The sequence below is a fragment of the Salinibacterium sp. UTAS2018 genome (assembly GCF_004118935.1).
Lineage (GTDB): Bacteria > Actinomycetota > Actinomycetes > Actinomycetales > Microbacteriaceae > Rhodoglobus.
On record NZ_CP035375.1, the window covers coordinates 346029 to 400362 of the forward strand.

63 protein-coding genes and 1 pseudogene (2 of these 64 only partly in view) are annotated in these 54334 nt (G+C 61.2%); 30 read left to right on the forward strand and 34 right to left on the reverse strand.

What is annotated here, in order from left to right; genetic code table 11:
* The 8 genes and pseudogenes from ESZ53_RS01605 to ESZ53_RS01635 all read right to left on the reverse strand — a co-directional run.
* On the reverse strand, positions 1–77 hold the 5' end (the start) of the coding sequence (locus ESZ53_RS01605; RefSeq protein WP_129071237.1) for a 3-oxoacyl-ACP synthase III. It extends 946 nt beyond the left edge of the window; only the first 77 of its 1023 coding nucleotides appear in the window; its start codon is at positions 75–77; the stop codon falls past the left edge of the window.
* Positions 78–850: 773 nt separating this feature from the next.
* On the reverse strand, positions 851–1390 hold the full coding sequence (locus ESZ53_RS01610) for a hypothetical protein (protein ID WP_129071238.1): 540 nt from the start codon (positions 1388–1390) through the stop codon (positions 851–853).
* On the reverse strand, positions 1387–2634 hold the full coding sequence (locus ESZ53_RS01615) for a DNA sulfur modification protein DndB (protein ID WP_129071239.1): 1248 nt from the start codon (positions 2632–2634) through the stop codon (positions 1387–1389). Before ESZ53_RS01615 ends, ESZ53_RS01610 begins: the two co-directional genes overlap by 4 nt.
* Positions 2635–2993: 359 nt before the next feature.
* Positions 2994–3608, reverse strand: a complete 615-nt coding sequence (locus ESZ53_RS01620) for a DUF368 domain-containing protein (RefSeq protein WP_371683554.1) — start codon at positions 3606–3608, stop codon at positions 2994–2996.
* A 318-nt stretch (positions 3609–3926) separates the two neighbouring features.
* Complete coding sequence (locus ESZ53_RS01625) at positions 3927–5051, reverse strand: EcsC family protein (RefSeq protein WP_129071240.1); 1125 nt, start codon at positions 5049–5051, stop codon at positions 3927–3929.
* Positions 5052–5281: 230 nt separating this feature from the next.
* The gene (locus ESZ53_RS14425; RefSeq protein ID WP_246837444.1) at positions 5282–5434 is read right to left on the reverse strand and encodes a hypothetical protein; all 153 of its coding nucleotides are present in this window, start codon (positions 5432–5434) and stop codon (positions 5282–5284) included.
* A gap of 74 nt (positions 5435–5508) precedes the next feature.
* Positions 5509–5655: pseudogene (locus ESZ53_RS14430) on the reverse strand (undecaprenyl phosphate translocase family protein); the annotation flags it as partial.
* A 553-nt stretch (positions 5656–6208) separates the two neighbouring features.
* Positions 6209–7159, reverse strand: a complete 951-nt coding sequence (locus ESZ53_RS01635) for a DUF368 domain-containing protein (protein WP_129071241.1) — start codon at positions 7157–7159, stop codon at positions 6209–6211.
* A 124-nt stretch (positions 7160–7283) separates the two neighbouring features.
* Between ESZ53_RS01635 and ESZ53_RS01640 the strand changes: the two genes are divergently transcribed.
* From ESZ53_RS01640 to ESZ53_RS01675, 8 genes are all read left to right on the forward strand, one after another.
* Positions 7284–8732 (forward strand): threonine/serine exporter ThrE family protein, encoded by a 1449-nt coding sequence (locus tag ESZ53_RS01640; RefSeq protein ID WP_246837349.1) that lies wholly within the window; start codon positions 7284–7286, stop codon positions 8730–8732.
* 82 nt (positions 8733–8814) lie between these two features.
* On the forward strand, positions 8815–9183 hold the full coding sequence (locus ESZ53_RS01645) for a hypothetical protein (protein WP_129071242.1): 369 nt from the start codon (positions 8815–8817) through the stop codon (positions 9181–9183).
* 173 nt (positions 9184–9356) lie between these two features.
* Entirely contained in the window at positions 9357–10157 is an 801-nt protein-coding gene (locus ESZ53_RS01650; RefSeq protein WP_168187169.1) for an SDR family oxidoreductase, read from the forward strand.
* A gap of 174 nt (positions 10158–10331) precedes the next feature.
* Positions 10332–10820, forward strand: coding sequence for a thioredoxin family protein (locus ESZ53_RS01655; RefSeq protein ID WP_246837350.1), 489 nt, complete (start codon positions 10332–10334; stop codon positions 10818–10820).
* 67 nt (positions 10821–10887) lie between these two features.
* Positions 10888–11460: a DUF4395 domain-containing protein gene (locus ESZ53_RS01660; RefSeq protein ID WP_129071245.1), complete on the forward strand. Its 573-nt coding sequence runs from the start codon at positions 10888–10890 to the stop codon at positions 11458–11460.
* Between the two features lie 67 nt (positions 11461–11527).
* Positions 11528–11989, forward strand: a complete 462-nt coding sequence (locus tag ESZ53_RS01665) for a hypothetical protein (protein WP_129071246.1) — start codon at positions 11528–11530, stop codon at positions 11987–11989.
* 225 nt (positions 11990–12214) lie between these two features.
* Positions 12215–12478, forward strand: coding sequence for a hypothetical protein (locus ESZ53_RS01670; RefSeq protein ID WP_129071247.1), 264 nt, complete (start codon positions 12215–12217; stop codon positions 12476–12478).
* Positions 12479–12495: 17 nt separating this feature from the next.
* Positions 12496–13467 carry an FHA domain-containing protein gene (locus ESZ53_RS01675; RefSeq protein ID WP_210403825.1) on the forward strand — a complete coding sequence of 324 codons (972 nt, stop codon included), beginning with the start codon at positions 12496–12498 and terminating at the stop codon, positions 13465–13467.
* A 27-nt stretch (positions 13468–13494) separates the two neighbouring features.
* Here ESZ53_RS01675 and ESZ53_RS01680 read toward each other — a convergent pair whose 3' ends face one another.
* The gene (locus ESZ53_RS01680) at positions 13495–14220 is read right to left on the reverse strand and encodes a tyrosine-protein phosphatase (protein WP_129071248.1); all 726 of its coding nucleotides are present in this window, start codon (positions 14218–14220) and stop codon (positions 13495–13497) included.
* A 45-nt stretch (positions 14221–14265) separates the two neighbouring features.
* Between ESZ53_RS01680 and ESZ53_RS01685 the strand changes: the two genes are divergently transcribed.
* The gene (locus ESZ53_RS01685) at positions 14266–14967 is read left to right on the forward strand and encodes a spermidine synthase (RefSeq protein ID WP_129071249.1); all 702 of its coding nucleotides are present in this window, start codon (positions 14266–14268) and stop codon (positions 14965–14967) included.
* Here ESZ53_RS01685 and ESZ53_RS01690 read toward each other — a convergent pair whose 3' ends face one another.
* The 3 genes from ESZ53_RS01690 to ESZ53_RS01695 all read right to left on the reverse strand — a co-directional run bounded on the left by ESZ53_RS01690 (position 14968) and on the right by ESZ53_RS01695 (position 15692).
* Entirely contained in the window at positions 14968–15168 is a 201-nt protein-coding gene (locus ESZ53_RS01690) for a hypothetical protein (RefSeq protein WP_129071250.1), read from the reverse strand.
* Positions 15169–15303: 135 nt separating this feature from the next.
* On the reverse strand, positions 15304–15465 hold the full coding sequence (locus tag ESZ53_RS14245; protein WP_145963168.1) for a DUF2207 domain-containing protein: 162 nt from the start codon (positions 15463–15465) through the stop codon (positions 15304–15306).
* Between the two features lie 53 nt (positions 15466–15518).
* Positions 15519–15692 carry a CsbD family protein gene (locus tag ESZ53_RS01695; protein ID WP_129071251.1) on the reverse strand — a complete coding sequence of 58 codons (174 nt, stop codon included), beginning with the start codon at positions 15690–15692 and terminating at the stop codon, positions 15519–15521.
* A gap of 172 nt (positions 15693–15864) precedes the next feature.
* Between ESZ53_RS01695 and ESZ53_RS01700 the strand changes: the two genes are divergently transcribed.
* Together ESZ53_RS01700 and ESZ53_RS01705 are read left to right on the forward strand one after the other, a co-directional pair.
* Positions 15865–16545 carry a response regulator transcription factor gene (locus ESZ53_RS01700; protein WP_129071252.1) on the forward strand — a complete coding sequence of 227 codons (681 nt, stop codon included), beginning with the start codon at positions 15865–15867 and terminating at the stop codon, positions 16543–16545.
* The gene (locus ESZ53_RS01705; RefSeq protein ID WP_246837351.1) at positions 16542–17783 is read left to right on the forward strand and encodes an aromatic acid exporter family protein; all 1242 of its coding nucleotides are present in this window, start codon (positions 16542–16544) and stop codon (positions 17781–17783) included. Before ESZ53_RS01700 ends, ESZ53_RS01705 begins: the two co-directional genes overlap by 4 nt.
* Here ESZ53_RS01705 and ESZ53_RS01710 read toward each other — a convergent pair.
* Both ESZ53_RS01710 and ESZ53_RS01715 read right to left on the reverse strand, forming a co-directional pair.
* Positions 17780–18787, reverse strand: a complete 1008-nt coding sequence (locus tag ESZ53_RS01710) for a diacylglycerol kinase family protein (protein WP_129071253.1) — start codon at positions 18785–18787, stop codon at positions 17780–17782. The genes ESZ53_RS01705 and ESZ53_RS01710 overlap by 4 nt on opposite strands.
* An 81-nt stretch (positions 18788–18868) precedes the next feature.
* Entirely contained in the window at positions 18869–19678 is an 810-nt protein-coding gene (locus ESZ53_RS01715; RefSeq protein ID WP_129071254.1) for a DUF1206 domain-containing protein, read from the reverse strand.
* A gap of 90 nt (positions 19679–19768) precedes the next feature.
* Here ESZ53_RS01715 and ESZ53_RS01720 point away from each other — a divergent pair, with 90 nt between their 5' ends.
* On the forward strand, positions 19769–20293 hold the full coding sequence (locus ESZ53_RS01720) for a DUF427 domain-containing protein (RefSeq protein ID WP_129071255.1): 525 nt from the start codon (positions 19769–19771) through the stop codon (positions 20291–20293).
* Here the strand turns inward: ESZ53_RS01720 and ESZ53_RS01725 are convergent.
* On the reverse strand, positions 20280–20921 hold the full coding sequence (locus ESZ53_RS01725; RefSeq protein WP_129071256.1) for a TetR family transcriptional regulator: 642 nt from the start codon (positions 20919–20921) through the stop codon (positions 20280–20282). The genes ESZ53_RS01720 and ESZ53_RS01725 overlap by 14 nt on opposite strands.
* 111 nt (positions 20922–21032) lie before the next feature.
* Between ESZ53_RS01725 and ESZ53_RS01730 the strand changes: the two genes are divergently transcribed.
* The gene (locus tag ESZ53_RS01730; RefSeq protein WP_129071257.1) at positions 21033–21818 is read left to right on the forward strand and encodes an SDR family NAD(P)-dependent oxidoreductase; all 786 of its coding nucleotides are present in this window, start codon (positions 21033–21035) and stop codon (positions 21816–21818) included.
* A 62-nt stretch (positions 21819–21880) separates the two neighbouring features.
* Here ESZ53_RS01730 and ESZ53_RS01735 read toward each other — a convergent pair whose 3' ends face one another.
* Positions 21881–23146: a cellulase family glycosylhydrolase gene (locus tag ESZ53_RS01735; RefSeq protein WP_168187170.1), complete on the reverse strand. Its 1266-nt coding sequence runs from the start codon at positions 23144–23146 to the stop codon at positions 21881–21883.
* A 235-nt stretch (positions 23147–23381) separates the two neighbouring features.
* On the opposite strand from ESZ53_RS01735, the gene ESZ53_RS01740 reads away from it, so the two are divergent.
* From ESZ53_RS01740 to ESZ53_RS01750, 3 genes are read left to right on the forward strand one after another with little or no spacing between them, the layout of a single operon-like run.
* Positions 23382–24581: an SHOCT domain-containing protein gene (locus tag ESZ53_RS01740; protein WP_129071259.1), complete on the forward strand. Its 1200-nt coding sequence runs from the start codon at positions 23382–23384 to the stop codon at positions 24579–24581.
* Between the two features lie 6 nt (positions 24582–24587).
* Positions 24588–25811 (forward strand): TFIIB-type zinc ribbon-containing protein, encoded by a 1224-nt coding sequence (locus ESZ53_RS01745; protein WP_246837352.1) that lies wholly within the window; start codon positions 24588–24590, stop codon positions 25809–25811.
* On the forward strand, positions 25811–26140 hold the full coding sequence (locus ESZ53_RS01750; RefSeq protein ID WP_129071260.1) for a growth/differentiation factor: 330 nt from the start codon (positions 25811–25813) through the stop codon (positions 26138–26140). The genes ESZ53_RS01745 and ESZ53_RS01750 overlap by 1 nt, the downstream gene beginning before the upstream one ends.
* 54 nt (positions 26141–26194) lie before the next feature.
* Here ESZ53_RS01750 and ESZ53_RS01755 read toward each other — a convergent pair whose 3' ends face one another.
* On the reverse strand, positions 26195–26683 hold the full coding sequence (locus tag ESZ53_RS01755) for a RimK/LysX family protein (RefSeq protein ID WP_129071261.1): 489 nt from the start codon (positions 26681–26683) through the stop codon (positions 26195–26197).
* A gap of 18 nt (positions 26684–26701) precedes the next feature.
* On the opposite strand from ESZ53_RS01755, the gene ESZ53_RS01760 reads away from it, so the two are divergent.
* Entirely contained in the window at positions 26702–27892 is a 1191-nt protein-coding gene (locus ESZ53_RS01760; protein WP_129071262.1) for a RimK family alpha-L-glutamate ligase, read from the forward strand.
* A 112-nt stretch (positions 27893–28004) separates the two neighbouring features.
* Positions 28005–28856 carry a M23 family metallopeptidase gene (locus tag ESZ53_RS01765; RefSeq protein WP_129071263.1) on the forward strand — a complete coding sequence of 284 codons (852 nt, stop codon included), beginning with the start codon at positions 28005–28007 and terminating at the stop codon, positions 28854–28856.
* A 47-nt stretch (positions 28857–28903) separates the two neighbouring features.
* Here ESZ53_RS01765 and ESZ53_RS01770 read toward each other — a convergent pair whose 3' ends face one another.
* The 8 genes from ESZ53_RS01770 to ESZ53_RS14435 all read right to left on the reverse strand — a co-directional run bounded on the left by ESZ53_RS01770 (position 28904) and on the right by ESZ53_RS14435 (position 35667).
* Positions 28904–30010, reverse strand: coding sequence for an ABC transporter permease (locus ESZ53_RS01770; protein WP_129071264.1), 1107 nt, complete (start codon positions 30008–30010; stop codon positions 28904–28906).
* Positions 30010–30891 (reverse strand): ABC transporter ATP-binding protein, encoded by an 882-nt coding sequence (locus ESZ53_RS01775; RefSeq protein WP_129071265.1) that lies wholly within the window; start codon positions 30889–30891, stop codon positions 30010–30012. The genes ESZ53_RS01770 and ESZ53_RS01775 overlap by 1 nt, the downstream gene beginning before the upstream one ends.
* A gap of 170 nt (positions 30892–31061) precedes the next feature.
* Positions 31062–32006, reverse strand: coding sequence for an alpha/beta fold hydrolase (locus ESZ53_RS01780; protein ID WP_129071266.1), 945 nt, complete (start codon positions 32004–32006; stop codon positions 31062–31064).
* An 80-nt stretch (positions 32007–32086) separates the two neighbouring features.
* Positions 32087–32449 (reverse strand): rhodanese-like domain-containing protein, encoded by a 363-nt coding sequence (locus ESZ53_RS01785; RefSeq protein ID WP_129071267.1) that lies wholly within the window; start codon positions 32447–32449, stop codon positions 32087–32089.
* A 43-nt stretch (positions 32450–32492) separates the two neighbouring features.
* The gene (locus ESZ53_RS01790) at positions 32493–33053 is read right to left on the reverse strand and encodes a DUF4395 domain-containing protein (RefSeq protein ID WP_168187171.1); all 561 of its coding nucleotides are present in this window, start codon (positions 33051–33053) and stop codon (positions 32493–32495) included.
* A 3-nt stretch (positions 33054–33056) separates the two neighbouring features.
* On the reverse strand, positions 33057–33845 hold the full coding sequence (locus tag ESZ53_RS01795; RefSeq protein ID WP_129071268.1) for a sulfite exporter TauE/SafE family protein: 789 nt from the start codon (positions 33843–33845) through the stop codon (positions 33057–33059).
* A 9-nt stretch (positions 33846–33854) separates the two neighbouring features.
* Positions 33855–35264: a rhodanese-like domain-containing protein gene (locus tag ESZ53_RS01800; RefSeq protein WP_129071269.1), complete on the reverse strand. Its 1410-nt coding sequence runs from the start codon at positions 35262–35264 to the stop codon at positions 33855–33857.
* Positions 35265–35481: 217 nt separating this feature from the next.
* Positions 35482–35667, reverse strand: coding sequence for a hypothetical protein (locus ESZ53_RS14435; protein ID WP_129071270.1), 186 nt, complete (start codon positions 35665–35667; stop codon positions 35482–35484).
* 108 nt (positions 35668–35775) lie between these two features.
* On the opposite strand from ESZ53_RS14435, the gene ESZ53_RS01810 reads away from it, so the two are divergent.
* Entirely contained in the window at positions 35776–36066 is a 291-nt protein-coding gene (locus ESZ53_RS01810; RefSeq protein WP_129071271.1) for a metal-sensitive transcriptional regulator, read from the forward strand.
* Between the two features lie 10 nt (positions 36067–36076).
* Here the strand turns inward: ESZ53_RS01810 and ESZ53_RS01815 are convergent, their stop codons facing one another.
* Positions 36077–36751, reverse strand: coding sequence for a DUF1294 domain-containing protein (locus ESZ53_RS01815; protein ID WP_129071272.1), 675 nt, complete (start codon positions 36749–36751; stop codon positions 36077–36079).
* Between the two features lie 242 nt (positions 36752–36993).
* On the opposite strand from ESZ53_RS01815, the gene ESZ53_RS01820 reads away from it, so the two are divergent.
* On the forward strand, positions 36994–39360 hold the full coding sequence (locus ESZ53_RS01820) for a phosphoketolase (protein WP_246837416.1): 2367 nt from the start codon (positions 36994–36996) through the stop codon (positions 39358–39360).
* Positions 39361–39428: 68 nt separating this feature from the next.
* Here the strand turns inward: ESZ53_RS01820 and ESZ53_RS01825 are convergent, their stop codons facing one another.
* Positions 39429–40481 carry an NAD(P)-dependent alcohol dehydrogenase gene (locus ESZ53_RS01825; protein WP_129071273.1) on the reverse strand — a complete coding sequence of 351 codons (1053 nt, stop codon included), beginning with the start codon at positions 40479–40481 and terminating at the stop codon, positions 39429–39431.
* Positions 40482–40733: 252 nt separating this feature from the next.
* On the opposite strand from ESZ53_RS01825, the gene ESZ53_RS01830 reads away from it, so the two are divergent.
* Entirely contained in the window at positions 40734–41246 is a 513-nt protein-coding gene (locus ESZ53_RS01830; protein WP_129071274.1) for a hypothetical protein, read from the forward strand.
* Positions 41247–41372: 126 nt separating this feature from the next.
* Here the strand turns inward: ESZ53_RS01830 and ESZ53_RS01835 are convergent, their stop codons facing one another.
* Positions 41373–42209 carry an alpha/beta hydrolase gene (locus ESZ53_RS01835; protein ID WP_129071275.1) on the reverse strand — a complete coding sequence of 279 codons (837 nt, stop codon included), beginning with the start codon at positions 42207–42209 and terminating at the stop codon, positions 41373–41375.
* Between the two features lie 111 nt (positions 42210–42320).
* Here ESZ53_RS01835 and ESZ53_RS01840 point away from each other — a divergent pair, with 111 nt between their 5' ends.
* Entirely contained in the window at positions 42321–43370 is a 1050-nt protein-coding gene (locus tag ESZ53_RS01840; RefSeq protein WP_129071276.1) for an MsnO8 family LLM class oxidoreductase, read from the forward strand.
* Positions 43371–43385: 15 nt separating this feature from the next.
* Here ESZ53_RS01840 and ESZ53_RS01845 read toward each other — a convergent pair whose 3' ends face one another.
* Positions 43386–44462, reverse strand: a complete 1077-nt coding sequence (locus tag ESZ53_RS01845) for an NYN domain-containing protein (RefSeq protein WP_129071277.1) — start codon at positions 44460–44462, stop codon at positions 43386–43388.
* A gap of 188 nt (positions 44463–44650) precedes the next feature.
* Between ESZ53_RS01845 and ESZ53_RS01850 the strand changes: the two genes are divergently transcribed.
* Positions 44651–45223: a hypothetical protein gene (locus tag ESZ53_RS01850; protein WP_197132492.1), complete on the forward strand. Its 573-nt coding sequence runs from the start codon at positions 44651–44653 to the stop codon at positions 45221–45223.
* On the opposite strand, the gene ESZ53_RS01855 is transcribed toward ESZ53_RS01850, so the two are convergent.
* Entirely contained in the window at positions 45224–45808 is a 585-nt protein-coding gene (locus tag ESZ53_RS01855; RefSeq protein WP_129071278.1) for a flavin reductase family protein, read from the reverse strand.
* Between the two features lie 144 nt (positions 45809–45952).
* Between ESZ53_RS01855 and ESZ53_RS01860 the strand changes: the two genes are divergently transcribed.
* Positions 45953–47335 (forward strand): LLM class flavin-dependent oxidoreductase, encoded by a 1383-nt coding sequence (locus tag ESZ53_RS01860; RefSeq protein WP_129071279.1) that lies wholly within the window; start codon positions 45953–45955, stop codon positions 47333–47335.
* A 24-nt stretch (positions 47336–47359) separates the two neighbouring features.
* Here ESZ53_RS01860 and ESZ53_RS01865 read toward each other — a convergent pair whose 3' ends face one another.
* Both ESZ53_RS01865 and ESZ53_RS01870 read right to left on the reverse strand, forming a co-directional pair.
* Entirely contained in the window at positions 47360–47824 is a 465-nt protein-coding gene (locus tag ESZ53_RS01865) for a GNAT family N-acetyltransferase (protein ID WP_210403853.1), read from the reverse strand.
* A gap of 174 nt (positions 47825–47998) precedes the next feature.
* The gene (locus ESZ53_RS01870) at positions 47999–48355 is read right to left on the reverse strand and encodes a DsrE family protein (RefSeq protein ID WP_129071281.1); all 357 of its coding nucleotides are present in this window, start codon (positions 48353–48355) and stop codon (positions 47999–48001) included.
* Between the two features lie 82 nt (positions 48356–48437).
* Here ESZ53_RS01870 and ESZ53_RS01875 point away from each other — a divergent pair, with 82 nt between their 5' ends.
* The 6 genes from ESZ53_RS01875 to ESZ53_RS01900 all read left to right on the forward strand — a co-directional run bounded on the left by ESZ53_RS01875 (position 48438) and on the right by ESZ53_RS01900 (position 53497).
* The gene (locus ESZ53_RS01875) at positions 48438–48998 is read left to right on the forward strand and encodes a TetR/AcrR family transcriptional regulator (protein WP_129071282.1); all 561 of its coding nucleotides are present in this window, start codon (positions 48438–48440) and stop codon (positions 48996–48998) included.
* A 53-nt stretch (positions 48999–49051) separates the two neighbouring features.
* The gene (locus ESZ53_RS01880; protein ID WP_129071283.1) at positions 49052–50161 is read left to right on the forward strand and encodes an Rv2578c family radical SAM protein; all 1110 of its coding nucleotides are present in this window, start codon (positions 49052–49054) and stop codon (positions 50159–50161) included.
* A 69-nt stretch (positions 50162–50230) separates the two neighbouring features.
* Positions 50231–51016: a thioesterase family protein gene (locus tag ESZ53_RS01885; protein ID WP_129071284.1), complete on the forward strand. Its 786-nt coding sequence runs from the start codon at positions 50231–50233 to the stop codon at positions 51014–51016.
* Positions 51017–51186: 170 nt separating this feature from the next.
* Positions 51187–51693, forward strand: coding sequence for an SRPBCC domain-containing protein (locus ESZ53_RS01890; protein WP_129071285.1), 507 nt, complete (start codon positions 51187–51189; stop codon positions 51691–51693).
* A 158-nt stretch (positions 51694–51851) separates the two neighbouring features.
* Complete coding sequence (locus ESZ53_RS01895) at positions 51852–52613, forward strand: thioredoxin domain-containing protein (protein WP_129071286.1); 762 nt, start codon at positions 51852–51854, stop codon at positions 52611–52613.
* A gap of 2 nt (positions 52614–52615) precedes the next feature.
* Positions 52616–53497 carry a cytochrome c biogenesis CcdA family protein gene (locus tag ESZ53_RS01900; protein ID WP_129071287.1) on the forward strand — a complete coding sequence of 294 codons (882 nt, stop codon included), beginning with the start codon at positions 52616–52618 and terminating at the stop codon, positions 53495–53497.
* 17 nt (positions 53498–53514) lie between these two features.
* On the opposite strand, the gene ESZ53_RS01905 is transcribed toward ESZ53_RS01900, so the two are convergent.
* Together ESZ53_RS01905 and ESZ53_RS01910 are read right to left on the reverse strand one after the other, a co-directional pair.
* On the reverse strand, positions 53515–53913 hold the full coding sequence (locus tag ESZ53_RS01905; protein ID WP_129071288.1) for an RNA-binding S4 domain-containing protein: 399 nt from the start codon (positions 53911–53913) through the stop codon (positions 53515–53517).
* Positions 53913–54334 carry the 3' portion of a HEAT repeat domain-containing protein gene (locus tag ESZ53_RS01910; RefSeq protein WP_129073455.1) on the reverse strand. 22 nt of this gene lie beyond the right edge of the window, so the window shows 422 of its 444 coding nt (coding positions 23–444); the start codon falls outside the window, past its right edge — the gene reads right to left on this strand; the stop codon is at positions 53913–53915. Before ESZ53_RS01910 ends, ESZ53_RS01905 begins: the two co-directional genes overlap by 1 nt.

The window sequence follows — 54334 nt, forward strand, 5'->3', positions numbered from 1 at the left end:
GTTACACGGCTAGGTAAGGTACTCGCAACCGACAGCAGTGACACGTTGGCAAAGCGAGTATTGGCATTTCCGGCCACGGAACCTCCGTCGAGAGAGCCACGCGGGCTCAGTAAGCAAGAGACCCAGTTTACGGCAGTTAGCCGAGAGCTAGGTTGACGTGGTGCGATGGCCGCTGGGCTCTGGGATATATCCGGTCTCAGCGACGAAGACTCTCTGAGGAGAGTATGTCTTAAGTTGAGAACCAGACGATGCCCCAAAGTAAAAGAGTTTGCAACCGCAACCCGGATCAGGCTGCAGTACGAAGGGTGGTTTCATGCAAATCCACTGATCACGACGGCGCGCTCTACGCGCGGCCTTGGTGACATTCGCTTCCGTGATGTTGAGGGTGGTGCGGGCTTTACCGCTACCTATTTGTACCGCCATTTTTCTTCGCCTATTGGCGTGCGCCGGTAGTACTGGATCGTGCGCCGTGGGCGGCCGAGGCTCACGGTGTTGCACTTTCGTTGACGGCAGGCTGTCGTAGCGGAAACGGATGTGCTGCTGTCAGCGAGTCTGACTAGCCGGCACGCCGTACTGCTGACCAGTCTCGCGCGTCCGGGCGCATACAGCATCTAGCTCGGCAATGAATTCGGCATGCCGATGTCGAGAACGATGCGATCGAGTTCGTAATAGGGACTTTGAATGACGCGAACTGTTGATAGGCAAAGCCAGGAGAAACGTCTACTTTTTACGACGCTGGTTGATCATTGGTTTTCGCCGCTCGCTATTCGATTACTATTCGTAGAATTTATGCTTGGGCACCCGAATGACACGCACGTTCTTCATAAAACTCCGCCGAGCCCCTCAGTATCTAGGTCGACGGATTGCCCGCCGCGCTTCCGTGGATGTGGGACCTATATATCTGGATGCGCTGGATGGCATCCAAAACCAGCTGTTTAAGCTCATGCGGGCTAAGTGCCGGAAATCTCAGCGAAGCGTCCAAGCTTGTTAGCGCCTCGTCGAGATATTCGTACTCTAATTCCGGAAACTCGGTCTGATCTTTCCAGCGATAATAATGACTAATCTCATGAGCGACCGCGGCTTTCATGGATAGGGCACTATTGGGGTCGATGATGCTGGCGCCGGGAAAAACATCTCGGCCGACGACTACAATTCCTTCTTCGTTTCCGAACTCGTTTACCTCTACACGAAACGATGTTCTAGCCGTGTCTTCGTATCTGAACGGCACTTGGTAGTCGAAGCCAGAGAAAGTCTCCGCGACAATTCTAATCTGTCGGTCATCGAGGGGTAGGTTGGAGCGTCCTGCTATGAGAGAAGGTCGACCGCGTGCGGAGGTTTCGTCCCTCGACGGCGCGGTAGTGATTTCGGCACCGGATGCTGAATCAGTCATTTTTCAAGCACTCCCGTGTTCACGAAGTCTCTCAAAGTCTGGCCCGCTCGAGCTCTCGTCCCTCCATTATTGGCCACAGTCAACGCTCCAGTTTTGGGGCGAATCTGGACTACCCCGATGTCTTGCCAGAGCGGATTCTCCTGATCGAAAAAGTCGCCGGTCCATGAATCAATAGAGTATGAATTGGACGGTGCCAGTTGCGAAAGCAGCTTCTCCCAGTGGCGTCGAGCGGGCGCTGGACCAAGCTTGGCTCTGTCCAGGCTGTAATCTTGCATGAGTGCGCCATAGGCGTGCATCATCACTGCAGCCGATGCTAGGGATGAGCTGCGATCAGCTTGAGCTGTCTGGACCTTCAACTCGGGTCTCACTTCGGCCAGCATCTCGAAGAACTCCGCCGCTATCGCAGCCAAACCATCAAATTGCGCATCCTCAACTTCGCTGCCGCCGGCGAACGTGCGCATTACCTCGCGAAGAGTTGACAAGGTTATGAAATACGGGGCCTTCTTGCTCAACCGGTCAGTGACGCGATTTGTTGCTTGGCTCAAGTTGGCATTCAACTCGAGAACTCGCTTCGCTAAGGTCGAAAGATCGTCCTCAGTCGTCAAATCATACGCTTTCGAGAGGGCGGTTGGCTTGGGTCGCTGGTTCTTGTCGTAGAAGTAGTTGCCCTCATCTTCCCGGTCGAGGAAGTAGAGCTCAATTTTGAATTGCCTTGTGATATCAAACTTTGGATACCCGCTTGGGTGATCTCGGTAGCTCCGAACCGCTTTCAAGATCGCCTGATGGCGGTGGTGAGAATCGGGAAGATAGATTTTACCGCTATACAACAGCGTTTCTGAATTATCCTCAAATCGGTACGCTTCGAACGCCCCCGGGCGAAGATTCCAGACGAGTGGATTAAGGAAAAGACGTTCACCCCGAAGTATTTTTTCTGCCATATCGTCAGCGTTCTCTCCATCGAATATGTAGAGATTCTCATCCGGATAGCCTTCGGATAGAGCCAGTTCTGTGGGCGTGCTCGAGGGGGCTGTCGGTACAATACCGCGCTGCACGGATTGATCAGTCCAAAGAATTCGACTCTCTGCGGCGTCAGCGATTTGTTCCAGAGTTATCGTGAAAGTCGCGACAACGTCGGTGCCGGCTCCCGTCCACTGCGCATTCGGAAGGGAAAGCCGGCCGCGGTAAAGTTTGCCATCGGCGCCTTCTTTGGGTAAGGCGAGGAACCCGTCAATCTCAGGTTTCATGATTTTTCCTTGTCTCTGATGCTTTAGCGTAGATCGTATCTGATTGATTTGGTGCGCGTGCTCTCTTTATTTTTTGAGCGAGTAAGCCAGCCAACTCGGCCCGATCGACGTGGAGTGGGGTTGTCTGAGACGCTTCCGGGACGAGAGGGCGTGAGCAACAAGCACCGGCTGCGGGTCCGAGCGTTTTCGTACATTGTCTGAGACAGCGCCGCCAGATATGACTTTTGGGTGTCGCTCCCAATTCTTGCTGCGAGTGATGCTGGCTCGCGCCCCCAAAAGGGTCAACTTCGAGTATCTGCGGTGGTCGTGCCGCAGCGTGTCCGCCAGTTTGGAGAGTCGATCTTAGTTGTCAGTCGAGGCTAGGAATCGTGCGGCTCAGGATCAGCCACAACCTCCGGCGACAGCATCCGCCGCTTCACAAGCGCAGCTTCTGCCGCCAAAATGCCCAGCACGACCACGGCTCCGAGGGCAACGAGCAGCAGCACTGTTCCGAAGTCTGCGTCGGGCGCCAAGACTGCGCCTTCCTCGGTTTGCCAGGGCCAGAGGGCGCGCAGCGAGCCGAGCATGAGGCCCGTCATGATGACGAGGGTGACGCGGCGGCGATTTTTGAGCAGCCATTGCAGGGCGGAGACGAAGAGGCCGAGGCCAATGATGGCGCCGATGGCGAAGGCTCCGAGGTAGCCGAGGTTGCGGTCGTTGACGGCGGCGAGGGTCGGGGCGTACATGCCGAGGATCAGCAGCAGGTAGGAGCCGGAGACTCCGGGCAGCACGAGGGCGCAGACCGCCAGCGCGGCTGCGAGAGTGACGATGATCAGCGCGGGGTCGGCATCCGCCGCTTTCGGCAAGCTAGTGAGGGCGACGGCAGCGCTGGCGGCGAGGAGGCCGATGAGGATTTCGCGGAATGTCCAGCGCCCTCCGACCATGCGCGCCGGAACGATGAGCGACGCCGCGATGAGGCCGGCGGACGGGCTAATGACCTAAGCCACCAGCACTTAGAGTCTGGGGTGATGGGAAGCTAGCTGCGCGACGCTTCCTGCTCCGGGCTCGCTAAGAGCCAACCACTCCAGTGAGGGGCGATCAGACACGTTTCACGGGTGCTTCGAGAACGCGGAAATCGCAACGATCTCTGGTGCCCACATTTTTCCCGGGTAGCGGTGAGATAGGCGCACCGAAGATACACAGTCCAAATCTTCTCTCGTCAGGTGCGTCTCTCTTGGTGATCGCAAAGCGACGATGATGAGTTTCAGATTGAGGCTTTCGGAAGGTTGCTCTGCTGCCTCCACAGAAGCTAACTAGCGCAGATCAGGTCCTCCTGCATCGGCGAGGTCATCCAGCACGCTAATCGAGTGATCGTCGACATCCTCTGATTCCTCATTCTCGTGAACGACAAAGTCTGAATTTTCATCATGAGCAAGATGTGGATATTTTTCGAGTAAAAAACGCCGACGGTAAGCTACATCGGCCGCATCCACGATACCTTCAAGCGTCGACCAATTAAGAGTGCCGCCAATCAATATCCCGGCTGCTGGAACAACTTTTCCCAGTCCTTGTTTCGTTAGTCGGAAACCGAATTGTTTAGCAAATGCGGCTGAGACTCTTGAGACGATCGACGCATTAAGTACTTCCCAGGATTTCCCCCGCACGAGCGCCTGAGTCAGACGCGAAATGTCGGCCATTGCCGCGGTTTTAGTGGTTGCGGATAACGCTGATCCGGCATTCACGACAGACATAATGAATAGTTTTTCGGCGGGCTCCTCGGGGTCGTAGCCGTAGAACATTGAGACGTGTCCTACGGACCGCGACGCGAGACCCAGAACGATAGCTGCATCGCCAGCGAAAGCGCCGACGACTGCCGCTCCTGAAGGGGCAGCTGCTGCGCCAGCCGAAGCCACTGTGACCATCTCACCCCCGGATATTACGAGTCCAGCTCCCATGCCCGAAAGAGCCGCGGTCGCCGGGTAGTACCAGGAAGCGCCACGACCGCGCACGATATCAATCTGCTCCAAATCGAGACGGCGCAGGTCTGCAAATGCACTCACGTCATGTCCGCGCTTGCGGTGGCGTGCCATTACCCTTTTGGGAGACAATCCTGCTCGCGAGACGCGGGCAGTGGTGTTGCGAATTGAGTCGAAGGCGGAACCGCTCCAATCAGTGACGCCCTCAGGTATCGCGTCGGCCACGGTTCGGAACCCGCTTCCGGCTGCTGAGATGCCCGCGCCGACGATGTTTTGTCCGCGTGCAACAGCTGATTGTGTCTTCGGGTGGCTCTCAAGGTAGCTGGAAGCATTTTTTCCGAAAGCGTTGACTCCCTCTACAACTTTCTCGCCGGCTTTTCTGGCCGTGCGCGAAATGGCGCGCCCCTTAAAATCTTGAACGTGTCGCCACGCGATCAATTCGTATTCCGAAGGTGATGTCATATCGACATTGTGCCGTATCGCAGTCTTGAAGCGGGTTCGACGCACTTGACATAGCTGATTGCTCGTTGACAGGACGATCGGAGCTTGCCCTGAAAGCTCGCGGGACAGCTGGTGTCGCGAGCGACCATCATTGAAAAGCTATGAGCGTCGTGTCTTACGAGCACTCTGCTTCAGACTAACCAGCCTGTGGCGAATCGCTCGCCGCGATATTGCATTGGGTTTCGATCCCGCTAATCGCCGTCGGGCTCGGGGTCGGCCGCGATATCGGGCGACAGCATCCGCCGCTTCACGAGCGCAGCTTCTGCCGCCAGAATACCCAGCACAACCACAGCACCAATCGCGAAAAGCAGCAGCACGATTCCGAAGTCGGCCTCGGGAGCCAAGAGACCTCGCCTTCCTCGGTTTGCCAGGGCCAGAGGGCGCGCAGCGAGCCGAGCATGAGGCCGGTCATGATGACGAGGGTGACGCGGCGGCGGTTTTTGAGTAGCCATTGCAGGGCGAAGGCTCCGAGGTAGCCGAGGTTGCGGTCGTTGTCCGCGGCGAGGGTCGGGGTGTACATGCCGAGGATCAGCAGCAGGTAGGAGCCGGAGACTCCGGGCAGCACGAGGGCGCAGACTGCCAACGCGAGTTCCGGTGGGGTAGGCCTCGAATAGGGGAGTGAGAAGCGCAGCGCCGATAACGGTGTCGTCGACAATGTGGGTCCGCGCAGGTTCTCGGCTCTCCGGTAAAGGAGTGCTGGGGCGGTAGGGTGCCGTGATGGGGATAATCAGAGAACCGGCAGCTAGACCTGCCCGACACATCTGCCAGCCACCGGATGCGGCGCTTTATCCAAGAGGCACTGTGTGGGAATGTGACGACTGCGGGTTGCGCTTGATGCGACACGGAGGGGTCGTTGCCCAGCTGCGGCAGATTAGTCCCCCGCTCTGGGATACCCCGAGCAACGTCTACCAAGGGCGCGGAGTATGGGTATTTGTGTTCGTTTTTCCAATTGCATTGCTCGCGTCGATTTTGGTAGCCGCGCGGTGATGTGTCAGTAGTCTTCGTGGAAAATGTCGAAAGTGAGCGAGCCTGCCGGCACAAGACGCTCCGCGACCTTCCCAAAGTTGCCACGATGCAGAGAAATCAGCGGCAGAGCCGTCGCGCACAGGCTCGTAGAGCTAGGCGTCGTGCGGCTCGGGATCGGCGACGATCTCGGGCGAGAGCATCCGCCGCTTCGTGAGGGCTGCTTCTGCGGCGATGATGCCCAGCACGACCGCGGCACCGATGGCGATGAGTAGCAGCACGATTCCGAAGTCGGCTTCGGGGGCCAAGACTTCGCCTTCCTCGGTTTGCCAGGGCCAGAGGGCGCGGAGCGAGCCGAGCATGAGGCCCGTCATGATGACGAGGGTGACGCGGCGGCGGTTTTTGAGTAGCCATTGCAGGGCGGAGACGAAGAGGCCGAGGCCGATGATGGCTCCGATCGCGAAGGCGCCGAGGTAGCCGAGGTTGCGGTCGTTGACGGCGGCGAGGGTCGGGGCGTACATGCCGAGGATCAGCAGCAGGTAGGAGCCGGAGACTCCGGGCAGCACGAGAGCGCAGACCGCTAGCGCGGCTGCGAGAGAGACGATGATCAGCGCTGGGTCGGCATCCGCCGCTTTCGGCAAGCTCGTGAGGGCGACGGCAACGCTGGCAGCGAGGAGGCCGATGAGGATTTCGCGGAACGTCCAACGCCCTCCGACCATGCGTGCCGGCACGATGAGCGACGCCGCGATGAGGCCGGCGGAGACCGCTCGGGTTCCGGTGGGGAACTGCTCGATGAGCGGCGCAAGGAGGGCGGCGCCCAGAACGATGGCGAGCAGCATCCCGATACCGATGGGCAGAACGACATTCCAGCGCACCGAACGAAAGTGGGCGGCAGCGCGAGAGAGGCCGCGACCCCGGATGCCGTCAGCAATCGTGAGCGCCACACCGCGAGCGAGGTGCCCGGCTCCGTCAATGAGGGAGTCGTAGACGCCGACGAGCAGTGCAATGGTGCCGCCACTGACGCCGGGGACGATCTCCGCGAAGCCGATGAGCATGCCACGCAAGGCATCACCGACGGTGCGAATGACGGGGTGTACTCGGGTCATTACGTGCTCTTTTTCTGCTCGAAATTCGCTGGCTCGGCGTAGGACAGTCGGTCTAGTGTAAACGGCCACAACTGGGGGCTGCAGCGTGGGGGAAACACCAGCCCCTAGCCCCTACCCTTGATGGGTGAGTAAGGGCAAAGACTCCCGCATGCGGGCATATCGACAACGACTGGGGCGATCTCTCGTCGCGATGGCCGGGGGAGCCCTGCGCACCAATAATGCGCCCACCCAACTGCTCTCCATGCCCGGGCACGAACCGCAACTTTCGCAGCGTCACGCGCGCTCCGTAATCGACCTCTGCTTGCGTGCCGGTGAAGCGATGCTCGCGACCGGTGCCTCCGCTGCCGACGTTGTCGCCACCGTGCTGCGCCTCAGTACGGCGTACGGCGTCAGCGGGATGCACGTCGACATCACCTTCACCTCTCTTACTGTCTCTATTCACCGGGGGATGAACGAAGACCCCATGTCGATCATGCGCATTGTGAAAGTGCGCACCATTGACTACACGCGCCTGCAGAACGTGTACTGGCTCATCGACGAGCTCACGGGCCCCGACGGCCCCGGCGATGTGGATGAAGCGCGCGAGAAGCTTGGCGTAATTCTCACCACGCCCCACCCGTACCGGCGCTGGATGGTCACCGCCGGCAAGGCGCTCCTCGCGGCAGGTGTCGTTGTGATCTTCGACGTGAGCTTCGTGCTCGTGCTCGTGGCTGCAGCATCCGCCGCCATTTCAGATGTACTGACCCGGCGTCTGGAACGACTCTCGGTTCCCGCCTTCTTCGCTCAGATCGCGGCAGCGGGCGTTATCACCGTCATTGCGGTGTTCATGTTCTGGCTTCGATCGGTCGGCATCGATATTCCCGGATCGAACAGCCCCACCGTGATTGTGATCTCTGGCATCATCATGCTGCTTTCCGGTGTGGGGCTCACCTCTGCGGCCAGCGACGCGATCGGTGGCTACTACGTTACTGCCACCGCTCGCGGCCTCGAAGTGATGATGATGACCGTCGGCCTGGCCGTGGGAATCTCGATCGTGCTCAGCATTTCGCTGCGCCTCGGCATCCCCGTGGCGGTCGGGGATTCGCTCGGCGACAGTCGCAGTGTTGTCTCCGGCATGGTCGGCTCGGCCATCATCGCCATCGGCTTTGCTCTTGCCTCCTATGTGCGGATGCGCCTGCTCCCCATCATGGCGATTGGCGCCGCCCTCGTGTTCGCCGTCTACTGGGTAGTGCTGCCTCTGGTTTCCTCGCCCGGACTCGCCCCGGCCATCGCCGGAACCGCCGCCGGCATCGTGAGCTACCTGCTGTACCGCTGGCTGAAAGTGCCCGAAGGCGCCACCAATATGGTCGGCATCATTGCGCTGCTGCCCGGTCTCGCGCTGTACCGCGGCATTTACGCCCTGATGGACTCCGAATTCGGTGTCACCGAAGCGTTGCCTTCGATGGTGATGGCGCTAGCGACGGGCCTCGGGCTTGCGGCGGGAACAACCATTGGCGGCTTTATCGCTCGACGGACCTTCGGGTTCGACCGCTCGGCAATGCTTGCGTTGAAGCGGTCGCGTACGCCTCGATAAGTAGCCGCTGCCGGCGTCGACGTCCGACCCGAACTGTGAGCTCGTCGCTCTCTAATGTCCGAGTCGTTGCTAACTTTGGCGCATGACGTCAATTTCGATCGAAGAGAGTACCGTCGCGCAGCGCAAGAAGTCTGGTCTGGTTCTGCCGATCACGTCGCTTGTTCTCGCGACCCTTGCGCTGATAGTGCCCCTTATCGTGATCTATCCGATGGCTTATTCCTTTGAGGGAGACACCGCGGCTTACGGTATCTATGCCTTCGGCGTGGCGACGGCAGCGTGGCTGATCTGTTTGGTGTTGGGGGTGCCAGCCCTCGTGGTGGCCATCGTCGCCCTAGCGCTTCGTCGGCGCCTCATCGGTCTGCCGATCGCAGCGATAGCCCTCGCTCTTTTCGCGGGCATCGTCGGACCTGCGGCCTATATTTTTCTGGCACTGAGCGTCGACGCCTACTAACGGGCTGTCGTAGCTGGGTTCAGCGATTCATCGTCACTCAGCCCGAATAGCGGCGCCTAATCGTGGAACCCCGAACGGACGTGGAGGACAGTATGTTACCGTTCGGTACAGAACGCGAGTTCGCTTCCGGGTCGCCACCGCGATCCGTTCCCACATCTGGAAGGATCCCCACAATGGACCTCACTAACCGCCGCGGAATCATCACCGGAGCTGGCCAAGGAATCGGCCAGGCCATCGCCCTCGAATTTGCCGCGAAGGGAGCACACCTGCTGCTCGTCGGGCGCACCGAATCCACACTGCAGAAGACCGCTGACCTCGTCAAGGACGCAGGGGGAACATCCGAAATCCTGGTTCAAGACTTGGGTCAGGCAGATGGCGCCCAGAACGTTGCTGACGCCGTGAAGTCGTGGGAGACCGTCGACCTTCTCGTGAACAACGCCGGTAACGTGCGCGCTGGTCGTCTCGAAGATGCCACCGCGGAGCAGGCCATCGCGATGATTGACCTCAACCTCACTGCGCCCGTGCTGCTTACCCAGGCACTGTTGCCGCAACTGCGCGCCAGCGGCGAAGCGGGCGGAAGCCTACTCCTGAACATCTCGAGCGAGATCGCTCTCGTCGCGATGCCGTTCTACGCCGTGTACGCGGCGACCAAGTCCGGTCTTGCCGCATTTGGTGAAGCGATGCGTCGCGAACTGCACGGTACCGGCGTGCATGTAGCCACGGTTTACCCGGGCGCCACGGACACCGAAATGATGAGCAGCCAGAACGCTGACTGGACCCGCCGCCCCGTCTCCGACGTTGTCACCCAGGTCATGACTGGTCTTGCCGCCGACGAGCACGAGATCAACGCTTCAGCGCCCGACGGCCGTGGAATGCAGGAGCTCAACGCTTCTGACCCGCTCGCTGTTGACGCCGCGATGGCTCCCGGGCTCGCAGACATGGAAGCTGCCGTGAAGGACCACAACAGCATCTAGCACTTCTCCTTCGGGGGCGCCGCGATGGTGGCGCCCCCGGAATATCTGAAGCCCCATTCGACTTGTTATGTGAGTACCAAGTCGTGTGGGGCTTTCCCGTCTCTGTGGCACCCGAGGTCAGTAACCTCGCGTCACACAACGTCGAAGATCCCCAACTCCCCATACCCTCGAAAGGTGAACGCTGTGGAAACCCTGTTTGTGCTGGTCGGCCTCGTAGCTTTCGCCACCGTGCTCGGCCTGGTGTGGCGTGCCCGCACCGGTCGCATCAAGCGCACGGCCACCACCGGCTCGAGCGCTGCCGCTGCAGCTGGATCAGCCGCCGCATCCGAAGACAACCGCATCGTGATCGACGGCGTCGCTCCCTTCGGCAGCCGCGTCACGCTGCTCCAATTCTCGACCGAAGCCTGCGCAATCTGCCCCACCGTTCGCACCCAGTTGAGCGCCCTCGCCGCGGAATTCGATGACGGAACCGGCTCAGTCGTTCACGTCGAGGTGGATGTCACTTCGCGTCCCGAAATCGCCAACCGCTTCAACCTGTTGCAGTCGCCGACCACGTTCATCCTCGACGGCAACGACGAGCTGCACGCCCGCATCGGCGGAGCCCCCAAGATCAACGACCTCCGTGCCGAACTGGGCCGGATGCTCGCTCCCGCGCTCGTCTAACGACGAGTCGCCGCACCCTTCCACCGCACGCCAACCCCCGCCCTGCGCGCACCAGAGAGCAACTCCTATGACTACGCCCCACACGAACGCCGCCGGAGCGGCTGAGCTCTCTGCGTCGAAAGCTGCCCTCGCGGCGAAGCCCGGCCAGGCCGGCATCGATCCCCGTGGTCCGCGCTTCGGCGCTGCGATCACCGCTGTGCTGCTGCTCACGGTGATCGGCTTTGGCCTCGATGGTGCCGCAGCGCTTCCGGCAACACTCGCCGAGCGCGCCACCCAGCCCGCGTTCCTCCTCCTGGCCGCCATCACGGCGCTTTTCGCCTGGGGCGCTTTCGCGGGCATCCAGCGTCACCCCTACGGTCTCTTCTTCAAGGCGGCGATACGTCCGCGCTTGAGCGCACCGAGTCACCTCGAAAACCCGGCCCCGCCTACGTTCTCGCAGGGCGTCGGCCTCTTCGTCACGGTCATCGGCGTTGTGCTGCACCTCGCCGCCGTGCCCTACGCTCTCGTCGTTGCCGCGGCGTTCGCGTTCATCGCCGCGTTCCTTAACTCGGTGTTCGACTACTGCCTCGGCTGCCAGCTCTACATGCTGCTCGTGCGCGCCGGCCTGATCGGTCGCGGGAGCAACCGCTCCGCCGCGTAGCGGGGTACGTTCACCGCGTCTCTAAAGGGGCGCAGGGGAAGGCTCATGATTCCGATAAATTGGAACCATGCACCGCACGAGCCTCACCCTCCGTCTTGTCATCCCCGCGATCTGGCTTGGGCTGATCATCGGCATTTCGTTCTTCGAGACGCCGCTCAAGTTTCAGGCGCCGGGAATAACTCTTGAGCTCGGGCTCGGCATAGGGCGTCTCGTGTTCTACGCGATGAACACCACCGCGCTGGTCCTCGCGGCGCTGCTAACTCTCGCCATGATCCGGCCGCGCGCGACGCGCCTGCAGTGGGGACTGCTCGCGGGACTGTGGGCGGTTCTGCTCACTCAGATACTGGTGATCCGCCCACCGCTCAATGCCCGCACGGATGCCGTAGTCGCCGGTAGCGATGTCGGCGGTTCGCTCTGGCACTACTTCTACATCGCAGCCGACGGCAGCACTTTCGTACTGCTCATTGTCTTCATCGTCGTCACAGCCCACCTGCTGATCCCTGCGGTCGCGCCGCGACAGGGCGCCTAGCTCGGCACCACGAGAAGGGGAGTGGAGCATCCGCTCTGTCGATTCTTCTTCGCAGACCGCTGCTGCGTGAACTGTGGTGGCAAGCGACGCTCCCAGTGAGTATGCCGTGACCTGAGCCGCATCTCTTCCCCCGTCTGGGGTACACGATTATCGTGGCATTACAGTGGGCGGCTACCGATCACGATGGTCGTCCAATTTCTCAATGCGAGCGAAAAGGACGAAACCATGTCTGATCTCACTAACCCCGCCGCCTCTGACGGTGCTACTGGCCCCGACGCTCACAACATCCAAGACTGGACAGATCTTGGTAAGGAAATGTGGTCGTACCTCACCGGTCGCAGTGCCGTCATCGACTACAGCTTCATCGACATGACAGTCGAAGTTCCTCGGGACGTTGGCCAGGATGCACCTCGTGCAACGTGGAAACTCAACGGCACCCTGAGGGTGACCACCAGCGAAGGATCCGGCTCCGAACCGACCGCCCCGTAGCGATGAGTACTCCAACGATGACTACCTCAACGAGGCTCGACATCGATCTGGCGTTCTCGCTCGTCGAACCGATTCTTGACGATGCGGATGCTGAGTCCTCGAGTAACGGGAAGTCGACCGCGTCCTCGCTCGAGACCGAAACGATGACGGGCACGGTCACTGCGAGCGGCACCGACATCGAGGTGTTCTCGAGCAATCCGGAGCTCTTTCTGCAGGCGCGATCCGTCAAGGTGAAGGAAGCGCGCATTGTGGCGAAGGCTTTGGCTGAACGCGGGCTCACCGTCTCGCTGTCAGGGCCGCTCGGGCTGATCGCCCGCATCGGCGCTATCAAGCCGTCAGTGGCTCAGCGCGTGCTCACGGGGTCACCTCACATTGCGTTGGGAAGCCGCGCCGCTCTCACCCCTATGCTGCGTCGGCGCAACGCTGCTGCTCCGGCAGGCCCGCGGATGCAGTTTCCTCCCGGAACGCTGTTTCCGCTCATTCCGACCTTTGACCGCACGATTCGCCGCAAGGTCACGACGACGCACTACGCGCCGGGAGCAGGGCGGCCACGCTTGTTCTTCGTTGTGGGTTCTGAAAACTGGAACGGGCAGATGCCGCGTGAATTCGAGCTGCGGTCGGATGTGACAACCATCGGTTCGTCGTCGGCCGCAGATCTGCAGTTGCCCGGCCTCGATTCCATTCACGCCGAGATTCGCCACGACGAGGACGACGAGTACGTTCTTCGCTCGTTCGGCGCCGTCGGCGGCGGCTCTCGACCGCTTACGGGTCAAGAAGCCGGCTCTCGCACATTGCGCACCGGCGCGCTCATGGAAATGGGCCAGTGGCGCATCGGCTTCTTCCGGGAAGAGTACGCCGACCATGGTCGACCCTTCGGCGGTCGTATCGGCGGAGAGATGGGTCACCAGAAGCCCCAGCCCGGGCGGCATCGCGCAGAAGCCGAACCGGTTGTGCTGCCGGAAGGACCAGAGGTCCCTGAGACGCGCTAAGCATCTGGGCTGCACCGCAGGCGCAGGCTACTCAGCGATGAGGAGCCTGCGCAGTGCGGCGCGGGTAGCGATCGACACCTCGAGCAGGTCAAAGATCTCGTGAGCGCGCGCGGCGGTGTCGTGAACGATCGGGAGTTTGTCGATCATCCATTCGTCCACTTCAGCGGGCGATCGCGCTTCGTCAAGTTCGGCGCCCGGGGCGTGGGTGGTGATGTGCGCCATCGCGTGCACAGAGGTCGCGTAGTCTTCGCCAACCGCGTGGGGATCGACACCAGCGTTACCCAAGATAAGGGCGCTGATCATCCCAGTACGGTCGCGGCCGGCGCTGCAGTGCACGAGCGTGCCCGGTGCTGAGCTGGCGATTGAATCGAGAGCACCACGCACGAGTTGGGGCTGCATCTGCCAGTTGTGGGCCCAGTATTCGGGCGAGTCGAGGATGGGAGCGCACGCTTCCCAGAACTCAGGATCGTTCTGATCTTCGGTGGGGGAGTTGACGATCGCGATGCCCTCAAAGACATCGTCGGCTATCACGTGATCGCCCTCGCCTTGCCCCACCTCGTGAGCACAGCGAAGATCGACGATGGAGGCCAGGCCCCACGCCCGGGCATCCTGCCAGCCAGTTTCGGTCAGGCGTTCCCGTCGCGGCCCGCGGGCAATGCGCCCGAATCGTGTCTCGCCGGTGCTGGAGAGGGCGGTAGGGAAACCGCCGAGGTCTCGAGCGTTGAGATAGCCGTCCCACTCCAGTGTTGTCATTTCCTCAGCATACGTGGTGAGTGTGAAAGCACGTAGGCTCACCCCATGGCTATTTCCCGCTTCGAGGAGCTCGATTTTCAAGAAACCCCAATGGGCGAGCTCAACCTTCGTCGCCGGCGTGAGCCCACGCTCGACGTTGACGTGTATGAGGTGAAGCTGGGGGAGGAATACCTCATGTCGAGCCTGTTCACCGTTGCCGAAATTGCTCTTTCCGACCTGGGGCTTGCTGCGGCCAGCGGCGAGGCGCTTCGGGTTGTCAACGGCGGTCTCGGTCTCGGCTACACGGCGGTGGCAGCTCTTGCGGATCCGCGTGTTGCTTCGCTCGAAGTGATCGATGCTCTGCCCGCTGTGATCGATTGGCACAATCGAGGCCTGCTCCCGGTATCCGCGGAGCTCACTGGTGACAGCCGCACGACGCTCACCCACGCCGACTTCTTTGCCGTGATGCGTGCTCAACCGACCGAGCCGTATGACGTGATCTTGCTGGATGTCGACCATTCGCCGCGCCACCAACTCGATCCGAGCCACGCCGACCTCTATACCGTCGAGGGCCTTCGGCGTGTGCGGGCTCACCTCACGGCCGGCGGAGTCTTTGCGCTCTGGTCAGACGACCCTGCCGACGACGAGTTCATGGAGCGCTTAGGCCAGGTCTTCGAGAACCCAACCGCGCATGCAGTCGACTTTGATAATGCTCTGACCGGCGGGGTGTCATCCAACACCGTGTACGTCGCGACAAAACTCGCTTAGCTAAAGCCCGGTCGAAGGCGCGAGTTCTTCAATCCACTCGGCGATAGGGTCCTCGGTGGAGTGAAGAGCTGCGTGCTCGCTCGCGGAGAGCGGGGGAAAAGGTTGAGCGATCACATCCGAATCGCCTTCGCACAGGGGTTCGGCGGCCAACGGTGCCGGTCGTGGGGTGTCGGTAGAGCGGGCGCTAGCTTGTGTGCACATTCGGGATCCTTAGGGTCGTGCCGGTTAAAAGATGAGGTGCGCACAACCAGGGGGTTGCGCGCACCTCGTTCAGTGCATCGTTCTCTGGGGGGAGGGGCGATGAACCGCTTCAGCTAGCTCTGCAAGCTATTGGCGTTAGACCTTGCCGCCGGTGAGCTTGCGAGCGAGGAAGACGATGACGGCGATAACGGCCAGCACAATTCCTACCCAGAGGAGGAAGTTGAGGGACTGCACTAGTCCTCCGGTGAGGAGCAGTGCAACGGCGATGACGGCGATGATGATGAGAAGAGTGTTCATGAAGTGGTGCCTTTCAATAAGGGTAAGAGGGTGATGCGGCAGTAGCGGAAGGGCTACTCGGATACCGCGTCTTTGACGTTCTCGCCAGCCTGCTTCAGGCTCGCTTTCGTCTGGTCAGCGTGGCCTTCGGCCTCAAGCTTCTCGTTGTCGGTGGCCTTGCCTGCGGCCTCTTTGGCCTTGCCGGCGAAGTCTTCGGCAGCGTTTTCGATTTTGTCTGATGCGCTCATGGGTGAGGTCCTCATCGTCGGGGGGAGTGTGGTGGCGTGGAGTGCTCGCCAGCGCTGGCGTAGTGCGGCAAGCACCCCACAGCCTGAGAGTATTCTCCACACAAGGTGGGAGGCTTCACCCCTAGGGGTGAACTTTTCCCCGCGCACCCGATTGCCGCTCTATCGTTGATCTATGACTGCTGTACAGATCGCTCTCGTCAACGACTACGAAGTTGTCGCCCGCGAAGTAGTGGGGATGCTCCGCGCCTACCAGAACCGCATCCGCGTCGTTGAGCTCGACCTCAATAAGCGCGTCGACGACGTGGTGGATATCGCCCTCTACGACACCTTTGCGGGCACCCAGGGAGACCGGGCGGCGGTGCGTGACCTTGCCGCCAACCCCCGGGTCAGCGCGGTCGTTGTGTACTCGTGGAACCTCGACCCGACCCACGTCGCTACGGTGATGAGCAACGGGGCCAACGGCTACATCTCAAAAGGGCTGCCGGCGGCCAAACTGGTGGCCGCTCTCGAAGCGATCCGTGCCGGCGGCGAACGGATTCATCTTGGTGGCGCGAGCGTCTCTGCTGTCGCTGTGGGCGATTGGCCCGGGCGTGAAGAAGGCTTGACCGAACGCGAAGCGGAAGTGTTAGCTCTCATCACTCAGGGCCTCACGAATGTGGAGATAGCCGAACGCACTCACCTCTCGATCAACTCAATCAAGACTTACATTCGTAGCTGCTACCGAACCATTGGTGCCACGAGTCGCACCAACGCGGTGCTGTGGGGGATCGAACACGGCTTCCGCCCCGATCGCGTCAGAATCGAGCATCCGGAACCGACACCCGGCAGCGTGGATGTCGCTGTTAACGCATGAGGCGTCCGAAGCTGCTGAAGCGCCTCACCATCGACGCCAGCAGACTGCAGCCGATCAAGCAGCGTTTGCAACCGGTGACGCAGCGTTTACAACCCGTGACGCAGACGGCGGGGCGGATGCGGTCAGACATCACCCGAACCCGGATGCTGCAGGCCGCCAAAACAGGGCTGGCCGTGGCGATCGCGTGGACGGTCGCGCCCTACCTGCCCGGCGTCGCCGACAACTACCCGTACTACGCGCCCCTCGGCGCCATCGTCGCGATGTATCCCACGCTCATGGGTTCACTCAAGAACGCGGCGCAAACCTTGGGAAGTCTCGCGATCGCGATCGTGCTCGCTGGTGCTGTCATTATCTTCAGCTCGCCGTCAGTGCTCACGATGGCGCTAGCCGTTGGTGTCGGAGCGCTGATCGCGGCCACGGGCTGGTTCGGTGCGAACCGGGAATACATTCCCGTCACTGTTCTTTTCGTGCTCATCATTGGCGGGCCGGATGCCGATGACTACTCGCTCGGCTACCTTGAGCAGGCGACGCTCGGCATCGTCGTCGGGTTGCTCGTTAACCTCCTCATTTTTCCCGCGCTCACCCACAACGCGGTCGACCAGCAATTGTCGAACTTTCGTGCGGTGCTCTCTGATCACCTCGCCGAAATCGCTGAGGCCTTGGCCGAGAGCTGGCCGCCCGAGCGTGACGGGTGGGCATCGGGCAAAGACTCGCTCGTCGTGGTCTCAGGCGAGGTCCGGCAAGCGGTGCTCTTGGCCGATGAGAGCCGTAAGGCAAACCCGCGTGCCCGCCGCTATCGTCGCGATCTGAAAGCGGACTACAACGATCTGGCCGCTCTCGAAACGGTCACATTCCACGTTCGCGACATCACGGATGTACTCACCGGCGCAGTCTGGGGAACACCGATCAAGGTGCAACTTCGTCCTGAAATGCGTCCGGCGCTAAGCGCAGCACTCGCTGCCGTGGCCTCGGCGCTGCGCGACTGGGACACTCTCGAGCACCGCGAAGAATCACACGCTCTCGCAACAGATGCGCTTGCCGATTTGACGGCCGAACTGGATGCCCGCAAAGCTGACGCGAATGCGACAGCCCTGGGGGCCTCGGCAGCAATTTCGATGGACATCGCCAGAATTCTTGCGGCGCTGCACGCCCGACTTGAGCGCGCCGAGGAAGCGGAAGTGGCCGAAGAAGCGGAAGAGGCGGAAGTGGCGGAGCAGGGTGACGACTCCCGCGGTTAGTGCTGAGAGGAATTCGCAGCCTGCGGCATTCGCACGGTCAAGCCGCCGGCTTTAATGCGGCTCTTGAAAGCAATCGCTTTACCGAACTCATCGCCGTCGAGTTCAATCTCTTCGGGGGTGCTCAGGCGGATTGTGAGCTGTTTCGCCTTCACGTAGCGCAGCGCGCGAACGTCTTTCGTGGTGAGAAAATGACCGCCTCGGATGCGGCGCAGCACGCCGTTCTCCCACAGCACCTTTCCCAGAATCTGAGCCCAGCCGATCACTCCCTGAGGGCGCATCACGGCGACATCAAAAAATCCGTCGTCGGGAGCGGCATCCGGCAGCAGCAGCACATTCGCGGTTAGCGAGCCGCAGTTGCCGACGATGACGGTGTGGGCTCGGCCCGATCGTGCGCGCTGTGAGTCGAGACGGTACTTCACGTGCAATTCGCTGCTATCGGCCAGGGCTTTTACGATGGCGCTCACGTACGCGAGCCAGCCGATGCGCTTCTTCAGATCGTCATCGGTGTTCGCGATCATTTTGGCATCGAGACCCAAACCCGCCATGACGACAAAAGCATGCTTCGAGAGAGCGTTGTTCTCATCCCGGATGTCGATGAGCCCGATGTCGACCGCGCGATCGACCCCGGTGAAAGCGGTTCGAACCGCGCCCTCGAGATCATCGAGGGGAATGCCGAGGTTGCGAGCAAAGAGGTTTCCGGTGCCGGCGGGCATGAGAGCCAGAGCGGCGTCACTGTCATGAATCGCCTCGGCGACGGCTCGAACCGTGCCATCGCCGCCCGCGACGATCACGACGTCAGCGCCCGCATCCAGCGCGTCTCGCGTCGCACCGGCTCCTGGGTCTTCCTTGCTGGTGGCGTGGAAGGTGGTTGTCTTCCAGCCTGTCTCATTCTCGAGGACCGTGACGGCCGCCTTGATGGCATCGATGTCGACCTTGATCGGGTTGTACACGACCGCGGCCGAGCGAGACGGTGCTGGTTTGTCGTCAGGCGTCGAGTTCATCATTCTCCCTAGTCAAAGCTGCGCCGAATGGCACGCTGAAACGGTGGCTCGATTGTAGCGCCGAGAGCTGTCGTCAGCGACTAATTACAGGCGGGCGAATCGTGCACGTACGAAGCAGTACACGCCGTAGGCGATGAGTCCCACCGCGATAACAAGAAGAACCACCATGCCGTACGGCAGCGCGGTCAGGCTCGTGAGGGCAGCATCGAGGCCGGACGACTTCTCGGGATCGTGAGTAAAAGCTGCCGCCACAACGAGGATGCCGGCGACACCGATCGCGATACCCTTCGCGATGTAGCCCGCAGTACCGAGCCCCAACACAGCCTTGCGCATCGTGCCACCGGGAACAGACACGTCTTCGGTGAACTTCTGGGTGACGCCCTTGAAGACGAAATAACCGCCGACGCCGACAACGACAAGGCCAGCCACCACTAGAACGCCGACTCCCACCGGGTTCGCCATGAGGTCTGCGCTGACACTGCTTGTGCTGTCGGAGGAGCTGGATGATCCGCCGAGCGCGAATTTCAGCGCGGTGGAACCCAGAGCAAAGTACGTGATCCCCTTAGCGACTTCCGCCCCGAGTTTGGCCCACTTACGCTTTGAATCCTCGGGCTGCATAAGGAACGCTGAAATGACGAGCCAGAGACCGAGGGCGAACATGCCGATGACGACGGCCCACAACAGGAACACCCCGCCTGGTGTCGACGCGAGTTGTTTGAACGCCCCCGACTGATCGGCATCCGTGTCGCCGCCGCCGGTCGCGATGCCGATGGCGAGCGCACCGATGAGGAGATGTACGAGGCCATTGACGGCGAAACCGAGGCGCGCGAGCACGCGGAGGGCGGTGCTGTTGTGGGCGGTTCGGGCGGCTTGGGAGGCGGAGGCGTCATTCACTCGAGCAAGTGTAGAGGAAGGTGTCGAGGGCGCAATGAGTATGTGGCCGCGACTCAGCCGCGTCCCAGCAGCCGACTGCAAAATGGAGTTATGACTCCCGCCGGCTATCCCCGCTCCTTGCCTCGTCCCAAGCCCGTCAAGCCGAAAGCAGGGCAGGAGTCGGTGTGGGATTATCCGCGGCCCCCGCGAGTGGAGCACATGCCCCAGCGCGTTGTCGTGCGCTTGGGTGGCGAAGTGATCGTCGATACAACGGATGCCGTGCGAGTACTCGAGACGAGTCATCCGCCGGTCTACTACGTTCCCCTCGCAGCCTTCCCCGACGGTGTGCTCGTGCCGCGAGCGGGCACCAGCTTCTGCGAGTTCAAGGGCGAAGCTCACTACTTTGACGTTACTGCTGGGGGAGTAGTCGCCGAGCGAGCAGGTTGGATCTACCCGGAGCCAACGCGCCGCTTCGAAGAACTGGGAACGCGTGTGGCGCTCTATCCCGGGCAAATGGACTCGTGCGAGATCGATGGCGAACTCGTCACCTCGCAGGCCGGCGACTTTTATGGCGGGTGGATCACCAAAAATCTCGTCGGACCGTTCAAAGGGGCCCCGGGAACTATGGGTTGGTAACCTCGACCACTTCGAGTTGAATGCCATGAGTGAGAGTGCGTAGAGCTCGCGCCGCCAGCTGTGCTGGCTCTGCCACGGTCGCGTTCTCGCTATCGGCGGCGCTCATCTCGAGCGCCACCCTGAGCGCCTGCGTCGCCGCAGCGGCCACGATACGAACGGTGAACGGGTCGGTGTCAGGCCCGACCAACGTGGCGATGACGGTGCGCAGCTGAGCCTCTGATTCGCCGTTCACCCGGTACCAAACGTCGCGAAGATCTTTGTCGTCGTCGGCGGCGCGAAGAAGTCCTAGTGTCCAGCGCATGGTTTCGCGGTCGGCGTCGGCCGTAGCGGTCAGAACTTGGCGGATGGTGCGCTCAAGCGCCGTTACGACGTCTTCCTGTGGTTGAGCGGCGGCGAGCAATGCCCGCCAATGGCCGGCCCCCACGGTGAGAAGGGGAGCCACGGCATCCTCTTTGGAGCTGAAATAGCGGTAAAACGTTCGCACGGCGATGCCTGACTCCTGCGCAATCTGCTCTGCCGTAACAGCGTGAGCACCGCGCTCAGCGAAGAGGCGCGCAGCCGTGCGCGCGACCTCGAGCTGAGTGTCGAGCTTGCGGCGCTCGGTGAGAGTGGGGGGCGGGGAATCCATGTAAGGAGAGTACGCCGATGGTGCCTATCGCGCACAATAAGCAAGGATGGCACATTGTGCCAGTGTGGCGTACCGTGTAGATACTCCCGTCTTCAACGAAAGGTCACTCAGATGAATCGCTACACCGACCGCCGCGCCATCATCACCGGCGCAGGATCAGGAATTGGCCAAGCCACCGCCCTTCGCCTCCTCGCCGAAGGTGGCACCGTTGCCGCCCTTGACATCAGCGAAGCAGGACTTGCTGACACTGTTGCTAAAGCCGGCGACGCTGCCGATCGCCTCAGCACTGTTGTCGTGAACATCGCCGATGAAGAGTCAGTGCGCGGTGCAGTCGCCGCCGCCGTTGCTCAATTGGGCGGACTCGACGTGCTGGTGAACGCTGCCGGAATTCTCCGGTCAGCGCACACCCACACCATGTCGCTGGCTGACTTCCAACAAATCATCAACATCAACCTCGTCGGTACGTTCTTGATGATTCGCGAAGCCATTCCTGCCCTCAGCGAAGGTAACGACGCCGCGGTCGTAAACTTCAGTTCGACATCCGCAGCATTCGCTCACCCCTACATGGCTGCTTACGCCGCGAGCAAGGGCGGAGTGCAGTCGATGACCCATGCCCTCGCTTCGGAATATGCCAAGCAAGGAATCCGCTTTACCGCTGTTCAGCCCGGATCGATCTCATCGGGAATGACCGACGGCAGCGGCGAGAGCAAGCAGAGTCAGGGCCCCGGCATCCCCGAGGACGCTGACTACTCGCTCTTCGCAAAACTGGGCTCAGCGCTCAAGGAAGGTTTCGCGGGCCCTGAGGCCGTTGCTGGTGTCGTCGCAATGCTCGCTAGCGAAGATGGAGCGTTCATCACCGGAACAGAAGTTCGTATCGACGGCGGTACTCACTTCTAATCCGCAGCAGCAGTGGGGTCGCGGCTAAGCGACCTCACTGTGGCCGCTGTCTTCGTGCTGCCTCAGCGTGCGCCGACGAGCGTCGCGGCGTGGTTGCCCACCACAGCGCACGCCTCGCTAGGGCAGTAGACGGTGAAGCCGTCATAATCCGGATACGGTGTTCCGTCTTCCTGGTCGGACGCCAACATCCAGAACAGAGCTCCATCGACGCCGGCGTCGCGCACTGTCGCGAGCCAAGTCGCGTAAGTTTCGGCGCGCGTCGAGGCGTCCATCACACCGAACTCGCCGAGATACACCGGCTTACCGATAGCGGCGGCTGCCTCTGCGTGTTTCTCAATCCACCCCGTGCCCCAGTCGGTGGAGGTCTGCCAGTGGTCGGGGTAGAGGTGCATCGACATGACGTCGATGTTTCGCAATGAAGCCAGAGCGACGGTATCGACCCCGTTGCCGCAGTTCTCGCCGAAGCCAGCTCCGTGCCCTGAGGCCCCGAACTCGTGCGTGAGCGTCCACGTGTCTTCATCTCCACAGAAAAAACCTTCGTCACCAACGCCCAGGAGATGGATGCGGTCGATGGATTTCACATGACGGCTCATCTCATCCGCCCATTCTGTGATGGTGGCGGTGTCGCACTCTCCATCAGCAAGAGTGCCCGAGCCAGTGCAACTGGGTTCGTTTGCTAGTTCCCACGCGAGGATGGTGGGATCGTCTTTGTACTGCACTCCGGTGATGCTGTTGGTGCGATTCAGCAGCGTCGCAACCCATTCTTTGTACCAGCTACGAATGCGCTCATCAGTGTAGAAAGCGGAGTGCTCGTTGAGTCCTGCCCACTGAACGTATTGGTCCATGCCACCGTAGGCGTTCCAGTTGTTGGTGAAGGGGATGACCAGCTTAATGTCGCGAGCAGCAGCTTCGGCGATCACGAAATCGAGCTTCTCAAGCCCGGTCGCGCCGGTGTTAACGACAGGGGCACCGGCGGTGTCATCCCACGACTGATACCAGATGCCCTCGAAATCGCCGGGGGCGACTCCCGCGCCATCGGTGTCTCCATAGTCTTGAAAGCCCCAGGTGCGGATGACGGTGAGCCCCGCCTCATCTGCGTCGTCGAGCAGCGCCACCACCGTGCTTTCCGGCTTGTGCCCAAGGTAGTAGTTGTTGGCCCCGGTGAACTCGAATCGTTCACCTTGGAAAACAAGTACAGTGCCGTCTGCGCGCACAAAAGTCGCCGCGAATGCGGCGTACTGCACCGCGGCAATGGCGCCGAAGACACAGCCGACGAGTATCACCGATGCCACGAGCGCGGCCACGATCGTACGACGCCGGCGCGTCACGCGAGCGCCACCACCCGCAGTACGAGCGCAGTGAGAGAAAGCATGAGGAGATGGTACCCGCGTGAGAGAGATGCAGAACCAATTGCCAGAACACGAGACACCAGGTAGCCCGACGGGCTACCATGCTGGGAGATTGTCGCTCGCCGATGTTTTGTCGTCCCCGCGCAACACGCTGCACTGACGAAGCCATCTCTATCGGCGCTCGATCCGCACAACGAGTCGACGGGATATGCACATGGGTTTCATCAAGGCGTTCGCAGGGGCAATCGGCGGAACGTTCGCCGACCAGTGGAAAGACTTTCTCACCCCGCCGGCTCACCTTGCTCCTACTGCGGCCATTTTTCCCGCGGTCGCGCAGGGAACCAACGCTGGCCGTGGCTCCAATACTCAGGGCTCCGAGCACATCATCACGAACGGTAGCCGCATCGTCGTGCCCGAGGGGTACGGCCTCGTCACGTTCCAAGACGGCCAATTGACCGGCTTCGTGGGCGAGCCCGGCGGCTTCATTTTCACGTCGGAAGATCAGAACGCCGAGTCATTCTTTGCCGGCGATGGCATCATCAGCTCCACGGTGAAGACGTCGTGGGAGCGCTTCAAGTTCGGCGGGCAGCCTGGTTCTCAGCAGCTCGCGTTCTATGTGAACCTCAAAGAGATCCCCAATAATAAGTTCGGCACTCAATCCGAGATTTATTGGGATGACGCCTACCTCAATGCTCAGGTCGGTGCGATCACCCGCGGTAGCTACTCGCTCAAAATTGTCGACCCGATCCTGCTGGTGAAGAACTTCGTTCCCCTTACCTATCTCGGCGCGTCACCGAAGGTCTTCGACTTCTCTGACCTCGACAATGACGCTGCGAGCCAGCTGTTCAACGAAGTGGTCGGTTCACTCGCTGCAGCGTTCTCCTATTACACAAACGATCCCAGCAAGGGAAACCGCATCGCCAAAATCCAGGGCGACGCTATCGGATTTGCGCAATCGTTGAGTGCTGCTGTCGATGACGCGTACCAGTGGACGACCGACCGCGGTCTCACCATTGAGAAGGTCGCGCTTCAGTCCATCGAATACGACGAGGACACTCGCGCTCTGCTCAGCGATGTTAAGAAGGCGGATGCTCTCGGCGGTGCCCGCGGTAACGCCTTCATGCAGCAAGCTGCCGCCCGTGGTTTCGAAGCCGCCGGCTCAAACGAAGGCAGCGGCGGAGGCGGCGCAGGCATGGCCTTCCTCGGTATGGGAATGAACGCTGCCGGTGGCGCGGCCGGAGGGTTCCAGCAGCCAAATGCAGCTCCACCCCAGCCAGCGGCGCCCGCCGCCGCAGCGGCTCCCGCAGCGGACGACCCCATGGCAAAGTTGCAGCAGTTCAAGACGATGCTCGACCAAGGCTTGATCACCGAAGCTGACTACGAAGCGGCTAAAGCCAAAGTTCTCGGATTGTAGTCCGCGATGTCGATGGATGCTGTCGAACCAGAAACTCCGCCGCCCGCGACAGCGGAAGATGCCCCGCGTGTCATCAATACCGATGACGGGGCTAAGGATGGGCTCGCAAAGTGCGCGCGCTGTGGCTCGACAGAAATCTCGCTGAACGTCGCGACTAGCCATCTGCGGTGCGGATATTGTCGCTTCGAGTGGTCTACCGACAACGCGATCAATGCGTTTAATCTCAACGGTGACATCAGCAAGCTGACAGGCATTCTTGTTGGTTCGGGCTCGAGCGACATCGTGCCGTCTACCGAGGAGATCCTGACGTTCAAGTGCACGGCGTGTGGCGCCGAGGTCGTGATCGACACCAACACGAGCACGCAAGCCCGCTGCCACTGGTGTCGAAGCACTCTCTCGATGAACCAGCAGGTTCCCAACGGTGCTGTGCCCGACATGATTCTTCCTTTCTCAGTAGAGAAAGCGACGGCGGTGGAGAAAATCGCCCACTTTGTCCGCAAGCGTAAGTTCTTCGCGCATCCGACGTTTAGGGCAGAGTTCAATGCTGAAAACGTGATGGGCGTCTACCTGCCGTACATGGTGGTGGACATCAATGCCCACGCACGGTTGTCTGGCCACGGCGAGCATCAAACGCGTTCGTACACCGTCAAAGTGGGCGACAAGAATCAGCAACGCTACGACGCCGACGTGTACGCCGTGGAGCGTGACTTCGACATTCACGTCAACGACCTCACGGTCGAGTCGTCGAGTGACCGTCTCGACCAGAACACGTCAAAAAACTCGAACAACATCATCAACACGATCATGCCGTTCGATGTTGAAAACTCCGTACGGTACGACTCCAACTACCTTGCCGGATTCACCTCAGAGCGTCGCGACAGCAACCTTGACCAGCTCACGCCCATCGCGCACACTCAAGCTGAGGACATCACTCGTCACAAGGTAAATGACACTCTGTCGTTCTATGACCGTGGAGTGCAGTGGTCATCAGAGCAAGTGGAGGTGCGCGGTCAGCGTTGGGTATCGGCGTATCTGCCCGTCTGGCTCTATAGCTATCAGCAGCGAAAATCGAATGGCAAGACGTTCTTGCACTACGTTGCGGTCAATGCGCGCACGGGAGAGACGATGGGCAGCATTCCGCTTCACCAGAGCAGGTTGCTCCTCGTCTCGGGGATCGTGCAGCTTGTCGGCACCGTCATTGGGCTCGTACTCGTGGCGGTGGGGATCTGATGCTAAACGTTGCAGTGTGGATGGCCGAAAGTGGGCAGCTACTCGCCGCCGGCTCGTCAGACGATGACTCGGGAGGCCTCGGCCTCGTCTTCTTGCTCTCCGGTTTTGTCTTTTACTCCGCCATCTATTTTCGTTACCGCAACACCGATAAGCGGCACAGCCATGAGTCTGAAACGGAGGCGACCATGGTGAATATGAAAGAAAAGGACGACTTTGTGCAGTCAAAGAAGGGGCTCACTAACCGTCGGATGTCGGGTGCGAACAACCGAGCGGTGCGAGGCGCCAGAAATAAGATTGCCGACGGCATCGTGGGCAAGTTTCGGCTCTAGCGAGCGAGAGCGGACACGCGAGCGCGCGCCGATGCGCCGGGGATTGCGGCGAAGTTAGCCCTGTCCCTGGTTGCGGCGGCGGGTGACGCGCGGCGGTCGGCCGCCCAGAAACGACTTGCCGGAGTCCACCAGGAACTCTTGACTGAGCGCTTCGCGGCCCACGAGCATCCGAAAGCCCATTTCATCGCGGTTGGTGAGAGTCGTTTCGGCGGTCACCGTATGGCCACAGAGTACGACGTCGATCAGCACGACGATGCGATCCTCCGTATGACCAGACGAACTGCGGACCGCGCGTCGATCATGAATTGCGCACTCCACGACGGCATCATCTTTACCAGACTTCTGCCACGGGCGCACGCGAAAACGAACCCACTCGCTGCCGTCGGCGTGAGTGAACTCTTCGATGTCGTCGGCGTGCAGAGCAGAACTCTGTGCGCCTGTGTCGAGTTTGGCTTTAATCCACGGCACGCCAAGATCGGGAAGGGAAACCCACTCACGCCAGCCTGCAACCGTGTTTGAATGGGTGGGATCTATCACCCCCATATCTTGACAGGTTGTTCCATGAAACTCGCGATCCTCTCCCGTGCGCCGCATGCATATTCCACGCTGCGGCTTCGCGCAGCCGCCGAGCAGCGCGGGCACACCGTCAAGGTGCTCAATACGCTCCGTTTCGCGATCGACCTCACGGGGGAAGAGCCAGATCTGCAATACCGCGGCAAACTGCTCTCGGACTACGACGCCATCCTTCCTCGCATCGGCAACTCGATCACCTACTTCGGCACGGCCGTGGTGCGTCAGTTCGAGCAGATGGATGTCTACACGCCTAACACCTCGAGCGGAATCACGAACTCGCGCGACAAGTTGCGTGCCACCCAGATTCTTTCGCGCCACGACATCGCGATGCCCGCGACCACCTTTGTGCACAACCGAGCGGATGTCGAGATGGCGATCGAACGCGTCGGCGGTGCGCCGGTCGTGATCAAGCTACTTGAAGGCACCCAGGGCATCGGCGTGATCCTCGCTCCGGACACTCAGGTCGCGAAGGCGATTATCGAGACGCTGCATTCGACGAAGCAGAACGTGCTGATTCAGAGCTTCATCTCCGAGAGCAAAGGCCGCGACATCCGCGCCCTTGTGGTGGGTGACCGCGTGGTTGCGGCCATGCGCCGTGTGGCGGTGGGCGACGAGTTCCGCTCGAATGTGCACCGCGGTGGCAACGTTGAAGCGGTCGAGCTCACGCCGGAGTATCACCGTGCTGCCGTCAAGGCAGCGCAGATCATGGGCTTGCGCGTTGCCGGTGTCGACATGCTTGAGGGCAAAGACGGCCCCCTTGTCATGGAGGTGAACTCATCGCCCGGCCTCGAAGGCATCGAGCGAGCCACCGATCTGGATGTCGCGGGCGCGATCATTGACTACATCGCCAATCAGGTGGCGTTCCCCGAGATTGATGTCCGCCAGCGCCTCAGTGTCTCGACCGGTTATGGCGTCGCTGAGATCGTTGTCGGAAGCGACGCGGATTTTGTGGGCAAGCAGCTCGGCGAATCCGGCCTCGGGGAGAAGGACATCACCGTGCTCACTCTGCACCGCGGCTCCAATGTTGTGCCCAACCCTCGCCGCAGCACGGTTCTCGAAGCGAACGACCGCCTGTTGTGCTTCGGCAAGCTCGAAGAAATGCGAGCCATGATCCCGGCCCGTCGTCGTCGCCGTGCGAAGGTGCGCAAGCTTCCGCCCGAGCCGATCGTCGAAAGCTAGGCGTGGCTGAGATCGATAATCTCCCGCTGACCGAATTCGGTTTTCCGGGAGCGCTTCGCGACACCCTCGTGGTGCTCGAGTGTCTTGTGGTTGTCTCTCGAGTGGCTGCAGCATGAGGCGCTTGATTGCGAGTATTTACCGTGCCCGCGTGATCATCCTGTACGTGTCAGTGGTGACGATCTTTGCCGGCACCATTGGGGCGCAAGTAATTTCCGCGGTTGTCGTGCGATCGGTGTTCGAGCTGCTGCCGTTGCTTGGCATCATCGGGATGCTTCTTGTGCTCATTGTGCTGCGACCCGGCGTAAAGCTGTTGACTCAGCACGAGCCTGTGACCGTAACCTCACCTGTTGTTGGTCGTTGGCTCGCGCTTAACAGCCCCGCGACACGTGTGCCCAGCCACGGCGTTCGCGCCTATGGCCAGGCCCATGCGGTCGATCTCGTTTTCGACCCGCTCGGAGGTAATCGGCCAGCCTTCGACACAGGAATTGTGCTGCGCTATCCCAACGAGTACCCCGCTTTCGGCCAGCCTGTGCGGGCCATGGTCGACGGAGTCGTGGTGCGTTCCAGCGATTCCCAGCGCGACCACCGGGCTCGCTCGTCGGTGCTTGGCTTCATGTACATGATGATCGAGGGCACTATCCGTGAGATCGGTGGGCCACGACTCATCGTCGGAAACCACATCACCATCCGCAGCGGCGACGGTATTTACGCGCTCATCGCTCATGTGAAGCAGCACTCTGCTCTTGCAAAAGTTGGCGATTCCGTCGTCGCAGGGCAGGTCATCGCCGCGTGCGGAAACTCGGGAGACTCCAGCGAGCCCCACGTGCACGCTCAACTGATGGATCGGGCATCCGCTTGGACCGGGCACGGGCTCCCCATGCTCTTTTCCGGTGTGATCATCGGCGAGGAACCGGATGAGCGGCTCGCGATGCCGGCTGACAACGAGCATCTCACCGCGGTCTAGAGTCTGAGCTCCGAGGCCCGGCGAACCGCAGGCGCGAGCACCATCGCCTAACCCTTGATGGCTTCAGACCAGCTGACTCGGCTGCCGACCTTGAGCAGCGAGTTGTTGTAGATGCGCGAGCCGAGGAGCACCGCGCCCCCGGCGGTAACGAGCAGGATTACGAGGGCGATCAGTGGTTCCCACCACTCTGCTGTTCCCAGGAAGAGTCGCATAGGCATCCCTACCGGCGCAGAAAACGGAATGTATGACATTACGGTGAGGGCGACCGGGTTGTCGTTGAAGAATATGATCGCGAAGTACGGGAGCATGATCAGCATCGTCACAGGCGTCATTGCGGAACCCAGATCCTCTTGACGCGACACCATTGCCCCGACCGCGGCAAACAGTGCGGCTAGCAACACGAAGCCGACGATGAAGAAGGCGACGAACCAGAGCAGCGGTGAGCTGAGAAGCGACAGCAACGCCGTCTGCCCGGTGACCGCGAGCCCCGCGACTGCCAGCCCCGCTATCGCGATGATTTGAGCAAAGGCGAGAATCGAGTTTCCGATAACCTTTCCCGCCATGAGCGCCGATACGGGCACGGCAGACATCAGAATTTCGACGATGCGAGTCTGTTTTTCTTCGACCACGCTCTGGGCAATCATTGGCCCGAATGTCATCCCGGAGACAAAGAAGATCATGCCGAAGCCGATAGCGATCAGGTAGGTAAGAGACCCGCTTGCTTCGCTCGGGTCGAGCATAACCACGTCCGGCCTGATGCTGAAGACCTGCACGAGCGACGAGGGCGCCTCAGCCACGGCGATGATGGTCACGGGCACAGGGGAGCCTTCTTCGGCGGGAACGATGGCGGCATCCACGGAACCGCTAATCACCAGCTTCTCTGCTTCGCGCCGATCATCGACGGTGGTGACCTCAAGACCGTTGATGTTCTCGATCGTGGACGAAACGGAGTCAACAACGGCGACGGGAACAGTCGCGACACTTTTAGAGAAGATGCCGCCGGCAATCACCCCACCGAGCACGAACGCGAACAGGATGCCGGTGGTGATCAAGAAGCTCTTGGAGCGAAGCCGCGCCATGATTTCGCGTTCAGCGACGAGGGCGACGGACCGTGCGAAACGAGGAGACTGGCGAGGCGCGGTTGCTGACTCCATTAGATAACCTCTCGGAAGATTTGAGCGAGCGAAGCGCGTTGGGGAGCAAACGAGCTGACGTCGCCCTCGGCAACGGCGCGCCGCAGCACTCGTTGAGCGGCGGTCGGTTCAGCCGCATCAAAGACCGCCTGGCCGCCCTGCAACTCGACCACAGTGATATCGGGTTCAGTCCTTAACCAGTCGAGGTCGCTGTTGCTCGTGATCGAGAATCGAGGGGCCGAGTGCGCTTCCCGCAAGGCTTCCCGCTCTCCGGATGCTCGGATGCTGCCCTCGGAGATGATGACGAGATCGTCACACAGCCGCTCGACAATCTCGAGCTGGTGGGAGGAAAACAGTACAGACGCGCCACTTGCTGCGCGCTGCTCGAGCACGTCGACCACGGTGTCGACGGCGAGCGGGTCGAGCCCCGAGAACGGTTCGTCAAGCACCAAAATCTGGGGGTCGTGAACGAGCGCTGCGGCGATCTGTGCCCGCTGCTGGTTGCCGAGCGACAAGCTCTCGAGCGTCGAGTCGCGACGCTCGCCGAGTCCCAGCTCTTCGATCAAACTGTCGGCATTGCGGCCGGCATCCAAGCTGGTTAGCCCGTGTAAGCGAGCGAGGTATACCAACTGTTCGCGAACCTTCATCTTGGGGTACAAACCACGTTCCTCCGGCATGTATCCAAAGTGGCGACGCTGCCGAGCACCCAGGGGTTCGCCGTCGAGAGCGATCTCGCCGGAATCGCGCTCGAGTACCCCCAACAGAATGCGCATCGTGGTGGTTTTGCCGGCCCCATTGCCGCCGACGAAGCCTGTCATGCGGCCGTCACGCACTCCGAAGCTCACGCCGTCGAGAGCTGTTCGCCCGCCGAAAGCTTTGGAGATATTGTTGAGTTGGAGCACCAGTGCCGCCTCTGTTTACAGAAAAACTAGGTACTGACAACGGTAGCGAATCGCGAGGTCTAACGAAGCTGCCCCGCTGCTCTTCTCGTTACTGGATACTCGATCGCTGCCTTGCTTCGTGGATGGGGCTTCGTGCGGGGCGCGAAGGTGTCCGCCGTGATCAGTCGAGGCTAGGCCGCGACGGGGGTGCCACCGGGAACGGTGTGGGGTAATTCGAACGACTCAATGTGGGCAAAGTGGCCGGCACCCGCAGCGACCTGCTGAACTGCATGCGGGATGATGCGAGCGAACCACGCCTCATCGGTCGTGCTCACAAAAACATCGTTTTCGCCGCGCACAAACGTGACAGCGCATCGCACGCGCTCCCACTGCATTTCGTCGTACTGTGCAGCGGCAATGGCTCCACGAACGAACGACGACGGGCGAATCTCAGAGGCCAGCGAATCGATCACTGAGTTGTCAAGGTGCCGACGATTTGCGAACAGGGGAGCGCTGAGCGGCCCGAGCAACCGTAGGCAGTGAAGGCCGCGGACGAACGCGCTACCAGCGGCCCCGAGTGAACTGAGAAAACGCATTGCTCCGAGCATCCCGGCCAGGAGCGGAAGAGTGCCGAAGTTGCGAACCGGATGCCGCAGCACCGACAGCGCGCCGGGCCCAGTCGCCGAAATGGCGGTCACTTTCGCGGTGCGCTCCGGGTAGCGGGCCGCAAGCGTGAGCGCGAGGTGTCCGCCCAGCGAGTGGCCGAAAATGCTCCAGCGGGCAAAGCCGAGAGTTTTGGTTACGTGGGCTACGGCATCCGCCATATCTTCGACGCTTGCTGTGTCGCTGATGTTGCCGCTCTCACCCCAGCCGGGCAGATCGAGGGCGATAGCGTTCTGCAGCGGGCTACCGGCGTGGTGCGAAGCGCGAATGAGAGGGAGCCAGGTTGTCCAGGAGCCCGCTGCTCCGTGCAGGAGGAGGGTCGCTGAATCTGACAGAGCTGCAGCATTCAGATCGACGTGGGCGACAACGTCACCCAGCGCGGTCGGAACAACGACGCGGGTGAAGCCGGCGGTGGCACGATCGAACCGGTTGTCGGCGCTGTAGCGCGTGCTGGAGGCGGGTGTTGTTTTCACCACAATGGTTCGGAGCAGTCGCGGTCGCCGATTGCTCACGACCGCGTCTGCATGCTTCCGCTTGAGTTAGGGGACCTGCGCTACTGCACGACCTCGATCTGCGTGGACGCTTCTGCTTGACCAATCGATCCGAGGTCAATGACGTTCTCGAAGCCCGCTTCGGTCATCATGGCGACGGCCTGGCCCGAGCGGTTGCCCGACTTGCAGTAGACGGCGTACTCGGCCTCGGGGTCGAGAGTCGGAAGCGCAGTGGCAAATTCGCCACCGTTGAGGTCGAGCAGCGTAGCGCCCTCGAGGTGTCCGGCGTCGTACTCCGCGGGGGTGCGAACGTCGATGAGGATGGTGTCAGCGCTGAGTTCAACAGAATCACCCGCGGCTGAGCATCCAGCGATCGATGCCAGCACGACGAGAGAGCCAGCGAGAGCGGCGAGGGGACGGAACATTTTTTCTCCTTGTGAAACGGGTGGTTGGGGTGTGTGGAGGTGGTTATTCGGGAACCCGGCACGAATCGCCTGGGCAGTATTGGGGTGGTGTTTTGGTGAGCACGCGCTGAAGAGCACAGCCAACGCAAATACCGAAAGCGGCTTCTAAGAACAACATGGAAAGGCACAAACCGCACAGCGCCAGTGTGGCTTCGAGTGGCGCGCCGAGCACGCCCATTCCTGCACACGAGAGGAGGGCGAGGCCATATCCGAGCCACCAAGCGAACTCTTTCTGCGGGGCGCCTACCCAGCTCGGCGGCTGTCGTCGAACAATGAGACGGCCCAGTGCGAGGGTCGGCGACCAACGATCACCGACGGTGACCCGAATGAGCATATCCATCATGAAAAAGACGCCGAAAGGGCGAAGCGGAACGGCCGAATGCTGGATGACAGCAAGCGTGATCGAGATGGCTCCGGCACTAAAGAGAATGCCTGCCGCCACGCGAACAGCGCGCTCGTTGACCACCGGAATGTCGTAGCCCTCAACGAGGGAGCCCACGGTGGGCACTTTCGGCGGGCTTGGCGTTGGCGCTGCTGCTGCCGTTGCTGGTTCTGTCGTGGGCAACGGTCACGCTCCTGTCATGAGAGGGATCAATTGTGGGATTTCTTGCACGAGCACGAACGCGCCGATCACGAGTACGAAGATTCCAAAGCCCTTGCGGAGGGCGGTCTCGGGGATGCGCCCGGCGAGAGCGGCTCCCACAAACGATCCCGCAACGGCGATACCAGTGAACGCGAGGATCGTCGGCCAGGGCAGGTCGACGGTAAAGAGGTGAGCGACGAGGCCGGCGGACGACTGCATTGCGATGACCAGCAGCGAGGTGCCGACCGCCACCGCCACCGGAAGCCCGCCAAGAAGGGTGAGCGCGGGAACGATAAGGAATCCGCCGCCGGCACCAACGAGCCCAGCGGCGATACCGACGAAGAACCCGTCACGAATAATGCGGACGACGGGGAGTTTCGCGGGCTCGTGAAGTGAACCGGCGGGTACTTTCTTGCGGCCGCGGATCATGGCGGTTGCCGTAGCCACCATCATGGCAGCGAAGAGAACCATGAGAATCGTGCCCGGGATGAACCCACCGACAATACCTCCGGCAAAAGCGCCCGCCATTCCTGAAACACCAAAAATCAATCCGGTTCGCCAGCGCACGCGTCCGACCCGAGCGTGATGAAAAACGCTCACTGCGCTCGTGACGCCCACAATAAACAGCGAAGCCGAAATCGCCTGCTGCGGCTCAAAGCCGGCAACGTAGGTGAGGATCGGCACCGTGAGGATCGAGCCGCCCCCGCCGAGCATGCCGAGGGAAACTCCCACGAGCACGGCAAGGGCCAGCGCGATGATCAGATTAGGTTCCATGAGAGCGCGTTAGACCGCGGGGACTGCACCAGGAGTTGCGAGCCAACCAAGGTACGAGCCATCCAGCTCAGCCACATTGTAGCCAGCACGGCGCAGGGCACTCGCGGCCACGCTGTTGCGCACTCCGCTTTGGCAGTACGTCACGATGGTTCCTTCGCGGGGGAGCTGGTCGAGTGCCCACATGACGCGGCCACCGCTCAATTGCTCGGCACCGGGGATGTGTCCCTCGGCGAACTCGGTTTTGTTGCGCACGTCGAGCAGAAGCACACGATCAACGTCTTCGAGCGTGGCAGGATCGACAAGTTCGGGCACAACGAGGGTGAGTCCATCGAAGGTCGTCACGAAGCCCGAAACAGTGTCGATGCCCACGCGCACGAGGTGGTCACGCAACTCTTCGGCGTGTTCAAGATCGTCAGCCAGCAGGATGACGGGGCGTGTTTCTGTATCGGGGTTGTAGACCCAAGCGCCGTAGCTTGCTGCTTTCTCTGGTCCGGGAACGTTGAGCGAGCGCGGCACGGTGCCACGGTGAACTTCGGCATTGTTGCGAGTGTCGATGAGGATCGCGCTGTCGGCGTCGAGCGCTGTCGCGACTTCCTCGGTCGTGTACTCGCGCAGCGGGGTAACGGTGCCCATGACGTTCGGGCCCTGTCGGTTCTGCACCTTCATGCGGCCAAAGTAGGCGTGAGCATCCGGCTGACCGTTGAGCAGTTCATCGATAAAGCCTTGCTCGTCGTTGTTTTCCACATAGTGGCTCCACCACGCAAACGCGCGTTCGTACCCGACGGTGGTGGTCGGAATGGCGCCGAGAGCTTTGCCGCAGGCGCTACCGGCACCGTGGGCAGGCAAAACTTGCACATAGTCGGGAAGGGTAAGGAAGCGGTCGCGTAGGCTGGCGAAAATGTCTTTCGCTCCGCCGAAACGCGTGTCAACGCCGCCGGCAGCTTCATCGAGAAGGTCGGGGCGGCCGAGGTCTCCGACGAAGACAAAGTCTCCGCTGAGCATGAAACCGGGAGCGTCAGCCTGCGCGCCATCGGTGACCAAGAAGGAGAAGTGCTCGGGAGTGTGCCCGGGAGTGTGGACGGCCTTCAGCGTGATGTTGCCGACGGTAATGATGTGGCCGTCTTTCATACGTACAGCACCGTCGAAGGTGCTTCCGTAGGTCCAGTCGGGGCCGCCTTCGTCAGACACCAGAATCTCCGCGCCGGTGCGAGCGGCAAGCTCGCGGGTGCCGGAAAGGTAGTCGGCGTGAATGTGGGTTTCGGTGACGGCCGTGATGGTCATCCCGTTCTTGGCGGCGATCTCAAGATAAACGTCGAGGTCGCGGCGGGGGTCAACAACGATCGCTTCGCCTTTGGCTTGGCAACCGATGAAGTAGCTAGCCTGAGCGAGGTCGGTGTCATAGATGCGTTCGAGAAGCATGTTTACTCCAGTGAGTGTTCGCTATGTCCGGGGGAGGGAAGACGCCGACGACGGTGGGTTGTCAGCGGTGGCTGCGTGTGAGCAGTGGATGCGGTTTAGCAGCTGCAACGGTCGCGCACAGCGACGTCGGCGAGGGCATCCTCGATGTGTTCTCCGCAACCTGCCCAGGTGGGCTTACGGCATTTCTGGCACGTGACTTGGGCGCACATAGGGTCTCCTAACGACCGAAGAGGCGGGCGAAGAAGCCGCCTTGGCTGGACTTTGCGGCGTCGATCTCGGACTGCGAGTGCTTACCGTTGCACCAATTTGATGCGGGCACGCTGCGCTTGACGGACTGGATGTGTTCTCCGCATCCGGCCCACGTGGTTTTGCCGCATGTACGACACGTGACTGCTCTGCACATAACTCTGCTTTCGTTGACTGACCATTTCTAAATACCCTAGGGGGTATGCTTGAACTATACCCCAAGGGGTATCGAAACTGTCAACTCACTCACCAGGAACGAGAGCACATGGAATCGTCAGCAGCTGAAGCAGCGATAAGCGCTGAACCTGACGCCCAGAAAAAGATCGCGAACAGATTGCGTCGCGCTCACGGTCAACTGGGCGCGTTAATCACCACAGTCGAGAGCGGTGCCGGATGTCGCGATGTGGTTCACCAACTCGCGGCGGTATCCAAAGCCTTGGACCGCGCCGGTTTTCTCGTGATCTCGGAAGCGATGCGGGAGTGCCTTCTCGACCCGGATGCCGCAGGCTCACCTCAGTCAGAAGAGATCGAAAAACTCTTTCTCTCGCTCGCTTAGCGGCGGGCAGTTACAGAGCAGTCGCCTCGAGGATGAGGCGGATGAGCTGCACCATCGGTTCCCGCAGAGCGGTGGTCAGAATGGCAAAGACCAGAATGTTGAACACGACAGTGCCCCAGAAGGCTTGGCGAAACTGGGGTTTCTGAGTTTTATGGCGCAGGCGTTGCTGGGCGAGGATCGCTCCTGGCCAGCCGCCGAAGAGGCCAAGGCCGAGAAGAGCGCCCTCGCTCACGCGCCACTGTCTAGTTTGCGCGGCCTTTTTGTCGGTGGCGTAAGACGCGTAGGTGATGATGCTCATCACTAGATACAGCGCCGAGAAGATCCAGGGGAGGGCGCCAATGCCGGTCACGATCGCGATCGCGACTGCAAATGTTGCCAAGACGACGTAGCTCATGGTGCCAGGTTTGCGTCGCTTCACGCGAAGCGGGCGACCCGAAGCGGAAAGATAGCGGATGTTGCGCGCGCGAACCTTGCCTTCGCGTGTGCGCTCGATGGCGAAGCTGACCCGTTCGCCGGGCGCCGGGCGCGTCTCGCGGGGCGGAAATGATGAGATGTGGGCGAAGATGCTCTCGCCGCTGCCGGCGCTTCCACTATTGTCGCGGCCGTCGGTGAGGATAAAACCGAAGCCACGTTCGTCGTTCCATGACGCGAGCGCACCCTGCTGTCGTGCGCTTCGAGAACCCATGTACAGAGGGTAACTCCCCGAGCGGCAGCGTGCGGTATCGGCGTACCCACAGACTCGCCCAATTCCCACCACGCAACTGCAGCACGCTCCTAAGCTAAGAGAGCGCGCTCACTGTGTCACGAACCTCGAGCCGTGATCGAACGGATTGCCTCACCCACAGCATTGCGAACAGAAGCGAGAATCTTGTGCCTGATCTGAATCTTTCACCTCGCCAGCCCTGGTGCCGCCCTCGCGCCGCCGAAGTGCAACCCCATACGGTCGATCAACTAGACGCGTGGTGGCGAGCGGCCAACTATCTGGCAGTGGGACAGATCTATCTCCTCGATAATCCCCTCTTGCGCGAGCCCCTCGTGCGCGAGCACACCAAGCCCCGCCTTCTGGGGCACTGGGGCACTACCCCAGGCCTCAACTTTGTCTGGGCTCACCTCAATCGCATCATTCAAGAGCGCGATACCGACACGATTTTCGTTGCCGGCCCCGGGCACGGCGGGCCCGCCGTCGTCGCGAGTGCGTACCTCGACGGCACCTACAGCGAAACGTACGGCGACATTGATAAGAGTGCCGATGGCATCCGCAAGCTGTTCAGACAGTTTTCCTTCCCGGGTGGCATTCCTAGCCACGCGGCTCCCGAAACTCCCGGCTCGATCCACGAGGGTGGCGAGCTCGGCTATGCGCTGTCACACGCCTATGGCGCAGCATTCGATAACCCGAACCTCTTGGTCGCCGCCGTCGTGGGCGATGGAGAGGCTGAGACCGGGCCGCTCGCAACGAGCTGGCACTCGAACAAGTTCATTGATCCTGAGCGGGATGGCGTGGTCTTGCCGATCCTGCACCTGAACGGCTACAAGATCGCGAACCCGACGGTGCTCTCGCGCATCCCCGAAGAAGAGCTGTGCGATTTGATGCGCGGCTACGGGCATACGCCGTACGTTGTCTCGGGTGGTTTCGATAACGAGGATCCGCGCGCGGTGCACGAACGTATGGCCGCCACGCTCGACGACATCATTGATCACATTGCACGCATCAAGGCGGATGCCGCGGCCGGACTCCTCGAGGGTCGCCCGGCCTGGCCGATGCTGATCTTGCGCACCCCTAAGGGCTGGACGGGGCCGCAGGTGGTCGACGGGCATCCGGTAGAAAACAACTGGCGTTCGCACCAGGTGCCGCTGGCGAGCGTGCGGGATACCGAGGAGCACTTGCAGCAACTCCAGAAATGGATGGCCTCGTACCGGCCCGAGGAGCTTTTTGATGAGAGCGGTGCACCGCGCGAACTGACCACCGCCCTCGCGCCCGCCGGAGATCGCCGCATGAGCGCCAATCCGGTAACTAATGGCGGACTGCTGCGATCACCGCTTCGGTTGCCCGACTTTCGCGACTATGCGGTCGACGTGCCGAAGCCGGGGGAGACGACAAGCTCGGCGACTGGTGCCCTCGGGGAGTGGTTGCGCGACGTAATTCGCGACAATCCCGACAATTTCCGAATTTTTGGTGCCGATGTCACGGCATCCAATCGGCTGAGTGCCGTCTTCGATGTCACCGATAAACAGTGGGATGCTGAATTCCTGCCGATCGACGCCGACAACCACTTGGCGCGGGCAGGGCGCGTCATGGAGATGCTGAGCGAGCACCAGTGTCAGGGCTGGCTCGAGGGCTACCTGCTCACCGGGCGCCACGGCATGTTCAACTCTTATGAGGCCTTCATCCATATCGTTGACTCAATGTTCAACCAGCACGCGAAATGGCTTGAGGGTGCGAACGCGATTCCGTGGCGTCGTCCCGTGTCATCGCTTAACTACCTGTTGAGCTCGCACGTGTGGCGCCAAGACCACAACGGTGCCTCGCACCAAGACCCCGGTTTTCTTGATCTCGTCATGAATAAGAAGCCGGATGTGGTGCGTGCGTATTTGCCGTGCGACGCGAACACTCTGATTGCCACCTACGATCACTGCCTTCGGTCGGTGAACAAGATCAACGTCGTCATCGCGGGCAAGCACCCGGAAAACAATTGGCTCGATATGCCAGCAGCGATCGAACACTGCACGCGGGGGATTGGGCTCTTCGATTGGGCGGGCACCGAAGTCGTCGGCCAAGAGCCGGATGTCGTACTCGCCTGTGCGGGCGACGTTCCGACCCTAGAAACTCTGGCAGCCGCGCAAATCTTGCGCGAACGGATTCCTGAGCTGCGCGTGCGCGTCGTCAACGTCATCGACTTGATGCGGCTGCACAGCGAATCAGAGCATCCGCATGGGCTCAGTGATGCCGAATACGACGCGATCTTCACGACGGATAAGCCCGTGATTTTCGCCCACCACGGTTACCCGTGGCTGATTCATCGCCTCACATATAAGCGCGCGGGGCACGCCAACTTGCATGTTCGCGGTTATAAGGACGAGGGCACCACCACCACGCCTTTCGACATGGTGATGATGAACGACCTCGACCGCTTCCATTTGGTGATCGACGTGCTTGAGCGTGTTCCTGGGCTCACGTCACGTCATGCTGCGTTCTGGCAAGAAATGCACGACACCCGACTTCACGCGCAGCAGTACACGCGCGAACATGGAGAAGACATGCCCGAAATCGCCGACTGGAAGTGGGTTTCCGCGTAGATCTCGCGGGATGGATCGCGCTCGTCGGCTAGCAGCAACTGCTAGCCGACGAGCGCTAGCCGCGACCTCTAGCCGCGACCGTGGGGTGCGACAACAGCGCGGCCAGATAGCTCGCCCGATTCAAGCTTCTTGTAGGCATCGAGGGCATGTTCCATGTCGAAGATCTCGACGTCTGGAACGATCTTGCCCGCGCGGTAAAGGGCGACGACGTCGTACAAGTCCTCGATAGTTCCCCAGTAGGTGCTGAGTAGTTCAGCCTCGTACGGCACGGTGTAGAAGCCCCAATTGAACGCGCCGCCGGCGATGCCGACGACGGTGACTCGACCCTGCACGGCGACCGATTGCATCGCGAGCGCGACGGTCGGGGCGATTCCCACAAAGTCGAAGACGGCGTCTACTCCGCGACCGCCGGTGATTTCTCGGATGCGCGCGGCTTGGTCGTCGCCACCGGGCACTGTAATCGCGCCGCGGAGCGCCGCGCGTTCCATCGCGTCCTCTTTCATGTCTGTCGCGATGACGGTAGCGCCGGTGATCGCGGTGAGAATCTGCACGGCCAGTTGCCCGAGCCCACCAAGTCCGATGACGAGCGCGGTCTTTCCGCCCCCTTGCAGTTTCGGAAGGGAGTTTTTGATGGCGTGATACGGCGTGAGGCCGGCGTCTGAGAGCGGGGCGGCTGCCACGGGATCAGCATCGCCGAGCGGAACGAGGTTGCGAGCGGGTACGGTCATGTATTCCGCCATGCCGCCGTTGCGCCCTAAGCCGGAAGCAAGGTACGGCATTTCCGCTTGGTTCTGGCAGTAGGTGTCTTGGCCGCGCGAGCAGGCTGGACAGTGACCGCAGCCGATGGGGCCGTAAACCAGGAAGGCATCACCGATCGTGATTCCAGTGACGCCGGCTCCAAGCTCTTCGACCCAGCCCGAATTTTCGTGGCCGAGGATGTAGCTGGGCGCGAGTTGAGGCCCTGCGAGGGTCTCATCCATCTCGCTGTAGACGGCCACATCGGAGTGGCAGGCTCCGGCGCCAGCTACTTTGAGCAGTACCTCACCGGGGCCGGGAGTGGGCTTCTCGACGTCTTCAAGAGTGGGGAATGTTTTCCATTGGTTGAACATGACTGCGCGCATGATTTCCTCCCTATAAGTGGCGCGCAACGAGCGATCAAACTGGCGCTACGTTGCGCAGGATGGCTTCCTTTGTTGAAGCCAATTCCACCCTATTGCGTCAACGTTGACTATTTACTGAAACCCGCCGCAATGGGGTGCTGACGCGAACCACTTTTTATGTTTAGAATTGCCGAGACATCGTGGTGATGCCCGGCAATGTGTGCCCCTTCTGGAGTTCTTCCGTGGGCCGTAAGAAAGATCAGATCAACCGGTATGAACATCACTGACTTTGCTGTCAACGCACTCGGATTCGTGGGCACGGCGTTCTCTTTTCTCATGTGGGTTCCGCAAGCACGAATAACTTGGCAGAGCCGGAACGACGCAGTGCGTCTCGCTGGCATCTCGGAGACCACTCAGTGGTTGCTGGTGTTCGGCTACACCACGTGGGGGGCGTACGGTCTGATGAGTGCGTCGTTCTGGGTCGCGGCGCCCAGCGTTATCGCGATCCCGCTTGCCGTGGCCACGATCGTTGTGATCCGTCGCGGCCGGATGCTTCCCGATGAGGGCCGTTCGTTCCCGATTTTTTCGAGCACGGATGCCGATCCGCTCGTCACCATCAGCGATGGTCTCGTGGCGCTGACCGAATCCATCCCGATCATCCACACGCACGCCGAGGCTCCCGCCGAGACAACCCGGGCCTCGCACGACTCGTCGGATGTCCTTGGCGAGCTATTGCCACACGCGGCTGGCTACACGGCCACAGGAACGATCCCGATCCTCGCTTAGCGGCACGCAATTTGGCTGCGGCTCCGTGAATCCTGAGTCACCGACCTAGCCGATAGTGGCGCTATGACGGCCGGACTAAGAATCAATCCGAGCCCTCTATCGGCCATTCCCGCGGCTTATTAGGCGTTATCGATTGTGCACGAAACTGTTGATCTCGGCGGTGATGACGTCTCGCACTACCGAGCTGTCGAGTGTGGCGACTCCGTCGCCGGCTTGCACGCCGTAGTCACCAAAGCTTGCGTGGTTGGCGCCTTCGATGGGAAAAAAGGTTGTGGCGGTGGGCAGCAGGTGCGCCGCACTCATGATCTTCTCGGGCGTGCTGAGAAGATCGGCGCTTCCGCTGAGGCTGAGCACCCGCGTATCAACCTCTGAAAGGTCGTTAGCGCAATAGCTACCGAAGAGAACGAGTCCGCTCACATCGCTCTGCTCGGCATACTGACATGCCCGCACGCCTCCGAGAGAATGCCCGCCGACGATCCAGCTGTCGACATCCGGCACTGCGCTGGTGAAGGTGTCGAGCGAACGTTGATCGAAGAACGCAAGATTCAGGATGGGCTTGGTCACGACGATCGTGAGGCCGGATTCGGCGACTGCTCCCGACAGCTTGTAGAGGTAGGCATCGGCGCTCACCTTGGCTCCCGGAATGAAGACCAGCCCTTCGCCGGATGTTTCCCCTGTGGGAGAAATAATGAAGGAGTTGGAGGTCTCCGTAACCGCGACCGCGGGGTTGCTGCCCACGCTATCGAGCGCGCTCTGCTCAGCCTGCATCACGCCGACGTTGGCCCACACGAGCATTCCGACGACCGCAACAACGAGCACGGCGGCCAGCGAGATCAGGACATTGCGGATGATGCGGCGGGTACGAGAGCGCGACGTTGCGGTTGACCGCGGCACTGCCTCGGCAGGATTTGTCGATTCGGCCGGGTCGTTCGAAGCGGAGGGAGACGGCGTGGCAGCGTTCATTGCCCCAGTCTATTGAGCGCGAGCACGCCGCCGCGCGGGTGGACTACCGCTTAACTAGGGGATGCTGCGCTTTCAGGAATATCCACGACTCGGGAGCGTTGAATAGCAGTGATGAATACACCACTTCGCCTTTCCGTTCTTGATCTCATTCCCGTGCGCAGCAACCAGACTTCGGCAGACGCCATTGCGGCTACGACCGCGCTCGCTCAGCGCGCGGATGATCTGGGCTTCTCGCGTTACTGGGTGGCCGAGCATCACAACATGAAGGCCGTCGCGTCGACAAACCCGGCTGTGCTGCTCGGTATTTTGGCCGCGCAGACCAAGAACATTCGCCTCGGTTCAGGCGGAGTGATGCTTCCTAACCACGCCCCTCTCGTTGTGGCTGAGCAATTCGCGATCCTCGAGGCCGCGTTCCCCGGCCGTATCGACCTTGGTATCGGGCGCGCTCCCGGCAGCGACCCCGTCATTACTTCGTACTTGCGGATGACCGGCACGACCAGCGATGTCGATGCCTTCCCACGTAACGTGGCCGACATCCGCAGCCTCATGAACCCCGAGGGCGCCACGCTGCAGTTGCAGCAGGGGCGAACCTACGAGCTGACGGCGACGCCGAATGCGGCATCCGTCGCTGACCTGTGGCTGTTGGGGTCAAGCGACTACTCAGCGCGTTTGGCTGCATCCCAGGGCATGCCGTATGTCTTCGCCCACCACTTCTCAGGCGAGGGAACAGCCCGCATCCTGGGGCTCTACCGCGACAACTTCGTGCCGTCGGAACAGCTGAAGGCGCCTAAGACATTCTTGACGCTGAACGTGGCTGTCGCCGAGACAGCAGCTGCCGCGCGTGCCGCCGCCCTGCCGCAACTGCAGCAGATGGCGCGCTTGCTCAGCGGTATGCCGCTCGGCCCGCTCTCCACGATCGAAGAGGCCGCTGCGACTGAGCTTGCGGCTCCGCAACAGCAAATGGTGGATGACATGGCCGAGCGCTGGGTCATCGATGAGCCCGTCGCTGCGGCAGCCCGCATCCGCTCGCTGGCGACACGTTTCGGTGTCGACGAGGTCATGGTCGTGCCCGGCCTCTCGGCACACACCGCGGACGCCGCGAACACGTCACCCGTGCGCGTGCGCGCGCTCGAGTTACTGGCGGAACAACTTCTCCCTTAGCCGCCTTCTGCGGAGTTATTTGGGGTGCGGCACGTTAGACCGAAGTCGGAGCTGCATCACGCCGGCTTTCTGTCTCGTTTCGATGTTCGAAGGATGCTTCTGAATCAGTTGTTGGTGATCTCGTAGCGCTAAGGAAGATTCCTTGAGCGCAGGGTGCATGCGGCGCAATTGCTCCCGCACCGCGGAGTTGTTGACCCAGTCACCATCCGTTTTCTGAATTGCTCGCATTGCACGCACAAGCGCTGTGAGTGGGTTTACCTTGGGGGACACTGCCGCACTCTGCACCGCGGCAGATTTCGGCTCCGCGGTGACCGTGGTTGGTGCTTTTTTCGGAGCGGCTGTCGCCGAGAGACCTTTTTTCGTCGTTTGAGTCTTCGTTGTCTTCGTTGTCTTCGTTGTCGCGGCAGGAGCCACAGCTCCGGCCTTTACTGCGGGCGCCGGTGTCTTCTGCTTCGAGGGCTGCACGGCTTTCTTCACTGGCACGGTGGCAACCGGCGTCTTTGACGGTGGTGGTGTCGTGGTCTTATTCGAGATGCCCGGCAGGGCGTCGTAGTCGGCGAATGTGTCGCACGAAGCGGTGAGAGCGTGACTCGTTCCGCCAGCGACCCCCACACCGACGACGACGCGCCCTAGTTTCCTGGCGCGTTGCGCGAGTGCCACGTAGTCGGAGTCACCGGCGATGATTACGACGTGGGTGAGATCTCGCAGGTGGAAGAGATCTTCCATCACGTCGACAGCCAGTCGGATGTCTGCCCCATTTTTCATCTGTCCGGTCAAGGGGAACAGTTGAACGAGTTCTACGGACTTGTTGACGAAGTGCTTCTGGTGGGCAGCGTTTACAGGCACCGACCAGTCGGCGTAGGCGCGGCTGAGGGCGACGGTTCCGAACGACGACGCGTATTCAAGGATTGCTTCGACATCCACTCGGGCCGCGTCAAGCTTGGTTCCCACCGCGCTGGTGGTCGTGCGACGCGCATTGTGAGCGCGAGCCTTGTCTCTTTGGAACTGCCCGTCGCCGTGTTTCTGGTTGTAGCGCGAGATCACGATGTTGTCGAAATCGATGTAGACGGCCACACGGCCTTCGCTGGGCATAGCCAGTGGGGCTCCTCGGGAAAAAGTTCCTCTCAGTCTTCTAGTGAGACTCCCTCAATACAATCCCCGCGTTCGGGGCAAGAAAGAAAACATGGGGTGCCTGCACTCTGGCGGCGAGTGTGGGGGAGCACCCAGCGTCAGAATGCTCAGTACGATGGAACCTCACACTGTGAGAGTGGAGATCGCACATGACATATAGCGCTATTCGAGTTCGAGAGACTCCGGGTGAGCCGGGCTCAGGTCGCACCGGAGTCATTGCGATCATCGCCGGCATCGCAGTGGCAGGCTGGGTCTCGTTCGGGCGTCATCTCTTCGGTCTCGGCGGCGATCTCACGGTCATCTACGCGACGACGCTCGGCATTGCTTTCGCTATCCTCTTGGTGCTCGTTGGCCGTGCCATGCGCCGCACCGATCTACGTGGCTTCGGCACTCGCCCCATCACGCACGCGATGCTCATTTCCTCGGGCATCTGTGCTTTCTTGTTGGGCCTCACCATTCCGGATGCCACGCCAGAGGGTCTGCAAACGATCGTGAGCGGGCCGAACGAACCTGCACTCGGTATCGCCATCGGTATCGCGAACCCACTGGGAGTCATCGGAATAGCGACCGGCATCATCGCGCTGGTGCTCGCGGTGAAGGAATCTCGCGGCCGCATCACGCTCGTCGAAAGTTGGGACGATGACGAGGCTACCGATTCGACGCAGGCTATGGGTTCAGCCCAGAGCGCCGAAACTTCCCCGAGCCCGAGCCCGAGCCTGTAGCTAGCGGCGCCCCAGCTGCGACTGCGAGCTGAGCTCGTGCCAGCCACGGTCGTGATACACCAGCGGGGGGCCAGCATCCGTCTCGGTGCCTATATGAGACTCCTTCGCGAGAACCAGAATCAACGAGGCTGATGCTGTGTCGAGTTGATCGATGCGCTGTCCGACGATGCGAACCGGCGCGCTCGGAAAGTACGGTTCGCCCGTCGGTAGCCGCGACCACAGTGAACGGTCGGCGAATCGATCGACGCCACTGGTCGCGCACAGCTCGGCGATCGGCAATTGTTCGCTGCCGAGAAAATGCACGACGTAAGAGTCGGCATTCCGAATCCCCGTCGCAGTCGACGCCTGGTGGCCAATAGAGAAAGCAAAGAGCGGCGGATCCGCGCTCACCGAAACGATTGACGTCACCGTCACGGCGACCGGCCCGAGCGCAGAATCGGCAGTCACGACCGCAACGCCACCCGGATATCGGCGAAACGCTGCCGCAAATTCGGCCGCGCTCAGATCGCTAGTGAGCAGTGCCTCGTCGTCGGTGATGTGGGCGCGCTCGGCGGTACGAGGCGCCGTGGGGGTTGTCGTGTGCATTCGTCCATCCAATGGTTCGGGGGATGCGAACTAGCGTGCACCCGCTCGTGCCGCGAAACGAGAATATTTCGTTATATGTCCCACTGTTGCGTCTTTGTTTCGCCAGCAGATGCGCAATCTCGGCGCCGGGAGCACGATGAGGGCATGCCTAGACAAATCCGTTTCAATGCCTTCGATATGAACTGCGTCGCTCATCAGTCCTCAGGAATGTGGCGCCACCCTGACGACCAATCGTGGCGGTACAAAGACCTCGATTACTGGACGGAGCTCGCACAGTTGCTTGAAAAGGGAACCTTCGACGGCATTTTCATTGCGGATGTCCTCGGCACCTATGACGTCTACGCCGGCTCGAACGAGGCCGCGATTCGCCACGGTGCTCAAGTTCCCGTAAACGATCCGTTGTTGCTCGTGTCGGCGATGGCGCATGTCACCGAGAACTTGGGTTTCGGCATTACGGCGGGCACGGCGTACGAGCATCCGTATCCCTTCGCGCGGCGGATGTCGACGCTCGATCACCTCACGAAAGGCCGCATCGGCTGGAACGTCGTGACCGGGTACCTGCCTTCAGCGGCGCGCAACATGGGTAACGACGATCAGCTCGAGCACGACGATCGCTATGACCATGCGGACGAATACCTCGAGGTGCTCTACAAGTTATGGGAGGGCTCTTGGGAAGACGACGCGGTGATCCGCGACCGAGAATCGGGCGTCTTCACCGACCCCAGCAAGGTTCACGATATCGAACACAGCGGCAAACACTTCTCGGTGCCCGGCATCCATTTGGCTGAGCCTTCGGTGCAGCGCACGCCGGTGATCTATCAAGCTGGGGCGTCGCCACGAGGAATCCAGTTCGCCGCGGGCAACGCTGAGGCAATCTTTGTCGCCGCCTCAACTAAAGCGGGTCTGAAGGAGACGGTGAGTCGCATCCGGGATGCTCTCGAAGAAGCCGGCCGTGACCGCTACTCAGCGCGGATTTACACGCTGCTGACGATCATCACCGATGAGACCTCGGAGAAGGCTCACGCCAAGTACGCCGACTATCTGAGCTACGCAAGCGAAGAAGGAGCACTCGTCTTTATGTCGGGATGGATGGGAATCGACCTCTCGCAGTACGACCTCGACGAGCCGATCGGCAATGTGAAGAGCAACGCTATTCAGTCGACCGTGGCGAACTTTCAGAAGGCAAACAGCGACGGTAGCGAGTGGAAGGTTCGTGACATTGCTCGCCTCGGGGCGATTGGCGGTCTCGGCCCGTTCATCATCGGCTCCGGCGAAGAAATTGCGGATGAGCTGGAGTCCTGGGTGGCAGAAACCGACGTCGACGGGTTCAATCTCGCGTACGCAATCACGCCCGGCACGTTCGAAGATGTTGTCGAGCACGTGATTCCGGTGCTGCGGGCTCGCGGTTCATACCCCGAGGAGTATGTAGCGGGAACGCTGCGTCAGAAGCTGCATGGCCGGGGCGATCGTTTGCCCGCAGAACATGCTGGCGCAAGCTATCGACGTCAGCCGGCTGCTGTTCGATGAACCGGTGAGGGCTTCACCCAAGTGCTAGAGCTTGACTGAGTACTTGTACCCAATGTGCGTGGCTTCGAAGCCGAGCTTCTTGTAGAAGCGGTGCGCGTCGGTGCGTGCTTCGTCTGACGTGAGCTGGATGAGGGACGCACCGAGCGTGGGCGCTGCGGTGTCGATAACCCAGCGCATCATGGCGCCACCGATCCCACTGGAACGTTGGCTTGCGGCGACGCGCACGGCCTCGACTTGAAGGCGGTGCGATCCTCGCCGCGCCATTCCCGGGATAGCGGTGAGCTGCATCGTTGCGACAACATCGCCCGAAGGTGCAACGACAACCAGCAGCGCGTTGGCGGGGGTCGTAGCGATGGCGTGGAAGGCCTTCTCGTACGCCGGCCGGTCTTCGGGGCGAGCCGTGTCTCCACGAAGAGCGCTCACGGGGTCATCCGCGAGCAGCTGCAGGATCGTGTCGATGTCTCCGAGTTCGGAGTAGCGAAGAGTCATTTCGCCGTCGCGGGTCTGCAGGGTGGTAGGAACTGTCACTTTAGAGAACACTCCTACGACGTTAGCAGCGCTGGAGCTGTCTCCCGTCGCGAGAACATGGTTGTGAATGAGCGACGGCCCGGACGACCGCCGTAGCGGGAGACCGGGCCGTGGCCGTTCTCGGGGGAGAACTTATTAGAAGTTCATGATCTGGTAGCCGGCAACGACGAGCTTGCGAACGCTAGCTTCACCGCCGTTGTCGGAGAGCAGGGGGAAGCCACCATCGCGGATGGGCTCGAGAACGTTGTGCGACTTTGCGCAGAATTCGCAGGCACCGATGATGGTGTCGCCGAGGGCACCAATGAGGCCGTTCATGGGGTTGCTGGGGTCAGCAATCTTCGCGAGAGTCTCGACGCCCGAGCCGTCGAACATGACGACGACATCGTCACCGGCAGCCTTGAACTCGAGAGCGGTCTTGAGGCCGCGGTACACGCGAGCGTTGTTGTTCTCGAGGGTCTCGAGGATGACTACGGCGATTTTGAGATCTGACATTGAAAACTCCTTGGTTGGCCATCCAGCGTTTCTAGACGGTTCCGTCTAGAAAAATATAGACGGGTTCGTCTAGAATTGCAACATGGCTCCAGAAACCCCTCAAATTCGCGTCACGTCGCGCATGAAGCTTCTCGCCACGGCGGCGCACTTGTTCTACACGCACGGGATCAACGCCACGGGCATCGATACCGTGATTGCGCAGGCCGGGGTGGCAAAGGGCAGCATGTATCACCACTTTCCGAGCAAAGAAGCGCTGATTGCCGCCTATCTCGATGAGGAGGCTGATGCGTGGCTCGATCGAGTGACGGAGCTCGATGACGTGAGTGCTCCGAGGGCAGATCGTATAGAGCGGCTTTTTCTCGCTATTGCTGACCAAGTCGACAACGGCACGTTCTATGGTTGCCCGTTCACCAATGCGGCGATCGAATGTCCGACTATGGCAGACGTCCAGACCTCCATTACCCGCTATCGCCGGGTGTTGCGTGCTCACCTCGCGGAGATTGTCGGGGCCGACTCGATGGATGCCTTGGTCTCGCGATTGATCGTCCTTTATGACGGAGCGCTGACCACCGCAAAGCTCACTCGAGACTCTGCTCAAGTGCGAGACATTGCGCAGTTCGCTCGTGAGGTCGGTGCGGCCTAACGTCGCGGGCGCGTCGACTTGCGAACAATTCGAACATATGTTCGACTACCTCCATGCGATGGAGTGGGCAGCAAGTCAGCAGCGAAGCGCCGGATGCTCTGCCCGGGCTCGCCAAGCTCAACAATCTCGTACGAACGGTGCGAACGCCCGAGTTTGACGGCGTCACCTTCTATGAGGTGCTCGCTAAGAGCGCGCTGAATAAGGTGCCTACCGCCAGCGATATGCCATTCGGCTGGACGATCAACCCCATGCGCGGCTGCCTCCACCAGTGCACCTATTGTTTCGCTCGTCCCACGCACGAGTTTCTCGATCTCGATGCGGGTAAAGACTTCGACACTCAGATCATCGTCAAGGTGAACGTGGCCGAGGTTTTGGCCAAGGAGCTCAGTAAGCCGAGCTGGGGCAGACATCCCGTAGCGCTCGGCACGAATACCGACCCGTATCAGCGTGCCGAGGGTCGCTACCGGCTGATGCCCGGCATCATCGCCGCTCTGGCCGGGTCCGGCACGCCGCTCTCCATCCTGACGAAAGGAACGCTGCTGCGGCGAGACCTGCCGCTCTTGGTGGAGGCAAACGAGCATGTGCCGGTTGACCTCGGCATGTCGATTGCTATCTACGACGATGACCTTCAGCAGTCGGTCGAGCCCGGCACTCCGACCGCCAAGGCTCGCTTGGCCACGGTGACCGCCGCTCGCAACACTGGCCTCGACTGTGCGGTGTTCCTCATGCCGATTCTTCCGTTCCTGACTGACACGCGCGATCATCTCGAGCGCGCGGTCGCTCAGGTCAAAGAAGCGGGCGGAACGTCGATCACGTATTCGGCCCTGCACCTCAAGCCCGGAACCAAGGAGTGGTACTTCCAGTGGCTGGAAGGCACGCACCCAGAGCTTCTCGACAAGTACCGGTCGATGTATTCGGCTGGAAACTACGCCCCAAAGGATTACCGCAAGTGGCTAGCGGCCAAGTTGCAGCCAATTATTCGCCGACACGGGTTGCAACGTACCGCGCTTGATCCAGCCACGGGAATTGTCGGTTCTCGTGCCCTGCCGCGGGTGCACGCTGGAGTACGCTCCGCGTCGGGGTCGGCTGTGCGTTCGTTGATCGCCGAAGAGATGCCGCCGGAGTTAGCGGCGCGAGCAATGCCCCAGCCGATGCTTTTCTAACCACGCCGTCGAATATTTCTGAGCTGGCGGGCTCTGTGCGGCAGTAGTTCTGCTGATTAGGCTGGGGCGGTGACCTCAACCGCTCCGTCGTACTACCTCCGCCATAGCGATACCCGTTTCGAATCGACGCTTCACGCGCAGGGCGCGTGGAATCCCCACGAACAACACATGGCTCCCGTCGCCGGAATCTTGGCGCATGCTCTGGAAGGCTTCGAGGCGCGCCCAGGGCTGCGCATCGCGCGCATCAGTTACGAAATTTTGGGACTGATCCCTGATGGGGAGTTCGACATCAACGTGTCGATGCTCAGGCCGGGGCGCACCATCGAACTTGTGCAGGCAGCGTTAAGCGCCGGCGGCCGTGTTGCCGTGCGCGCTACGGCCTGGCGATTGCACACGTCAGATACTGCCGAAGTCGCGGCAATTGTTGATGATCGGATGCGCGGCCCCGAGCAGGCGAGCGCTCCTGTCGATTTGGCACAGTGGCCCGGGGGCTACATCCGCTCGATTGAGGCCCGGGCGCTTCCCGAGCATGAGGCCGGTCGCGGAAGGGTCTGGCTGCGCACTCCGCTTCCGCTGCTCGCTTCTGAACCCGTCTCAGACTTCGTGAGGCTCATGGGGCTCGTGGATACAAGCAATGGAATCGCCACGCGGGTCAAGCCGGGGGAGGGTGGTTATGCCTTTCCCAATGTCGACCTGCAGATCCACTTGTACCGTCTTCCCGCCGGCGAGTGGCTCGGCCTCGAGAATGCGGTGAGTTTCGGCACCGATGGCGTCGGCCTGACGTCGACCGTGCTCCACGATATTCAGGGGCCATTCGGGCGAGCGGAACAGATCCTCACGCTGCGCAAGCTGTAGGCGCCACAACGCCGGTCGCGATTGGCTCGTGCGCGGAAATCTCCCCACCATTCAGCGCGCGCAAGAGTTGCTCGCTCGTTTAGAGAACGTCTGGACGCAGCGAGTGCTGCGAATGAAAGCCCTGCTCGACGAGGAGTAGCGGCCACGACCCACCGCGATAGGAGACCCCAATGAACATATCGACCCACACCGACTCAGTTGCGCTCTCGATGACCACGACGGCGGAGTTCACCGCGTCAGCCGAACGTGCGTGGCAACTGGTGAGCGACCCGCGTCAGCTGGAGCGCTGGTGGGGGCCGCCCGAGTGGCCCGCTACCTTTGTACGCTTTGACTTCGAACCAGACGGCCGGGCTCACTATTACATGCAGGGTCCGGATGGTGAGCGCCTTCACGGCTGGTGGAAGTTCATTTCCATCGCGGCTCCGACGCAAGTCCTTATTGAAGATGGCTTCGCGGATGACCAGGGCGAGCCCTCGGGAGACCTCGGCGTCACGACGGCGCGGCTGACTTTCGAGCCGACCGACTCCGGCACCCGACTCACGATCTTTTCGCAATTCCAGTCACTTGAGCAATTGGAGGAAATGATCGAGATGGGCATGGAAGAGGGAATGCGCCTCGCTGTGGGCCAGATCGAGGGCATTCTGAGCACCACAACCAGCGAGAGCAAAGAGAACTGACGGGCGCCGCGTCGAAGCCTCAATGAGCAGCCGTTCGCGTGCGGTGACTGGGGTTCGAAAGGGCGAGCGGTAGTGATCCATCCGAATAGGTAGGGTGGATGGTGACTCTCGTGGAGTCGCGAATGTGGGCAGTTGAGTGTCCCAAGGAGATCGTCAGCATGAACACACCTCGCCCGTCGTCATCGAAGCGCCCGCCGCAAGGCCGTAAAGCTAAGCCGCGTCGCCAGCTTCCTTTGCTTCTGGGTGGAATCGTGGTGCTCGGGCTGCTCGCGGTTGCCTTCGTCGCTGGCGCGCAAACGAACTCCGACTCGTCATCGCCTCAGGCTCTTCCATCTGTCTCGAATGGCGATGATGCGCAGCCTGCTCTCGAGCTCGCGCGACGGGTTGCCGATGATCCCACAGCGCTCGGAGCGACCGATGCTCCCGTCGTTCTCATTGAATATGCGGACTATCGCTGCCCGTTCTGTGGTGTTCTGTCTCGAGAAACCCTCCCTGAACTGGTCGCTGAATACGTCGAGTCCGGGCAACTTCGCATTGAATGGCGCGATAATCCGATTTTCGGCGAGACCTCGGTGATGGCGGCAGTTGCTGCCCACGCGGCAGGGGAGCAGGGATTCTTTTGGGAATATAACGAGGCGGTGTACGCCTCGGCGCCAGAGACCGGGCACCTCGAGATCGATAGCGACAAGATTCTCGACTACGCCCGCGAGATCGGAGTGCCTGATATGGCAAAGTTCGAAGCTGATCTGGTGAGCCCTGAGCTCTATGAACGTGTGCAGCTCAATGCGCAAGAGGCTCAACAGATCGGTGTGACGAGCGTGCCGTCCATTGTGATCAATGATGTTGCCATCGCGGGCGCGCAGCCGCTGCAGGTGTTCCGGGATGTCATCGACGAGCAGCTAAGACTGGCAGACCAGTAACAGTGGATATCGGATACGCCGGGGCGTTTATTGGTGGCCTTTTCGCTCTACTGAGCCCGTGTTCCGTGATGCTCTTGCCGGCGTTCTTCGCGTACGCCTTCGGCTCCGCTTCGGCATTGTTCGCTCGCACGGCGCTCTTCTTTGCCGGGCTCGTGACGACGCTCATTCCGCTCGGAGTCTTTTCGGCAACGCTGGGTTCGCTCGTGAACGAGAACCGCGGCGCGCTGATTGTGGGCGCCGCTGTAATCGTCATCGCTGCAGGCGCGGTGCAACTCTTTGCTATTCCAGTTCCCGGTCTGACCCGAACCGAGAGAGCGGATGCTGCAACTGACCGCACCTCTGCCGTTTCCGTCTTCGCGCTCGGCATGGTCTACGCCGTCGCTGGCGTCTGTGCGGGGCCGATCCTCGGGTCTGTACTCGCGGTCGCGGCCCTCAGCGGAAACGCGGTCTACGGCGCCATCATGCTCACCCTCTATGCTCTCGGGCTGACGGTTCCGCTGCTCGTTCTTGCGGCTGTCTGGAAGCGGCTCGGCGTGCGAGGGCGTCGCTGGCTACGACCTCGAACGCTCACGATCCGTGGATGGTCGAACTCGTGGACGATGATCGTGTCCGGCGCGCTGACCATTGCAATTGGCATCCTTCTGCTCGTGAGCGATGGCACTGCCTCGCTCGGCGGGGTAATCCCAATCACCTTCCAGTACCGCGCAGAGTCGTGGGCGGCAACGACCGGATCGAGCATCAATAACGCGCTCTTTCTGGGCGTGGCGGTCGCAGTCGCCGCCGCTGCTGCCGCAGCGGTCTGGCTCGTCTCCCGGCGCGCGGCTCTGCACGCGCAGGCGCTCGACGAAGAAGTTCACGTCGAATCAGGCCCGCTCGGCGAATGACGCGAGCCCGAGCGTAACTAGAGCTCGGGCATCCATTCGTCGGCGCCGTCTCTGCCGCGCAGCTTGTCGATTTCGCGACGCTCTCGCTTAGTCGGCCGCCCGGCGCCGCGATCGCGGAGTGGAGCGAAGGCGCGCTCTTCGCGAGAGGGCGGCGGGGGAGTCTCGTCGATGTAGCTTTCGGCAGCGGTGACGGCCGAGACGCGCTTAACGATCGTCTGCTTGACGACAAGCATGCGGTCGAAGCCGGCTATGCGAACGCGCACCTGATCTCCGATGCGCACGGGCTGAGCAGCTTTAACACTCGAACCGCCGATTTTCACGTGACCAGCCCGACAAGCAGCGGTCGCTTGCGAGCGAGTTTTGTAGACGCGCACCGCCCACAGCCAGCTGTCGACGCGAACGGTACCCGCAGCCATTAGACCGTCGCGAGTTCAGTTTTCCACTGAACGAGGCGCTGCACGGTGGCGTTAGTGTCCGCCGCGAGAGTATTCATTGCATCGTCGGGCACGAAAAAGTTGATCGCGAGAAAGCCGCGCACAACCTCGGAAGGGTCATCGACGAGCATCCGAAGCACATCGCACGGGGCGTGTTCGTTGCGGGCAACGCACGCTCGCACTCCGGCGTCGCTGTCGCGGGCGAGCTTCTCGAACACGTCAACGGGGGTGTGGTGGCTGCTCGCGGCGCTTTCGCGAATCTTGGGGTTGGGGTCAGCGGCGAGTAGCCGCAGGCGTGCAATTTTACTGTCGGTGACCTCAGGCGCGGGGTGGAGCACAGCAGCCTCTTCGGCGCTGAGCATCGAAGGCGCCATCGCTCGCATCTGTGCCCGTTGGGCGGGAG

Coding starts and splice junctions, on each gene's coding strand:
- ESZ53_RS01675 (WP_210403825.1), top strand. CDS start 12,496: ATGACTACCTCAACGAGGCTCGACATCGATCTGGCGTTCTCGCTCGTC.
- ESZ53_RS01695 (WP_129071251.1), bottom strand. CDS start 15,692: ATGAGCGCATCAGACAAAATCGAAAACGCTGCCGAAGACTTCGCCGGC.
- ESZ53_RS01625 (WP_129071240.1), bottom strand. CDS start 5,051: ATGACATCACCTTCGGAATACGAATTGATCGCGTGGCGACACGTTCAA.
- ESZ53_RS14245 (WP_145963168.1), bottom strand. CDS start 15,465: ATGAACACTCTTCTCATCATCATCGCCGTCATCGCCGTTGCACTGCTC.
- ESZ53_RS01725 (WP_129071256.1), bottom strand. CDS start 20,921: ATGGATTCCCCGCCCCCCACTCTCACCGAGCGCCGCAAGCTCGACACT.
- ESZ53_RS01765 (WP_129071263.1), top strand. CDS start 28,005: ATGAGGCGCTTGATTGCGAGTATTTACCGTGCCCGCGTGATCATCCTG.
- ESZ53_RS01825 (WP_129071273.1), bottom strand. CDS start 40,481: ATGCGCGCAGTCATGTTCAACCAATGGAAAACATTCCCCACTCTTGAA.
- ESZ53_RS01840 (WP_129071276.1), top strand. CDS start 42,321: ATGAATACACCACTTCGCCTTTCCGTTCTTGATCTCATTCCCGTGCGC.
- ESZ53_RS01710 (WP_129071253.1), bottom strand. CDS start 18,787: ATGATGAACTCGACGCCTGACGACAAACCAGCACCGTCTCGCTCGGCC.
- ESZ53_RS01875 (WP_129071282.1), top strand. CDS start 48,438: ATGGCTCCAGAAACCCCTCAAATTCGCGTCACGTCGCGCATGAAGCTT.
- ESZ53_RS01660 (WP_129071245.1), top strand. CDS start 10,888: ATGACTACGCCCCACACGAACGCCGCCGGAGCGGCTGAGCTCTCTGCG.
- ESZ53_RS01795 (WP_129071268.1), bottom strand. CDS start 33,845: ATGGAACCTAATCTGATCATCGCGCTGGCCCTTGCCGTGCTCGTGGGA.
- ESZ53_RS01615 (WP_129071239.1), bottom strand. CDS start 2,634: ATGAAACCTGAGATTGACGGGTTCCTCGCCTTACCCAAAGAAGGCGCC.
- ESZ53_RS01865 (WP_210403853.1), bottom strand. CDS start 47,824: ATGACTCTTCGCTACTCCGAACTCGGAGACATCGACACGATCCTGCAG.
- ESZ53_RS01880 (WP_129071283.1), top strand. CDS start 49,052: ATGCGATGGAGTGGGCAGCAAGTCAGCAGCGAAGCGCCGGATGCTCTG.
- ESZ53_RS01645 (WP_129071242.1), top strand. CDS start 8,815: ATGACGTCAATTTCGATCGAAGAGAGTACCGTCGCGCAGCGCAAGAAG.
- ESZ53_RS01610 (WP_129071238.1), bottom strand. CDS start 1,390: ATGACTGATTCAGCATCCGGTGCCGAAATCACTACCGCGCCGTCGAGG.
- ESZ53_RS01890 (WP_129071285.1), top strand. CDS start 51,187: ATGAACATATCGACCCACACCGACTCAGTTGCGCTCTCGATGACCACG.
- ESZ53_RS01785 (WP_129071267.1), bottom strand. CDS start 32,449: ATGTTCCGTCCCCTCGCCGCTCTCGCTGGCTCTCTCGTCGTGCTGGCA.
- ESZ53_RS01635 (WP_129071241.1), bottom strand. CDS start 7,159: ATGACCCGAGTACACCCCGTCATTCGCACCGTCGGTGATGCCTTGCGT.
- ESZ53_RS01750 (WP_129071260.1), top strand. CDS start 25,811: ATGCTAAACGTTGCAGTGTGGATGGCCGAAAGTGGGCAGCTACTCGCC.
- ESZ53_RS01670 (WP_129071247.1), top strand. CDS start 12,215: ATGTCTGATCTCACTAACCCCGCCGCCTCTGACGGTGCTACTGGCCCC.
- ESZ53_RS01770 (WP_129071264.1), bottom strand. CDS start 30,010: ATGGAGTCAGCAACCGCGCCTCGCCAGTCTCCTCGTTTCGCACGGTCC.
- ESZ53_RS01870 (WP_129071281.1), bottom strand. CDS start 48,355: ATGTCAGATCTCAAAATCGCCGTAGTCATCCTCGAGACCCTCGAGAAC.
- ESZ53_RS01860 (WP_129071279.1), top strand. CDS start 45,953: ATGCCTAGACAAATCCGTTTCAATGCCTTCGATATGAACTGCGTCGCT.
- ESZ53_RS01895 (WP_129071286.1), top strand. CDS start 51,852: ATGAACACACCTCGCCCGTCGTCATCGAAGCGCCCGCCGCAAGGCCGT.
- ESZ53_RS01755 (WP_129071261.1), bottom strand. CDS start 26,683: ATGGGGGTGATAGATCCCACCCATTCAAACACGGTTGCAGGCTGGCGT.
- ESZ53_RS01850 (WP_197132492.1), top strand. CDS start 44,651: ATGACATATAGCGCTATTCGAGTTCGAGAGACTCCGGGTGAGCCGGGC.
- ESZ53_RS01815 (WP_129071272.1), bottom strand. CDS start 36,751: ATGGGTTCTCGAAGCGCACGACAGCAGGGTGCGCTCGCGTCATGGAAC.
- ESZ53_RS01855 (WP_129071278.1), bottom strand. CDS start 45,808: ATGCACACGACAACCCCCACGGCGCCTCGTACCGCCGAGCGCGCCCAC.
- ESZ53_RS01800 (WP_129071269.1), bottom strand. CDS start 35,264: ATGCTTCTCGAACGCATCTATGACACCGACCTCGCTCAGGCTAGCTAC.
- ESZ53_RS01845 (WP_129071277.1), bottom strand. CDS start 44,462: ATGCCCAGCGAAGGCCGTGTGGCCGTCTACATCGATTTCGACAACATC.
- ESZ53_RS01740 (WP_129071259.1), top strand. CDS start 23,382: ATGGGTTTCATCAAGGCGTTCGCAGGGGCAATCGGCGGAACGTTCGCC.
- ESZ53_RS01810 (WP_129071271.1), top strand. CDS start 35,776: ATGGAATCGTCAGCAGCTGAAGCAGCGATAAGCGCTGAACCTGACGCC.
- ESZ53_RS01685 (WP_129071249.1), top strand. CDS start 14,266: ATGGCTATTTCCCGCTTCGAGGAGCTCGATTTTCAAGAAACCCCAATG.
- ESZ53_RS01730 (WP_129071257.1), top strand. CDS start 21,033: ATGAATCGCTACACCGACCGCCGCGCCATCATCACCGGCGCAGGATCA.
- ESZ53_RS01835 (WP_129071275.1), bottom strand. CDS start 42,209: ATGAACGCTGCCACGCCGTCTCCCTCCGCTTCGAACGACCCGGCCGAA.
- ESZ53_RS01720 (WP_129071255.1), top strand. CDS start 19,769: ATGACTCCCGCCGGCTATCCCCGCTCCTTGCCTCGTCCCAAGCCCGTC.
- ESZ53_RS01665 (WP_129071246.1), top strand. CDS start 11,528: ATGCACCGCACGAGCCTCACCCTCCGTCTTGTCATCCCCGCGATCTGG.
- ESZ53_RS14435 (WP_129071270.1), bottom strand. CDS start 35,667: ATGTGCAGAGCAGTCACGTGTCGTACATGCGGCAAAACCACGTGGGCC.
- ESZ53_RS01705 (WP_246837351.1), top strand. CDS start 16,542: ATGAGGCGTCCGAAGCTGCTGAAGCGCCTCACCATCGACGCCAGCAGA.
- ESZ53_RS01745 (WP_246837352.1), top strand. CDS start 24,588: ATGTCGATGGATGCTGTCGAACCAGAAACTCCGCCGCCCGCGACAGCG.
- ESZ53_RS01830 (WP_129071274.1), top strand. CDS start 40,734: ATGAACATCACTGACTTTGCTGTCAACGCACTCGGATTCGTGGGCACG.
- ESZ53_RS01680 (WP_129071248.1), bottom strand. CDS start 14,220: ATGACAACACTGGAGTGGGACGGCTATCTCAACGCTCGAGACCTCGGC.
- ESZ53_RS01905 (WP_129071288.1), bottom strand. CDS start 53,913: ATGGCTGCGGGTACCGTTCGCGTCGACAGCTGGCTGTGGGCGGTGCGC.
- ESZ53_RS01760 (WP_129071262.1), top strand. CDS start 26,702: ATGAAACTCGCGATCCTCTCCCGTGCGCCGCATGCATATTCCACGCTG.
- ESZ53_RS01700 (WP_129071252.1), top strand. CDS start 15,865: ATGACTGCTGTACAGATCGCTCTCGTCAACGACTACGAAGTTGTCGCC.
- ESZ53_RS01690 (WP_129071250.1), bottom strand. CDS start 15,168: ATGTGCACACAAGCTAGCGCCCGCTCTACCGACACCCCACGACCGGCA.
- ESZ53_RS01650 (WP_168187169.1), top strand. CDS start 9,357: ATGGACCTCACTAACCGCCGCGGAATCATCACCGGAGCTGGCCAAGGA.